56 protein-coding genes and 1 pseudogene (1 of these 57 only partly in view) are annotated in these 55,212 nt (G+C 74.2%); 34 read left to right on the top strand and 23 right to left on the bottom strand.

All coding sequences use genetic code 11. From position 1 onward, the window contains the following. The 4 genes in view from Aru02nite_RS32980 to Aru02nite_RS32965 are tightly spaced (at most 11 nt apart) and all read left to right on the top strand, a layout consistent with a single transcriptional unit that may run on beyond the window. Positions 1-847: the 3' portion of an ABC transporter ATP-binding protein gene (locus Aru02nite_RS32980; protein ID WP_203664192.1), read on the top strand. Its footprint begins 203 nt before the window's first position; the window shows 847 of its 1,050 coding nt (coding positions 204-1,050); the start codon falls outside the window, past its left edge; the stop codon is at positions 845-847. Then, entirely contained in the window at positions 844-1,923 is a 1,080-nt protein-coding gene (locus Aru02nite_RS32975) for an ABC transporter ATP-binding protein (RefSeq protein WP_203664191.1), read from the top strand. Before Aru02nite_RS32980 ends, Aru02nite_RS32975 begins: the two co-directional genes overlap by 4 nt. An 11-nt stretch (positions 1,924-1,934) precedes the next feature. Further along, entirely contained in the window at positions 1,935-2,879 is a 945-nt protein-coding gene (locus tag Aru02nite_RS32970) for an ABC transporter permease (protein WP_203664190.1), read from the top strand. A gap of 7 nt (positions 2,880-2,886) precedes the next feature. Continuing rightward, positions 2,887-3,852, top strand: coding sequence for an ABC transporter permease (locus Aru02nite_RS32965; RefSeq protein WP_203664189.1), 966 nt, complete (start codon positions 2,887-2,889; stop codon positions 3,850-3,852). A 123-nt stretch (positions 3,853-3,975) separates the two neighbouring features. On the opposite strand, the gene Aru02nite_RS32960 is transcribed toward Aru02nite_RS32965, so the two are convergent. The 3 genes from Aru02nite_RS32960 to Aru02nite_RS32950 form a co-directional block, all read right to left on the bottom strand. Further along, entirely contained in the window at positions 3,976-4,986 is a 1,011-nt protein-coding gene (locus tag Aru02nite_RS32960) for a CU044_5270 family protein (protein WP_203664187.1), read from the bottom strand. Continuing rightward, a complete protein-coding gene (locus tag Aru02nite_RS32955; protein ID WP_203664185.1) occupies positions 4,983-5,594 on the bottom strand; it encodes an RNA polymerase sigma factor in 612 nt (203 codons plus the stop codon). The genes Aru02nite_RS32960 and Aru02nite_RS32955 overlap by 4 nt, the downstream gene beginning before the upstream one ends. Positions 5,595-5,681: 87 nt before the next feature. Beyond that, on the bottom strand, positions 5,682-6,878 hold the full coding sequence (locus Aru02nite_RS32950) for a helix-turn-helix domain-containing protein (RefSeq protein ID WP_203664183.1): 1,197 nt from the start codon (positions 6,876-6,878) through the stop codon (positions 5,682-5,684). 166 nt (positions 6,879-7,044) lie between these two features. On the opposite strand from Aru02nite_RS32950, the gene Aru02nite_RS32945 reads away from it, so the two are divergent. Beyond that, the gene (locus Aru02nite_RS32945) at positions 7,045-7,356 is read left to right on the top strand and encodes a hypothetical protein (RefSeq protein ID WP_203664181.1); all 312 of its coding nucleotides are present in this window, start codon (positions 7,045-7,047) and stop codon (positions 7,354-7,356) included. An 8-nt stretch (positions 7,357-7,364) separates the two neighbouring features. Here Aru02nite_RS32945 and Aru02nite_RS32940 read toward each other — a convergent pair whose 3' ends face one another. Next, entirely contained in the window at positions 7,365-8,207 is an 843-nt protein-coding gene (locus tag Aru02nite_RS32940; RefSeq protein WP_203664179.1) for an NAD(P)H-binding protein, read from the bottom strand. Between the two features lie 152 nt (positions 8,208-8,359). Between Aru02nite_RS32940 and Aru02nite_RS32935 the strand changes: the two genes are divergently transcribed. Beyond that, positions 8,360-8,539: a hypothetical protein gene (locus Aru02nite_RS32935; RefSeq protein WP_203664178.1), complete on the top strand. Its 180-nt coding sequence runs from the start codon at positions 8,360-8,362 to the stop codon at positions 8,537-8,539. Between the two features lie 12 nt (positions 8,540-8,551). Here the strand turns inward: Aru02nite_RS32935 and Aru02nite_RS32930 are convergent, their stop codons facing one another. Then, complete coding sequence (locus tag Aru02nite_RS32930; protein WP_203664177.1) at positions 8,552-9,763, bottom strand: PucR family transcriptional regulator; 1,212 nt, start codon at positions 9,761-9,763, stop codon at positions 8,552-8,554. A 133-nt stretch (positions 9,764-9,896) separates the two neighbouring features. Here Aru02nite_RS32930 and Aru02nite_RS32925 point away from each other — a divergent pair, with 133 nt between their 5' ends. From Aru02nite_RS32925 to Aru02nite_RS32915, 3 genes are read left to right on the top strand one after another with little or no spacing between them, the layout of a single operon-like run. Continuing rightward, positions 9,897-10,802, top strand: a complete 906-nt coding sequence (locus tag Aru02nite_RS32925; RefSeq protein WP_203664176.1) for an SGNH/GDSL hydrolase family protein — start codon at positions 9,897-9,899, stop codon at positions 10,800-10,802. A gap of 19 nt (positions 10,803-10,821) precedes the next feature. Then, on the top strand, positions 10,822-12,801 hold the full coding sequence (locus Aru02nite_RS32920) for a hypothetical protein (protein ID WP_239077099.1): 1,980 nt from the start codon (positions 10,822-10,824) through the stop codon (positions 12,799-12,801). A gap of 14 nt (positions 12,802-12,815) precedes the next feature. Beyond that, positions 12,816-13,856: a tyrosine-protein phosphatase gene (locus tag Aru02nite_RS32915; RefSeq protein ID WP_203664175.1), complete on the top strand. Its 1,041-nt coding sequence runs from the start codon at positions 12,816-12,818 to the stop codon at positions 13,854-13,856. Positions 13,857-14,057: 201 nt separating this feature from the next. On the opposite strand, the gene Aru02nite_RS32910 is transcribed toward Aru02nite_RS32915, so the two are convergent. Beyond that, positions 14,058-14,990 carry a VOC family protein gene (locus Aru02nite_RS32910; protein ID WP_239077098.1) on the bottom strand — a complete coding sequence of 311 codons (933 nt, stop codon included), beginning with the start codon at positions 14,988-14,990 and terminating at the stop codon, positions 14,058-14,060. Here Aru02nite_RS32910 and Aru02nite_RS32905 point away from each other — a divergent pair. Further along, on the top strand, positions 14,963-16,309 hold the full coding sequence (locus Aru02nite_RS32905; RefSeq protein WP_308446290.1) for an RNA polymerase subunit sigma-70: 1,347 nt from the start codon (positions 14,963-14,965) through the stop codon (positions 16,307-16,309). The two genes, Aru02nite_RS32910 and Aru02nite_RS32905, sit on opposite strands and share 28 nt — an antisense overlap. A 52-nt stretch (positions 16,310-16,361) precedes the next feature. After that, positions 16,362-16,994, top strand: a complete 633-nt coding sequence (locus Aru02nite_RS32900; RefSeq protein ID WP_203664172.1) for a maleylpyruvate isomerase family mycothiol-dependent enzyme — start codon at positions 16,362-16,364, stop codon at positions 16,992-16,994. Here the strand turns inward: Aru02nite_RS32900 and Aru02nite_RS32895 are convergent. Then, the gene (locus Aru02nite_RS32895) at positions 16,966-17,262 is read right to left on the bottom strand and encodes a hypothetical protein (protein WP_203664170.1); all 297 of its coding nucleotides are present in this window, start codon (positions 17,260-17,262) and stop codon (positions 16,966-16,968) included. The two genes, Aru02nite_RS32900 and Aru02nite_RS32895, sit on opposite strands and share 29 nt — an antisense overlap. A 151-nt stretch (positions 17,263-17,413) precedes the next feature. On the opposite strand from Aru02nite_RS32895, the gene Aru02nite_RS32890 reads away from it, so the two are divergent. Together Aru02nite_RS32890 and Aru02nite_RS32885 are read left to right on the top strand one after the other, a co-directional pair. After that, the gene (locus Aru02nite_RS32890; protein ID WP_203664169.1) at positions 17,414-18,244 is read left to right on the top strand and encodes a hypothetical protein; all 831 of its coding nucleotides are present in this window, start codon (positions 17,414-17,416) and stop codon (positions 18,242-18,244) included. Positions 18,245-18,714: 470 nt separating this feature from the next. Further along, positions 18,715-19,083, top strand: a complete 369-nt coding sequence (locus Aru02nite_RS32885) for a nitroreductase/quinone reductase family protein (protein ID WP_203664167.1) — start codon at positions 18,715-18,717, stop codon at positions 19,081-19,083. Positions 19,084-19,100: 17 nt separating this feature from the next. Here Aru02nite_RS32885 and Aru02nite_RS32880 read toward each other — a convergent pair whose 3' ends face one another. The 5 genes from Aru02nite_RS32880 to Aru02nite_RS32860 form a co-directional block, all read right to left on the bottom strand. Continuing rightward, entirely contained in the window at positions 19,101-19,922 is an 822-nt protein-coding gene (locus Aru02nite_RS32880) for an MFS transporter (protein WP_275408771.1), read from the bottom strand. 200 nt (positions 19,923-20,122) lie between these two features. Then, positions 20,123-20,320, bottom strand: coding sequence for a hypothetical protein (locus Aru02nite_RS32875; RefSeq protein WP_203664163.1), 198 nt, complete (start codon positions 20,318-20,320; stop codon positions 20,123-20,125). A 295-nt stretch (positions 20,321-20,615) separates the two neighbouring features. After that, positions 20,616-21,140, bottom strand: a complete 525-nt coding sequence (locus Aru02nite_RS32870) for a DinB family protein (protein ID WP_203664161.1) — start codon at positions 21,138-21,140, stop codon at positions 20,616-20,618. 724 nt (positions 21,141-21,864) lie between these two features. Continuing rightward, positions 21,865-22,533 carry a lysoplasmalogenase family protein gene (locus Aru02nite_RS32865; RefSeq protein WP_203664159.1) on the bottom strand — a complete coding sequence of 223 codons (669 nt, stop codon included), beginning with the start codon at positions 22,531-22,533 and terminating at the stop codon, positions 21,865-21,867. Positions 22,534-22,658: 125 nt separating this feature from the next. Next, positions 22,659-23,396: an FkbM family methyltransferase gene (locus tag Aru02nite_RS32860; RefSeq protein ID WP_203664157.1), complete on the bottom strand. Its 738-nt coding sequence runs from the start codon at positions 23,394-23,396 to the stop codon at positions 22,659-22,661. 158 nt (positions 23,397-23,554) lie between these two features. On the opposite strand from Aru02nite_RS32860, the pseudogene Aru02nite_RS37035 reads away from it, so the two are divergent. From Aru02nite_RS37035 to Aru02nite_RS32845, 4 genes and pseudogenes are all read left to right on the top strand, one after another. Then, positions 23,555-24,343: pseudogene (locus tag Aru02nite_RS37035) on the top strand (alpha/beta hydrolase); the annotation flags it as partial. A 219-nt stretch (positions 24,344-24,562) separates the two neighbouring features. After that, a complete protein-coding gene (locus tag Aru02nite_RS37030) occupies positions 24,563-25,510 on the top strand; it encodes an ABC transporter ATP-binding protein (RefSeq protein WP_239077105.1) in 948 nt (315 codons plus the stop codon). Positions 25,511-25,593: 83 nt separating this feature from the next. Further along, positions 25,594-27,102 (top strand): CoA transferase, encoded by a 1,509-nt coding sequence (locus Aru02nite_RS32850; protein WP_203664154.1) that lies wholly within the window; start codon positions 25,594-25,596, stop codon positions 27,100-27,102. Then, complete coding sequence (locus tag Aru02nite_RS32845) at positions 27,099-28,616, top strand: class I adenylate-forming enzyme family protein (RefSeq protein WP_203664153.1); 1,518 nt, start codon at positions 27,099-27,101, stop codon at positions 28,614-28,616. The genes Aru02nite_RS32850 and Aru02nite_RS32845 overlap by 4 nt, the downstream gene beginning before the upstream one ends. A gap of 26 nt (positions 28,617-28,642) precedes the next feature. Here Aru02nite_RS32845 and Aru02nite_RS32840 read toward each other — a convergent pair whose 3' ends face one another. The 4 genes from Aru02nite_RS32840 to Aru02nite_RS32825 all read right to left on the bottom strand — a co-directional run bounded on the left by Aru02nite_RS32840 (position 28,643) and on the right by Aru02nite_RS32825 (position 31,430). Further along, complete coding sequence (locus tag Aru02nite_RS32840) at positions 28,643-29,071, bottom strand: organic hydroperoxide resistance protein (protein ID WP_203664249.1); 429 nt, start codon at positions 29,069-29,071, stop codon at positions 28,643-28,645. 88 nt (positions 29,072-29,159) lie between these two features. Next, positions 29,160-29,630, bottom strand: a complete 471-nt coding sequence (locus tag Aru02nite_RS37025; RefSeq protein WP_275408770.1) for a MarR family winged helix-turn-helix transcriptional regulator — start codon at positions 29,628-29,630, stop codon at positions 29,160-29,162. Positions 29,631-29,673: 43 nt separating this feature from the next. Beyond that, positions 29,674-30,198 (bottom strand): DinB family protein, encoded by a 525-nt coding sequence (locus Aru02nite_RS32830; RefSeq protein ID WP_203664247.1) that lies wholly within the window; start codon positions 30,196-30,198, stop codon positions 29,674-29,676. Between the two features lie 14 nt (positions 30,199-30,212). Further along, on the bottom strand, positions 30,213-31,430 hold the full coding sequence (locus Aru02nite_RS32825; RefSeq protein WP_203664152.1) for an MFS transporter: 1,218 nt from the start codon (positions 31,428-31,430) through the stop codon (positions 30,213-30,215). A 67-nt stretch (positions 31,431-31,497) separates the two neighbouring features. On the opposite strand from Aru02nite_RS32825, the gene Aru02nite_RS32820 reads away from it, so the two are divergent. Both Aru02nite_RS32820 and Aru02nite_RS32815 read left to right on the top strand, forming a co-directional pair. Beyond that, entirely contained in the window at positions 31,498-32,478 is a 981-nt protein-coding gene (locus Aru02nite_RS32820) for an ArsR/SmtB family transcription factor (protein ID WP_239077095.1), read from the top strand. A gap of 149 nt (positions 32,479-32,627) precedes the next feature. Then, a complete protein-coding gene (locus tag Aru02nite_RS32815) occupies positions 32,628-34,160 on the top strand; it encodes a GGDEF domain-containing protein (protein ID WP_203664151.1) in 1,533 nt (510 codons plus the stop codon). Between the two features lie 45 nt (positions 34,161-34,205). Here the strand turns inward: Aru02nite_RS32815 and Aru02nite_RS32810 are convergent, their stop codons facing one another. Next, a complete protein-coding gene (locus Aru02nite_RS32810; protein WP_239077094.1) occupies positions 34,206-35,021 on the bottom strand; it encodes a cyclase family protein in 816 nt (271 codons plus the stop codon). A gap of 551 nt (positions 35,022-35,572) precedes the next feature. Here Aru02nite_RS32810 and Aru02nite_RS32805 point away from each other — a divergent pair. Further along, the gene (locus tag Aru02nite_RS32805) at positions 35,573-36,586 is read left to right on the top strand and encodes a hypothetical protein (protein WP_203664150.1); all 1,014 of its coding nucleotides are present in this window, start codon (positions 35,573-35,575) and stop codon (positions 36,584-36,586) included. A gap of 88 nt (positions 36,587-36,674) precedes the next feature. On the opposite strand, the gene Aru02nite_RS32800 is transcribed toward Aru02nite_RS32805, so the two are convergent. The 3 genes from Aru02nite_RS32800 to Aru02nite_RS32790 are packed head-to-tail and all read right to left on the bottom strand — an operon-like array spanning position 36,675 to position 39,885. Next, positions 36,675-37,451 carry an ABC transporter permease gene (locus Aru02nite_RS32800; protein WP_203664148.1) on the bottom strand — a complete coding sequence of 259 codons (777 nt, stop codon included), beginning with the start codon at positions 37,449-37,451 and terminating at the stop codon, positions 36,675-36,677. Continuing rightward, positions 37,448-38,959, bottom strand: a complete 1,512-nt coding sequence (locus Aru02nite_RS32795) for a DUF1349 domain-containing protein (protein ID WP_203664147.1) — start codon at positions 38,957-38,959, stop codon at positions 37,448-37,450. The genes Aru02nite_RS32800 and Aru02nite_RS32795 overlap by 4 nt, the downstream gene beginning before the upstream one ends. Then, a complete protein-coding gene (locus Aru02nite_RS32790) occupies positions 38,956-39,885 on the bottom strand; it encodes an ATP-binding cassette domain-containing protein (RefSeq protein ID WP_203664146.1) in 930 nt (309 codons plus the stop codon). Before Aru02nite_RS32790 ends, Aru02nite_RS32795 begins: the two co-directional genes overlap by 4 nt. A gap of 146 nt (positions 39,886-40,031) precedes the next feature. Here Aru02nite_RS32790 and Aru02nite_RS32785 point away from each other — a divergent pair, with 146 nt between their 5' ends. The 4 genes from Aru02nite_RS32785 (at position 40,032) to Aru02nite_RS32770 (ending at position 43,357) form a co-directional block, all read left to right on the top strand. Continuing rightward, on the top strand, positions 40,032-41,168 hold the full coding sequence (locus Aru02nite_RS32785) for a sensor histidine kinase (RefSeq protein ID WP_239077093.1): 1,137 nt from the start codon (positions 40,032-40,034) through the stop codon (positions 41,166-41,168). Continuing rightward, a complete protein-coding gene (locus Aru02nite_RS32780; RefSeq protein ID WP_203664145.1) occupies positions 41,165-41,824 on the top strand; it encodes a response regulator transcription factor in 660 nt (219 codons plus the stop codon). The genes Aru02nite_RS32785 and Aru02nite_RS32780 overlap by 4 nt, the downstream gene beginning before the upstream one ends. Positions 41,825-41,951: 127 nt before the next feature. Then, positions 41,952-42,518, top strand: a complete 567-nt coding sequence (locus Aru02nite_RS32775; protein WP_203664144.1) for an HD domain-containing protein — start codon at positions 41,952-41,954, stop codon at positions 42,516-42,518. A gap of 299 nt (positions 42,519-42,817) precedes the next feature. Beyond that, positions 42,818-43,357, top strand: coding sequence for a DUF7144 family membrane protein (locus tag Aru02nite_RS32770; RefSeq protein ID WP_203664143.1), 540 nt, complete (start codon positions 42,818-42,820; stop codon positions 43,355-43,357). Between the two features lie 123 nt (positions 43,358-43,480). Here the strand turns inward: Aru02nite_RS32770 and ssuE are convergent, their stop codons facing one another. Continuing rightward, positions 43,481-44,035: an NADPH-dependent FMN reductase gene (gene ssuE, locus Aru02nite_RS32765; protein WP_203664142.1), complete on the bottom strand. Its 555-nt coding sequence runs from the start codon at positions 44,033-44,035 to the stop codon at positions 43,481-43,483. A 404-nt stretch (positions 44,036-44,439) separates the two neighbouring features. On the opposite strand from ssuE, the gene Aru02nite_RS32760 reads away from it, so the two are divergent. After that, positions 44,440-45,570, top strand: coding sequence for an FAD-dependent monooxygenase (locus tag Aru02nite_RS32760; RefSeq protein WP_203664140.1), 1,131 nt, complete (start codon positions 44,440-44,442; stop codon positions 45,568-45,570). Between the two features lie 6 nt (positions 45,571-45,576). Here Aru02nite_RS32760 and Aru02nite_RS32755 read toward each other — a convergent pair whose 3' ends face one another. Beyond that, positions 45,577-46,290 carry an SDR family NAD(P)-dependent oxidoreductase gene (locus Aru02nite_RS32755; protein WP_203664139.1) on the bottom strand — a complete coding sequence of 238 codons (714 nt, stop codon included), beginning with the start codon at positions 46,288-46,290 and terminating at the stop codon, positions 45,577-45,579. 71 nt (positions 46,291-46,361) lie between these two features. Here Aru02nite_RS32755 and Aru02nite_RS32750 point away from each other — a divergent pair, with 71 nt between their 5' ends. From Aru02nite_RS32750 to Aru02nite_RS32730, 5 genes are all read left to right on the top strand, one after another. Next, positions 46,362-47,159 carry a helix-turn-helix transcriptional regulator gene (locus Aru02nite_RS32750; protein ID WP_203664138.1) on the top strand — a complete coding sequence of 266 codons (798 nt, stop codon included), beginning with the start codon at positions 46,362-46,364 and terminating at the stop codon, positions 47,157-47,159. A 68-nt stretch (positions 47,160-47,227) separates the two neighbouring features. Next, entirely contained in the window at positions 47,228-47,776 is a 549-nt protein-coding gene (locus Aru02nite_RS32745) for a TetR/AcrR family transcriptional regulator (protein WP_203664137.1), read from the top strand. Next, positions 47,773-48,375: a dihydrofolate reductase family protein gene (locus Aru02nite_RS32740; protein ID WP_203664136.1), complete on the top strand. Its 603-nt coding sequence runs from the start codon at positions 47,773-47,775 to the stop codon at positions 48,373-48,375. The genes Aru02nite_RS32745 and Aru02nite_RS32740 overlap by 4 nt, the downstream gene beginning before the upstream one ends. Positions 48,376-48,628: 253 nt before the next feature. Further along, complete coding sequence (locus Aru02nite_RS32735) at positions 48,629-50,083, top strand: MFS transporter (protein WP_239077092.1); 1,455 nt, start codon at positions 48,629-48,631, stop codon at positions 50,081-50,083. 83 nt (positions 50,084-50,166) lie between these two features. Further along, positions 50,167-51,309 (top strand): hypothetical protein, encoded by a 1,143-nt coding sequence (locus tag Aru02nite_RS32730; RefSeq protein ID WP_203664135.1) that lies wholly within the window; start codon positions 50,167-50,169, stop codon positions 51,307-51,309. Positions 51,310-51,369: 60 nt separating this feature from the next. On the opposite strand, the gene Aru02nite_RS32725 is transcribed toward Aru02nite_RS32730, so the two are convergent. Then, positions 51,370-52,683, bottom strand: coding sequence for a lanthionine synthetase LanC family protein (locus tag Aru02nite_RS32725; protein WP_203664134.1), 1,314 nt, complete (start codon positions 52,681-52,683; stop codon positions 51,370-51,372). A gap of 154 nt (positions 52,684-52,837) precedes the next feature. On the opposite strand from Aru02nite_RS32725, the gene Aru02nite_RS32720 reads away from it, so the two are divergent. The 4 genes from Aru02nite_RS32720 to Aru02nite_RS32705 all read left to right on the top strand — a co-directional run bounded on the left by Aru02nite_RS32720 (position 52,838) and on the right by Aru02nite_RS32705 (position 55,131). Continuing rightward, positions 52,838-53,431, top strand: coding sequence for an alpha/beta fold hydrolase (locus tag Aru02nite_RS32720; RefSeq protein ID WP_203664133.1), 594 nt, complete (start codon positions 52,838-52,840; stop codon positions 53,429-53,431). Beyond that, positions 53,428-53,688, top strand: coding sequence for an alpha/beta fold hydrolase (locus Aru02nite_RS32715; protein ID WP_203664132.1), 261 nt, complete (start codon positions 53,428-53,430; stop codon positions 53,686-53,688). The genes Aru02nite_RS32720 and Aru02nite_RS32715 overlap by 4 nt, the downstream gene beginning before the upstream one ends. Positions 53,689-53,775: 87 nt before the next feature. Beyond that, positions 53,776-54,531 carry a class I SAM-dependent methyltransferase gene (locus Aru02nite_RS32710; RefSeq protein WP_203664131.1) on the top strand — a complete coding sequence of 252 codons (756 nt, stop codon included), beginning with the start codon at positions 53,776-53,778 and terminating at the stop codon, positions 54,529-54,531. 147 nt (positions 54,532-54,678) lie between these two features. Further along, complete coding sequence (locus Aru02nite_RS32705) at positions 54,679-55,131, top strand: hypothetical protein (protein WP_239077091.1); 453 nt, start codon at positions 54,679-54,681, stop codon at positions 55,129-55,131. The last annotated feature ends 81 nt before the right edge of the window (positions 55,132-55,212 follow it).

Below are 55,212 nucleotides of genomic sequence, written 5' to 3'. Positions count from 1 at the left end.
CCGCGGGCAGGATCTGCTCACCATGTCGGCCGACGAGCTGCGCGCGGTGCGCGGCGCCGGCATCGCCGCGATCTTCCAGGACCCGCTGTCGAGCCTGCACCCGCTGTACCGGGTGGGCTGGCAGATCGTGGAGATGATCCGCTCGCACGAGGACGTGAGCAAGGCGGTGGCCCGCAAGCGCGCCATCGACCTGCTCGGGCTGGTCGGCATCCCGCAGCCGGCCCGGCGGGTGGACGACTACCCGCACCAGTTCTCCGGCGGGATGCGGCAGCGGGCGATGATCGCGATGGCGCTGGCGCTCAACCCGGACCTGGTCATCGCCGACGAGCCGACCACCGCACTGGACGCGACCGTGCAGGCGCAGGTGATCGACCTGATGGTGCGGCTGCAGAAGGAGTTCCACAGCGGGTTGATCATGATCACGCACGATCTGGGCGTGGTCGCCGACATCGCCGACCGCGTCCTCGTCATGTACGCCGGGAAGGCGGTCGAGACCGCCGAACTCGACGACGTGTTCTACCACCCGCACCACCCGTACACGAAGGGGTTGCTGGAGTCGATCCCCGGCGCGTCCGGTACGCGCGGCAAGCTGCGGCCCATCCCCGGCTCGCCGCCGAGCCTGATCCGGCTGCCGTCCGGCTGCTCGTTCCACCCGCGCTGCCGGTACGTGATGGACCGGTGCCTGACGGACGAGCCGCCGCTGATGGACGTCGGCGCCGCGCACCGGTCGGCGTGCTGGCTGCCGGCGACACTGTCCGGGCTGGCCGAGGGTACCGAGGCGCAGCGGATGAAGGTCGCCGAGGCGGCCCGGTCCGAGGACACCCCGGTCGCGGAAGGTGAGTCATGATCGAGGACACGCCGCAGCCGCCGGCCGGCACCCGGCCGGCCGACGACGACCTGGTACGCGCCACCGGCGTCGTCAAGTACTTCCCGATCCGGCGCGGGATCATCTTCAAGCACGAGATCGGCCAGGTGCGCGCCGTCGACGGCGTCGACCTGACCGTACGGCGGGGCGAGACGCTGGGGCTGGTCGGCGAGACCGGCTGCGGCAAGTCGACGCTGGCCCGCTGCCTGACCCGGCTGTACCCGCTGACGGCGGGGCAGGTGGTGTTCGACGGTACGGACATCTCGACGCTGAACCGGGGGCAGCTGCGGCCGTTCCGGCGGGACGTACAGATGATCTTCCAGGACCCGTACGGCTCGCTGAACCCGCGCCGCCGGGTCGGGTCGATCATCGGCGACCCGTTCGCCATCCACGGCGTCGCCGACGGCGCCGAACGCAAGCGCAAGGTACAGGAGCTGATGGAGCTGGTCGGGCTCAATCCCGAGCACTACAACCGGTTCCCGGCCGACTTCTCCGGCGGGCAGCGGCAGCGCATCGGCGTGGCCCGCGCGCTCGCGCTGCGCCCCAAGCTGATCGTCTGCGACGAGCCGGTGTCCGCGCTGGACGTGTCGATCCAGGCGCAGATCATCAATTTGCTGGAGAGCCTCCAGGACGACTTCGGCCTGACGTACGTGTTCATCGCGCACGACCTGTCGGTCGTCGAGCACGTCTCCGACCGCGTGGGCGTCATGTACCTGGGGCGGCTGGTGGAACTGGCCGAGGTCGACGAGCTCTACCGGCACCCGCACCACCCGTACACGGTGGCGCTGCTGTCGGCCGCGGGTACGCCGGATCCGAACAAGGCGCGGAAGCGGGAACGCATCCTGCTCACCGGCGACGTGCCGTCACCGATCGACCCGCCGTCCGGCTGCCGGTTCCACCCGCGCTGCCCGAAGGCGCGGGACCGCTGCTCGGTCGACGACCCGGTGCTGATGCCCGGCACCGACCGCCGGCCCGGCGCCGAACCCACCGGCGACGGCCACGTGACCGCCTGCCACTACCCGGTCCTGCCCGGTGAGGTGCTTGCCGGCCGGACCTGACGGAGGGCGCCATGTCCACCACCGAACTGTTCGAGAGCGCCGAGGTTCCCACCATCGACACCTCCGGGACGCTCGGGCGCAGTCCGTGGCAGTTGGCCTGGGCGCGGCTGCGCCGGGACCGCGTCGCGCTGGTGTGCGGCGCGTTCATCGTGTTGCTGGGGCTGGTCGCGGCGTTCGCCGGGCCCCTGTCGAAGCTGATCGGCTGGTCGCCCACGCAACAGGACCGGATCAACGGGCTGACCCCGGACGGGCTGCCCGCGCCGCCGTCGGTGCACCACCTGCTCGGTACCGACAACCTCGGCCGGGACGTACTGGTCCGCGTCATCTACGGCACCCGCGTCTCGCTCGCCGTCGGTGTCGCCGCCGCCGTCGCCGCCGTCCTCATCGGCGTCATCGTCGGCCTGATCGCCGGGTACTTCGGCCCCGCCGTCGACGCGATCGTGTCGCGGCTGATGGACGTGGTGCTGTCGTTCCCGTTCCTGCTGTTCGCGATCGCGCTGGTGAGCGTGGTCGGGCCGAGCGAGCTGGTGGAGATCGGGGTGATCGCGTTCTTCTCGTGGGCCGCCGTCGGCCGCATCGTCCGCGGCCAGACACTGTCCATCCGGGAGAAGGAGTACATCGAGGCGGCCCGGTCGTTGGGGGCCAGCGACCGGCGCATCATGTTCGTCGACGTACTGCCCAACCTCGTGGCACCGGTCCTGGTGTACACGACGCTGCTGATCCCGGTGTCGATCGTGTTCGAGGCGACGCTGTCGTACCTGGGGGTCGGGATCATCCCGCCGACCCCGAGCTGGGGCAACATGATCTCCGACGCGCAGGACGTGTACCAGCAGGCCTGGTGGTTCCTGCTGTTCCCCGGCATCGCGCTGATCGCCACGACGCTGGCGTTCAACCTGCTCGGCGACAGCGTGCGGGACGCGTTGGATCCCCGCACCGAACGCCTGTTCGCGAAGTGAGGCCGTCATGGTGCGTTTCCTGATCCGTCGCCTGCTGACCGGCGTCCTCGTGGTCTGGCTGATCAGCGTCATCGTGTTCGCGATCTTCTTCATCGCGCCGCACAACGTGGCGCAGCTGCTGCTCGGCAAGTTCGCCGCGCAGAACCAGCAGCTCGTCCAGACCGTGACCAAGCAGCTCGGACTCGACCAGCCGATCTGGGTGCAGTACGCGCACTTCCTGAACCGGCTGTTCCACGGCGACCTCGGCTACTCGTACTACAGCCACGAGCCCGTGACGTCGCTGATCAAGGCGGCGCTGCCGATCACCGCGTCGCTGGCGATCGGCGCGGCGATCATCTGGGTGGTCGCCGGTGTCCTGATCGGCGTGCTCTCGGCGACCCGGCCGCGCAGCTTCACCGACCGGCTCGCGACCCTGTTCGCGCTGATCGGCCTGTCGTTCCCGACCTTCGTCCTCGGCCTGCTCCTGCTGTACTTCTTCTTCTACCAGCTGCACCTCGCCGGGGTGACGTTCTTCCCCGGCGGTGGGTACGTGCCGCTGACGCAGAACCCCGGGCAGTGGGCGCAGCACCTGATCCTGCCGTGGATCACCCTCGCCGTCGCCTCCATGGCCGTGTACGTGCGGCTCACCCGCGGCCAGATGCTGGAGGTACTCGGCGAGGACTACGTGCGTACCGCCCGGTCGAAGGGTCTGCGGCCGTTGCGCGTCACGTACCGGCACGGGCTGCGGGCGGCGCTGGTGCCGATCGTCACCCAGTTCGGTATCGACGTGGCGACGCTGCTCGGCGGCGCGATCGTCACCGAGCAGGTGTTCGGCCTGAACGGGCTGGGCCGGATGTCGGTCCAGGCGGTCACCAACCAGGACGAGCCGGTGATCATCGCGGTGGTACTGCTCGCGGCGGTGTTCGTGGTGGTCGCCAACATCGTCGTCGACCTGCTGTACGCGGTGCTCGACCCGCGCGTCCGGCTCAGTTGAGCCGGATCCGGCCGCCCTCCCGCGGCCGTTCCGACCCCGGGCCAGGTACGGTCCGGGGCCGGAGCGCACGTGGGATCCGGCCCGCACGACCCGACCGTGCCGGCGGAACCGGCGCCGCCGGGCCTACTTCGGAAGCTGGCCGGCGCGGTCCACCACGGCGCGGCGGGTGACGGCGGTCGAGCCGACGACCGTACCGGCCGGGACGTTGCCGGTCCTCGTCACCTGCACCTGCCGCTCGCCGAGGTAGCCCAGCGAGTGCCGGTCGAACACCCACTCGGTACGGGTGCCCGCCTCCCGGTCCTCCCGCGCCACCGCGACACCCGTACGGCCGGCCGCGTCGGTCGCGGAGCCGACCACGGTGACCCCGGGGATCTTCGCGGCGGCACCGTACAGGGCGGCGGCGAGCTTCGGCGGCAGCAGCGACTCCCCCAGCAGGTCGCCGATCGTCACGAACGCCTCCGCGTCCCGCCCGGACCCGCTCGGGTGCGCGTCGTACGCCGCGTAGATCACCGCGAGCAGGGCGTCCGGATCCGTCGGCAACGTCTTCAGGTACGCGTACGTCGGGGCGTGCAGGTCCGGATGCGGCAGGGTGCCCAGGTCGGTCGACTCGCCCTTCTCGCGCAGCAGGCCGTGCCGGCGGCCGCCCACCGACATCCAGACCCGCCGGGTGTGCGGCTTGTCCACCGTCGTCTTTCCGGTGGCACCGTTGACGTTCGCGAACGCGACGGTGCTCTGCACGTACACGAACTGGTCGGGTCGGGCGGCCGGCGCGGGCTGCTCGTCGGCGGCCAGCGCGATCTTGCCGAGCAGCTGCGGCGCGGTCTCCCGACCGGTCAGCCCGGGTGCCGCGGTACCGCTGTGCGCGGGCGTCGCCCGGTGCGTACCGGTGGGTGGGGTGCCGGCCGACACGCCGACCACCACGACCGCGGCGACCACCGCGGCGGCCGGCGCCAGCGTCCACAGCAGCGCGCGCCGGGACCGCGCCGGCTTGACCGTACGGATCTCACTCATCAGGTACCCCCTGAGCTGGCGTTGGCGGTCGGCCCCGAGATCCGGCTCGCCCGGGGCCGGCAGCAGCCGGCGCAGCTCCGCGTACTCCTCCGGCGTGGGCCGGTCCTGCGGCGTGGCGTTCATCCGATCTCCCGTGTCGACCGGGCCGCGTCCGCGCGGCCACCCTGTACCTGTCCGGTCCGCCCCGCGGGTTCCCGACCGTTCGTGTACGCGCGCAACCGGGTACGGGCGCGGGACAGCCGGGACCGCACCGTGCCCACCGGTACGCCGAGCGCCTCGGCGGCCGCCGCGTAGTCCAGCCCCTCCCAGACGCAGAGGGTGAAGACGTCGCGTTCGGCCGGGCGGAGCCGGGACAGCGCGGCGCGGGCGGCGGCGAGCGCGTCCGCGTCGGCGAGCCGGCCGACCAGGTCGTCGGCGAAGTCCGGTACCCGGTCCGCGGCCGGCATCCGGCTCAGCGCCGCCTGGTGCCGGCGGGCCGACCGGGCCGTGTTGCGCAGGACGTTCGTCGCGATGCCGTACAGCCAGGGCAGCAGGCTGCCGCCGTCCGGTCGCAGGCGGGCGCGCAGCCGCCACGCCTCCAGGAACGTCAGCGACACCACGTCCTCGGCGCCGGCCCGGTCGGCGGTCACCCGCACCGCGTACCGGTACACGGCGGGTGCATGTTCATCGAAGACCGCGCCGAAGCAGGCACGGTCGCCGGCCCTGATGCGGGCCCGTTGCGACAACTCCACGTCCGTACCTGTCCGCTGGCGCCACCGGGTTCCCACCGATCCTGCCCGCCGGGACGGCACGCGCCCGGCAGCGGTGGGTGTGTCGGATCAGCCGGTACGGGCCGGATCGGGATCGGGCCGCAGGGCGTACCTGCCGTTGAGCCCGCCGTAGTAGGCGGGGATCCGGCCCGGTCCGGAGAGCTGGTAGTGGTGCCCGCCGTTGTCCAGCACCGTGCGCCCCGGCCGGCCCTTCGCCGTCCACCGCAGTACGAGGTCGAACGTGCAGTCGTCCATGCGGTTGGCGACGTCGATCTGGAACTCCTCCGGATCGGTGCGCGACACGGTGAACGGGAAGTCGGGCGTGCCCGGCTCGGGTCCGACGGCCGGCTGCGAGCGTCCGACGTCCGTGGCGAAGTACCGGATCGGCAGGTGCGCGCCGCACTCGCCGAAGCTGACCAGGATCCCGGCGGTCGGTGCCGGTCGCCGGCCACGCACGAGTACCGACAGCCCGGTGAGCAGTACCGACTCGGTCTCGGCGCTCTGCACGGTGAGGCTGATCTGGGACTGCGAGACCAGCAGGTCCGCCGTACCCGGGTCGATCGGGTACGGCAGCGGGTGCGACGGGTCGCCGTACCCGTGGGTCGCGGCGACGTCCTGCTGCGCCTGCTGGCGGGTGACGTGGGCGAAGTGCAGCGGCGCGCACGGGCTGACCTGCTCGGCGTGCAACTGGAGCGGCGAGTGGGCGGCGGACGCGGTGGGGTCCGTCCGGCGCCCGGTGCCCGCGCCCGCCGCGCCCGGCGCGTCGCCACGCGTGACGACGACCGCCACGGTGACACCCGTGGCGAGAACGACGGCGGCGGCCAGGGCCCCGACCAGCCGCCGGCCGCGCCGGTGGTCCGGTGCGACCGGCTCGGGGCCCGGCGCTGCGCCGTCGTCCGCTGGTCGGGCACCCTCCGGCATCGTCGGCGGTCCATCCGCGGCCACGGGCGGAGCGCTGGCCGCGGTCGGCTCGGTGGGCGGTTCGGCACCGCGTTGGGCGGCCCGCGCGGCGCGCCATCTGCGGTGGCACTCGGTGGCGCCGTCCGGGCCGGCGAGGGCCCGGCTGACGGCCATGGCCGTGTCGTACGAAGGGAGGCGGTGGCCGGCGAACGCGTCGGCGAGGGTGCTGCGCGGCACCTCCCGAGCGCCAACCTCGCGGGTCAGGCGGCTCAACTCACGCAGTGACGGATCGCCGGCGTCCAGGCGCAACTGGCGCAGCCAGCTGGCGAAGCCGTCGACCTCCGGGTGGGCACGGTCCGACGCCATGAACAACCTCCGGCTGGTGTCCGAGACCGTCCGAACGCGTCCGAATCATAGCGGGATTCGCGCCTTACGGGTCCGGCATCGTCTTCGTCCATCCGACGTACTTGGTGTCCGGATCTGCCGTTGGCGCAATGGACGCGTCGTCGCCGCGTCGTCGTCGGAGGTCACCATGGTCCGCGCCGTTGCCACCGTCCCCCCGTCCGGGCTCGCCGAACTGCTCCACCGGTGGAGCGCGCTGCGTGCGCTCGTGGCCGACGGCCGCCGGTGCGTCACCGAACTCGCCGACCGGACCGGCCTGCCGTACGCGGACCTGGAGCACCTGCGGCAGGTACGCAACCTCTGCGCGCATCCCACGGCGAACCGGTGGCCGTCGCAGCAGGCCGTCGACCGGGCGTTGGGTACCGCCCGATCGGCGACCGCCCGCCTGCAGTCCGCACCACCGCACCGGCCGGGTTCGACCCGGCCGCCGGCGGTCGCGTGACGCGCGGGTCAGGCGGTGAAGTCCGCCGCGTGGTCCACCACCCAGTCCCGGTACGTGCGCGCCGGTCGCCCGGTCACCGCGGCCACGGTGTCCAGTACCGGCTCGGGCCGCTCGCGCATCGCGTACCAGGCGTCGAGTACGGCGTCGGCGGTGTCCGGCGGCCACCCCGCGCCCACCATCCCCCGGTACGACTCGGCCCGGTCGGTCTCCACGTACCGCAGCGGGCGGCCGAGTACGTCGCCGATCGTGGCGACCTGCTCGGCCTGCGTCAGGTGCGCCGGCCCGGTCAGCGGGTACCGGGCGCCGTGGTGCGCGTCGCTGGTGAGGGCGCGGACCGCCACCGTGGCCAGGTCCGCCTCGTGTACCAGCGGCCGGGACAGGTCCGCGTACGGGCCGCGCACCTCGTCGCCGGCGCGTACCTGGGCGGCCCAGGACAGGGTGTTGGTGGCGAACCCGCCGGGCCGCAGGTGCGTCCACCGCAGGTCGGTGGACTCGATCAGCCGCTCCAGTTCGTTGTGCATGCGGCTGATCGGGTCGTCGGCGGTCGCCGCGCCCAACGACGACAGGTACACGACGCGCCGGGCGTGCCGCGCGATCGCGTCGACCGCCGCCGCGGCACCGTCGGCGTGCCCGAACGGCCACACCAGGAACACCGCGCCGACGCCGTGGAGTACCTGATCGAGGCTGTCGGGGTCGGCGAGGTCACCGCGCAGGGCCGCGACCGTGTCCGGCAGCCGCGCCGTGTCCGGGTCGCGGGTCAGCGCCCGTACCGGCAGACCGGCCGCGGTGAGCTGCCGGACGACCTGCCTGCCGACGTTGCCGGTCGCCCCGGTGACCAGGATCGGATCCATCGCGCGTACCCCCAGGTGCTCGTTCGTGTCGGCACCACGGTAGGAGTTGAAGCGCGGTTGAGGTCAACTCCGTTCGCGCCGGGTCTGCCCGTACCGCCGGCGGCGGTGCCGGTAGCCTCGTGAGGCGAACGGTGCCGACGAGGAGGACGGACGTGATCGACACACTGGGGGCGATCGTCGGCGTGCTCGTCCTCGCGGGCGCGGTCGGTCTCATCCTGTTCCGCGGGCCGACGCACGCGAAGATCAAGAGCAAGCTGTGGAAGCTGATCGGCATCTCGGTGCTCGTCCTGCTCGTCATCGGATACCTGCGCGCCCACGACATCCGCAACTGAGCGCGGGCCCGCTCACCGGGCGGTACGGCGGGCCACGAGCGCGGCGGTCAGGTGCGGCAGGTCGGTCGGCCGGGTCGGCGACACCCCGGTCAGGGCGGTGATCCGGCGCAGCCGGTAGTCGACGGTGTTCGGCTGTACGTGCAGCGCGGCGGCGGTGGCGCGCCGGTTCAACCCGTGCCGCAGGTACTCCTCCAGCGTGCGCAGCAGGTCCGGCTTCGCGGCCAGCGGCGCGAGCAGGTCGGCGAGCCCGGTCAGGGCCTCGCTGGGCCGGCTGAGCTGGTAGTCGAGCAGCACGTCGGCCAGCCGGTACAGGCCGGGCGGGCGTCCGGTACGGGCGACCAGCTCGACGATCTCGGCGCCCTGCGCGACGGCGGCGGGCACCCCGGCCGGGTCCACCACCGACGCCGCCGCGGTCACCGTCGTACCGGCGGCGCGGCCGGCGGCGGCGACCAGCTCGCGCAGCGCCTCCCACGGCGGGTCGGCGGCGACCGGCAGCAGGGCCGTACCGCCGGATCCGTCGAGGGCGGTCAGGGTCGGCTCGCCGGCGAACCGGTCCAGCGTGGCGCGCACCCGGCGTACCTTGCGGCGGGTGGCGACCGCGGCGCCGGGACCGCCGCAGCCCTCGTCCGGGTGCCGCGTCAGCGCCAGCGTCATCGCCACGTACCGCGCGGCGGGGCGCGGCCCGGTCAGCTCGTCCAGGCCGTACCCGGAGAGCAGCGCGGTGAGCAGGGCGTGCCGGCCGCTGTGCTCCTCGCTGTCCAGGATCCGCCGCACCTCCAGGTACGCGGCGCTGACCGCGCCCAGTACCCGCCGTTCGAAGTCCAGCACGTGCCGCACGGTCTCCTGCACGTGCGCGAGGTCGTCCGGGCCGGCGCCAGCCGACACCTCCGCCCAACTCATCGCCACCCCGATCTGGTACGCGGCAAGGATCGCGTCCAGCGGTACGCCCTCCTCGGCGCGCTGGGCGGCCGAGTCGCGCTGCGCGGCGAGTTCGGCGTCGTCGACCGGGCGGCGGCGGTCCAGGACGACCGCGAACAGCCGCAGGTTGTGCTGCACGATGCCGGCGATGTCGCCGCCGACCTCCTCGCGCGGCAGCTGCGCGTACACGGGCAGGTCGGCGACCAGACGGGCGACCACGCGGCGGGTGAGGGCGGGGATCCGCTCGCGCAGGTGCGCGGCCACCTCCCGGCCCGCGATGCTCAGCGGTTCCTTGGTACCCGTCACAGATTCCTCCGGCGAAATCTACGGTTCGGTCCAGTTACCAGCGCGCCGCCAGCCCGCCATTATGTCGACATCCCAAGCCGCGCGCCGCCCCCGGTCGCCGGCGGATCCCCCCGAGTACAGCGAGGTGTCGGCGATGGAACCGTTGCAGCGCAACCGAAACAGGCGTCGGCTGGCCGGGCTCGCCGCGGCCGGTGTCGTCGCCGCCGGCTCGGTACTCGCCGGTGCGGTGCCGGCCGCCGCCGCCGACCCGCAGGTGTACGTGGCGCTCGGCGACTCGATGGCGTCCGGCCCCCTCATCCCGAACCCGACCGGGCCGCTGGCCTGCGCCCGCTCCACGCACAACTACGCGCACCTGCTCGCCGCGAAGCTCGGCGTCGCCACGTTCCGGGACGTGACGTGCAGCGGGGCCGACACCGGCGACATGACCTCGCCGCAGAAGCTGTCCATCGGCGGCGTCGACACGGGTACGGCGCCGGCACAGTTCGACGCGCTGTCGGCGGACACCACGCTGGTGACGCTGACCATCGGCGGCAACGACGCCGGGCTGGTCGGCATCGCGCAGGACTGCATGCAGCTCGACCCGACCGCGACACCGTGCAAGGACAAGCTGACCGCGGGCGGCGTGGACCAGGTGGCGGCGCGGATCGACGCGTCGGCGCCGAAGATCGCCGCCACCCTCGACGGCATCCACCAGCGCGCGCCGCACGCCCGCGTCGTCGTCACCGGGTACGGGCTGTACATCAGGAAGGGCGGCTGCTGGCCGGTGCAGCCGGTGCTCCCGGTCGACGCCGACTACCTGCAGGGCGAGGTGCACTACCTGAACCAGACGATCGCCGCGCAGGCCGGCGCGAATGGCGCGACGTACGTGGACGTGGAGACGCCGAGCGCCGGGCACGACTCCTGCCAGGCGCCGTCCGACCGCTGGGTCGAGGGGTACGTGCCGACCGCGCTCGCGGCGCCGCTGCACCCGAACGCCCGCGGTGAGGCCGCGTACGCGGGGATCGTGGGTGCCGCGACGACCGCCGCCGCCCGTGGCTGACGCGTACCGTTCCCGGGTCGTGCGGGGCGCGGTGGTGGGCGGCGTGGTCGTGGCACTCGTCGTCGCGGTGGTCGGGCTCGTCGCGCCGGTCCGGGCCGCCGTGGCCGCGGCGACACCGGGCGGCTGCGACCCACTGGTGGGCGGCGAGTGCCTGCTGCCGTTCCCGAACGACTGGTATACCCGCGCCGACGCGCACAGCGACACGGGCCGGCGCGTGGCGTTCCGGCCGGGCGTACTGCCGGCGGACGCGCTCGGCGTGCCGGTGGATCCGACGGCGTGGAACCGCTCCGACGGGTTCTCCCCCGGCTCGACGCTGACCGTACGGGTGCCCGGGGTGGATCTCGCGGCGAGCCGCGTCGCGCCGGTCACCGACATCGGGGCGTCGCTGCGGGCGGACGCGGCGATCGTGCTGCTGGACACCGACACCGGCACCCGCTGGCCGTACTGGGCGGAGCTGGACGCGCGGGCGACCCGCGCCGACCGGCAGGCGCTGCTGATCCATCCGGCGCGGAACCTCGCCGACGGTCACCACTACGCGGTGGCGCTGCGCGGCCTGGTCGACACCGGCGGCGCGCGAATCCCGCCGCCCGCACCGTTCGCGGCGGTGGCGGGCGCGCGGCTGCACCCGCACGACCCGCTGTACGCCCGGCAGCGGGAGCTCGCGCCGACGCTGCGGACGCTCGCGCGCGCCGGCGTCGGCACCGCCGGGCTGTACCTGGCGTGGGACTTCACGGTTGCCAGCAGCCGCAACCTGACCGGCGACATGACGACGATCCGCGACGACGCGTTCCGGCGGCTCGGTGACCGGGCGCCGGAGTACACGATCGGGGCGGTGACGGACTTCGACGCGGCGACCAACCCGCGGATCGCCCGCGAGGTCACCGGTACGGTGTCGGTGCCGAGCTACCTGTCGCTGCCGGGCGGGCCGTCCGGGTCGGTGTTCGCCCGGGACGCCCGCGGCCGGCCGGTGCACCTGCCGGGCAACACGCAGCTGGCGCGGTTCCGGTGCGAGATCCCGCGCGCGGCGTTCAGTACCCCGTCCCGCCCCGCCCTGTACGGGCACGGCCTGCTCGGCAGCCGCGACGAGGTCGGCGCCGGCAACGTCCAGGCGATGGCGGCCGAGCACGACATCACGTTCTGCGCGACCGACTGGATCGGGATGGCGGCCGACGACGTGCTCACCGTGGTGGGCGCGCTCACCGACGCCAACCACTTCGCCGCCATACCGGAACGCTCCCAGCAGGGCATCCTGGACGCGCTGTTCCTCGGCCGGGATCTGGTGCACCGCAAGGGATTCGCGACCTCGTCGGCGTTCCGTACCGCGGACGGCCGGCCGCTGCTGGACCCGCGCGCCGCGCTGGCGTACGACGGGAACAGCCAGGGCGGGATCCTCGGTGGCGCGCTCGTCGCCGTCTCCCCCGACATCCGCCGCGGCGTGCTCGGGGTGACCGGGATGAACTACTCGCTGCTGCTCGACCGCAGCGCCGACTTCGCCCAGTTCCAGCCGGTACTCGACGCCTCGTACCCGGACAAGCTGCGGCAGCAGCTGGTGTTCGACCTGCTGCAGATGCTGTGGGACCGCGGCGAGACCGACGGGTACGCCGCGCACCTCACCGACCACCACCAGGTCCTGATGCACCTCGCGTACGGCGACCACCAGGTGGCCAACGTGGCGTCCGAGGTCGAGGCGCGGACGATCGGCGCGCGACTCGTGACGCCCGCGCTGGCCGCCGGCCGCAGCCCGGATCTCGTGCCGTACTGGGGGATCCGGCCGGCGGGGACGCTGCCGTACCGCGGGTCGGCGATGGTCGTGTGGGACTCCGGCACGCCGTCGCCGCCCACCACGAACACCGCGCCGGACGGGTCCGGGTACGGCCACGACCCGCACTCCGACCCGCGCAACTCCGCCGCCGCCCGGCAGCAGAAGGCGACGTTCCTCGCCACCGGCACCGTCGTCGACGTGTGCGGCGGCGCCCCCTGCACCGCGAACCCCGCCTGAAGGGACACCGGACGATGAGACGCAGAACCCTGCTCGGCGCCGCCGGACTGGCCGCGCTCGCCGCACCCGTACTGGCCGGCGCACCCGCCTTCGCCGGTACCGGCGGCTTCACCGCGGCCACCGCCACCCGGGACACGACCGGGGCGTACCGGCTGGCGTGGGCGTGCGGCGCGGCGCGGGTGACCGTCACCGCCACGACCGACCCGTACGCCACGACGGGTGTCGCGGTCGGCTCGGGCGCGGGCACCGGCACGCTCGACGTACCGGCGGGCGCGCTGCCGGCCGCCACCCGCTGGTACTTCCGGCTCGTCGCCGACGGCGGTGACGCGCTGGTCGTCGCGGACCGGTCGCTGGGCTTCGCCTCCGCCCGCAACTTCCGCGACCTCGGCGGCTACCGCACCACCGACGGCCACTGGGTACGCACCGGCCTGGCGTACCGGTCGAACACGTTGGCGTCGCTGTCGGACGGCGAGCAGGCCGCGCTCACCGCGCTCGGCATCACCCGCGACGTCGACCTGCGCAACGTACAGGAACGCCACGACGACCCGGATCGGATCCCGCCCGGCGTGACGTACCAGGTGGCGGACGTGGAGGACCTCACGCACGGCGTCGGCTTCCACGACGGCGCGGTCCTCACCCTCGTCGAGGCGGTCGCGCTCGGGCTGCTCGGCGGCACCGGCAACCTCGGCCAGCGCGTCGCGTACCCGTTCCTGGTGGACTTCACCGGCGCGGACCGGGCGTACCGGGGGCTGCTGACGGCGCTCGCCGGCGAGCCGGGCGCCACCGTGTTCCACTGCAGCTCCGGCAAGGACCGGACCGGCTGGGGCAGCGCCGTGCTGTTGAGCCTGCTCGGCGTACCGCGGGCCACGGTGGAGGCCGACTACCTCGCGAGCAACACGTACCTGGGCAACCCGACGGCGGTGGAGTTGAGCTGGCTGCGCGCCGCGTTCGACGAGGCCGACTCCCTGTACGGCAGCGTCGACGGCTACCTGCGGCAGGGCCTCGCCCTCGACGATGCGACGATCGGCGCGCTGCGCACCAAGTTCCTCGCCTGAGCCGCGTGGCCGTCAGCGGTCGTCCGGTGCGTCGCCGCCGGTGCCGGGCGCGGCACGCCGGCCCTGGCCGTGCCGACGAGCCTCACGGACAGGCGGCTCCGTGCGCCCGGCGAGCGCCGGACGCGGGCGCCGGCGTCGGCACGCCACCCGGTGGGTTCCACCGAGCCGCGGTGCGGAAACGCTGGCGTACCAGGGGATCCGTCAGGTGGGGTAGCTGCTCAGCTCGACGAGGTTGCCGTCCGGATCGCGGAGGTACACGGAGGTGATCGGGCCGCGGGCGCCGGTGCGTGGCACCGGTCCCTCCTCGACCACGACGCCGCACGCGGCCAGGTGCGCCAGCAGCGCGTCCGGGGTGGCGTCGACGAGCAGGCACAGGTCGGCGCTGCCGGGCGTGGGCCGCGCCGCGTGCGGCACCACCTCGTGCCCGACCACGTGCAGGTTGATCTTGCTGCTACCGAACGCCAGCGCGCGCCGGCCGCCGCCGAACACCACCGGCCGCATCCCCATCACCCGCCGGTAGAACTCGGTCGTACGGTCGGCGTCGGCGACGGTCAGGACCAGGTGGTCCAGCGCCGTCACCCGTACGGCGAGCGCCTCGTCGCGCGCCGCGCGGGCCGGCGCGGACAGCAGCCGGTCGCAGCGGACGAGCAGCTCGCGCAGCGCCGGACCGTACCGCTCGGCCAGCTCCGCGTTGTGCGCCAGGACGTCCAGCTCGTTGGCCGCGGTGATCTCGGCGAACGCCCGCAGCTCCACCTCCGGTACGACGTGCTCCTCCCCCGTGAACCGGTCGTGCCAGCGCACCGGGTCCTCGCCGAGCCGCGGGTACACGCGGTCGCGGTCGCAGCTGCCGTACCGGTGGACGAGGGCTTCGGCGGGCGCGCCGATCGCGTCGGCGAGGACCTGCCGGTCGGCGACGTCGAGCAGCGGGCGGTCGAACCCGGCCGTCCCGTACGCCGCGTGGCAGAGCCCGGCGAGCTGGACGTCCGGGCCGGCGCCCCAGTCGGCGAGCGTGCGCGCCACCCGGACCAGGTGCGCCAGCAGCGTGCCGCCGGGATGCGCCAGCTCCGCCGCGCCCCGATCGCGCAGGAACGCCTGCGCCGCCTGCCATTCCGGGCCGTCCTCGATCGTCGTCACGGCCCGAGTCTCGGCCACCGCGGCACGCCCGTCAACGACGGACATCACCGCAACAGGAACCCGCCGGCCCCGCCGCGGAACTGCGCGCACTGCTGGCCGTCCACCCCGACGGCCTCGTCAAAGGGCTCAGGGACCTGGTGTCCGGCGTGGTCGTCCTCGTCGTCCTGATCACCGCCAGCCGCCGGGCCCTCGGCTGGGTACTGCTGGCCGCCGCGGTCACCCCGTCCGGCGACACGCTCATCGTGCTGAGCAACGGCGGATCCGTGTCCACCGCCCTCGGCGTACACGGCTGCACCGCCGCCGCGGTACTACTCGGCGCGGTGCTCCTGGCTGAGGTCACGTCGCCGCTGTGCGACGATGGCCGGGTGCCCGGAGTCGAGGACATCGAGGCGCTGCGCGGCCCGCTGACCGGGTACTGCTACCGGATGCTCGGTTCGGCGGCGGACACCGAGGATGCCGTGCAGGAGGCCGTCATCCGTGCGCACCGTCAACTGGGCCGGTTCGATCCGGCCCGTGCGTCGCTGCGCACCTGGGTGCACGCCATCGCGACCAACGTCTGCCTGGACATGCTGCGCGCGGCCCGGCGGCGGGAACTGCTCGCGCCGGTACCGGCCGCCGTGGACGGTGAGCTGGGCGCGCCGCTGCCGGCCGACGCCTGGCTGGAGCCGATGCCGGACAGCCGCACCGTGCACGCCGCCGATCCGGCGGATGTGGCCGTCCAGCGGGAGAGCGTACGGCTGGCGTTTCTCGCCGCGCTGCAGCACCTGCCGCCACGGCAGCGGGCCGCGCTGCTGCTGCGCGAGGTGTTCGCGTTCAGCGCCGCCGAGACCGCGGCGGCGCTGGAGCTGTCCGTACCGGCGGTCAACAGCGCGCTGCAGCGGGCCCGGGCCACGCTCGCCGAGCACCGGCCGGCGCCGGGTGCGGTGGCCGGTCCGGACGACCCCGCGGTACGAGACCTGCTGGCCCGCTACGTCGCCGCGTTCGAGGCGCACGACGTGGCCGCGCTGCGGGCGCTGCTGCACCGGGACACGGTCAGCTCCATGCCGCCGTTCGCGTGGTGGCTGTCCGGACGCGACGACGTGCTGCGCGTCTTCGCCGGTTCGGACGCGTGCGCTGACGACCGGCTGCTGCCGGTCCGTACGAACGGGACGATCGGGTACGGCCAGTACCGGCCCGCCGAGGACGGGACGTTGCGGCCGTTCGCGATCGTCGCGCTGGAGGTTCGCGACGGCCTGGTGACGCACTCGATCACGTTCCTCGGCACCGGGACGCGCTTCGGCGAGTACGACCTGCCGGAGTTTCTGCCCGCGCACCGATGAGTTTCGCCCGCCCGGCACGTACCAGAGGCGTACTGCCGACCAGGAGGGCGAGATGACCGAGAACGACATCCTGCGGGCCGGGGAGGACACCCTGCCGGCCGAGGAGAGCATGCTGCGGGCCGAGACGTACGCCGAACGGGAACGGCTGGCCGCGCTGCTCGCCGGGTTGAGCCCGCAGCAGTGGGCGGCGCCGTCGCTGTGCGCCGGCTGGCGGGTACGCGAGGTGGTCGCGCACATGACCATGCCGTACCGGATGGCCAGCGCGGAGGAGTTCCAGGCAGCGCTGGCCGCGTACGGCATGGACTTCGACCGGTACGCCGACGCCGAGGCGCACGACACCACCGAACGGCTCGGCGACGCCGAACTGCTCGCGGTCTACCGCGACAACGTGCGGCACCCGTGGCAGCCGCCGGGCGGCGGCGCGGCCGGCGCGCTGAGCCACGAGGTCATCCACGGCCTGGACATCACCGAGGCGCTGAGCTTGCCGACCGTACCGGCCGAGCGGATCGCGCAGGTGCTGGCCCACGCCGGGGCGAAGAACCTGGCCTACTTCGGTACCGACCTGAGCGGCATCAGCCTGGTCGCCACCGACGCCGACGTCCGGGTCGGCGACGGCACCCCGGTACCGGCGCCGGTCAAGGAGATCCTGCTCGGCATCACCGGTCGGCGACCGCTCCCGAGCTGACCGACCACGACCCGGCCGGGTGCTCGCGTGTCGAGGCGCGCGGCCCGGCCGGGCGGTCGCGGTTCGCGTCCAGGTAGCACGGAAACGGGCCGTCGACCTCCACCTCCCGCGGTACCGGCAGGCCCGCGTCGGCGACCACGAGCAGGTCACCGTGGCCATCCGTGTGCCCAGCTGGTGCCGGCCGTACGGCGTGAACTGCGCGCAGCGCCTCGGTCGCCGCCGCGCCGGCGCCGCCCAGGGTGATCGCCACCGCCGCCGGCCCCGGCATCACCCGACGGCCGCACACGAGCAATCGGTCGGACCGAATGCCCGATATTTGTGCCGTTACCCCTATGTTCGTCCCATGGCTCTCTACACAGACCGGGACAAGCCGGCCACCCGAATTCCACCGTGCCGCTGAGCGAAGGGATCACCCCCTGGTGAGCTGGGACAAGACGAGCTTCGACGAGATCTACCGCCAACCGGATCCCCGCGCGTACTTCGCAACGCTGGGTCCCCTCGACTACCAGATCCCCACGCACGGATCCGCGGTGTTCCGCCGGCTGGCCGCGGCGCTGGCCCGCGACGGCCGCCATGTCACCGTGCTGGACCTGTGCTCCTCGTACGGACTGACCGCCGCGCTGCTCAACCACGACGTCACCCTTGCCGACCTGCGGCACCGCTACGCCGACCCGGACCTGGCCGAGCTGTCCCCGGACGAGCTGGTCGACGCCGACCAGGAGTACTTCGCGGCGCGGCGCCGGCCACACCGCACGCGGGTCGTCGGGGTGGACGCGTCCGCACCCGCCGTCCGGTACGCGATCCGGGCCGGGCTGCTCGACGCGGCCTTCGCCGAAAACCTGGAGGACCGTACCGCCAGCGACAAGCTGCGCGCCTCCGCGGCCGACGCCGACCTGGTCACCGTCACCGGTGGCGTCGGGTACATCACCAGCCAGACGTTCGAACGGCTGCTGGGCTGCCGTGACGACCCGCCCTGGGTGGCAGCCTTCACGCTGCGTACCGTCGGATACGACGCGATCGCCGCCGTCCTCGACCGGTACGGTCTGGTGACCGAGCAGCTGGAGGGTCGTACCTTCAAGCAGCGGCGGTTCTTCGACGACCGGGAGCGGCGCAGCACGCTGGACGCCCTGGCCCGGGCCGGCGTCGACCCGACCGGGCTGGAAGCCGACGGCTGGTACCACTCCGTGTTCTACCTGTCCCGACCAGCCCACCACGTCGCACACCGCCCCGTAGCCAGCTTCGTCGCCTGACGGGCAAGGCCGGATCCGCTGCGGCGAGCCCGTCGCGGTTGTCGGCACGAGCGCCTTCCGGTCCGGTGCGAACCTGAGTCTCCGCCAGCCACGAGGGGCCGCGCGCCGTCCGACACCTGCCATGGCCCGTTCCCAGCGCCGCCCGACGCCTGTGCGGTGCTGGGAGTGGGCGTGGCGTACCCGGCATCGCGGCGCGGCAGAGGACGTTCCCCGCAGCCGACCGCCGTGGCCGTCAGTAGGCCCGCTCAGCCTGATCACGCGCCGCCGCGTATCGGTGTCAGCCGAGGAGCCTGCGATCGCCGTCCGAGACGTCTCCAGCGATCTCGCCGGCGACGTACTCGCCGTATGCGGTCGCCGCCCGGGCACCCCTGACGGTCACCAGATCCGCGGTCGGCCGGGCTGTTGCTGGCCAGGACGTCGTTGACAGCGGAACCAATTCTCCGATCTTTCCCGCCTCGTAGACTGTCGCCGTGGAAGCAGGCGAGATCCCGCCAACAGGCACATGCGACCTGAGCACCGTGGGCCGCCGAAGTGGCCAGCGCCGACGCGTGGAGATCTGGTACGTGACGGTTGACGGCGAGATGGTGATAACCGGGACGCCTGGCGCCCGCAATTGGCTCGCGAATCTGCGGGCCTGCTCCTGGGCGGTGCTGCACCTCCGCAACCCTGATCGTGACGTCGAAGTCGCGGCCGCGGAGGTGACTGATCAGGCGAAGCGTTGCCGTATCGCGGCCGAGGCATTCCGCCTTCAGCCTTGGTACGCGGAGCAGCCGTACTCGGTTGAGGAGTGGGTCGCCGGTGCCCCGATGGTGGTGCTGACGGCGACCAAGAACAGGTAGAAGTCCGTCCCGGTACCTCACCGTCGACGCCGAGGACCGGTGCGGTCACCGGTGGGTGGTATCCGGCGAGCGGAGTTCGGCGGTGCGCAGGGCGGGACGATGATGCCGAGTGCAGCGGCGGTCAGGCAGATCCCGGCGCAGCCGGTGAAGAAGGCGGCGGCGATCCATCCCATGCCCGCTGCGCCCCAGCCGCGTTCGTGGGCCAACGCCACCAGTCCGAGGGCGACCGGACCGCTGAAACACATCTCGCTCAAGCCGATCACCGCGACCAGCGGGGCCAGAACCCGGTGGTGGCGCAGGTAGCGCAGCCCGTCGCCCAGTCCGCGCCAGGCCGCCCCGCGATCGACCGACCGCACGGCCCCGTGATCGGCCGGCCGTACGGTGGTGCGTACCGTCAGCAGCAGGAGCAGCGACAACGCGAACAGGACACTAGCCGCGATGAATGCTCCGCCCGAGCCGCCCGCGGCCGGAACGACCCCGGCCAGCAGCGGGCCGACAGCGTTGCTGATGCGGATCGACAGCCCGCGCATTCCTTGCACCCGAGCAAGCTGCCCCGGGGTAGTCATGCGTGGAGGCAGCGCACCCACCGCGGGCACGAACAGCGCGTCGACAACACCGAAGATCACCGCAAGCCCGATGAGCAGCCCCACGCCGGGTGAGGTCAGCAGGATGGCCGCAGCCACGGCGCCGATCACCAGGCAGCGGGTGGCGTCGCCGGCCACGGCGACCCTGCGCGGCCCGAACCGGTCGGCGACCACGCCGCCGGCGCGCGTCCGGGCATCGTGCCGAGGTTCCGGCCGGGAGCGCAACGATCGAAGCCGTGAAGAGACATGGGCCATCCGGCGGGAATGCCGCGCCGAACACGCCCACGTCGTACCGATTCTCCCGAGGTCGACCGCGCCGCGCGGCCTGCACGATGGGAACATGGCACCGACGTGGTGGTGGTTCGGCCTCGCGGCACTCGCTGCGATCCTGCTGCTGAGCATCGGTGTCGTCGCGACCGTGGGCGTCGTCCAACACCGACGTGACCGGCTCCCGGTCAGCGAGGACGACGGTGCCTCCGCCGGATGCGGGCGGAGCGCACCGGCAGTGCCCACTCGTGTGCCTCGACCCAGGCGACCGCGTCGAACGCGTACCAGCACCGGGTCGTGAGCTGCGCCGGGTCGTACTCGATCAGCGTGGCGTGCCGCTGTGCGCCGCGGTGCTCCCCCGCGAGCCGGTGCACAGGCTGGGCCACTTGCACCGCGCTGGCGAGACCGCGCGCCACGCTGCGGCATGCTGTCTCCCGGACGAGGAGGTTCGGACGCCGGGGAGGGAAACATCTGGCGTCGGTATGGCCACAGCGCCTGTGCGTAGCGTCCCGGTTTCCCGTGCTGCGGACGGGATCCAGGACGGGATCCAGAGGAGCGGCGAGCCCGACCGGTACAGACCAGTGAGGCCAAGCCTCGCGCGGTCCACACCACCCTGCAGTGATACGCCTCGCCCGAGCACAGCAGGCTCCCAGAGCTACCGGCAGCGCGTGACCGGAGCGGTCACCCCGTGGTCTTCGCGCCGTCCAGGGACTCGCGGATGATGTCGGCGTGGCCGGCGTGCTGCGACGTCTCGGCCACGATGGTCATCAGCACCTGGCGTACCGACCAACTGCTGCCGGGCTCGTGCCACGGCGCCTTCGGCAGGTCGTGCCGGACGTCCAGATCGGGCAGGGTGGCGACGAGCTCGTCAGTGCGGCGGGCCACCTCGGCGTAGCGCTCCAGTACGGCCCCCAGGGTCTCGCCGGGCAGCATCCTGAACTGGTCACCCCAGCGGGCGAAGTCGGCCTCGGTCATGGCGCTGTAGTCGGGCATCGCCACCGCGCCCCGGACGGCGAAGTCGGCCCAGCGCTCCTCGACCGTGGCGACGTGCTTGATCAAGCCGCCGAGGCACAGTTCGCTGACGGTGGTGCGCCGGGCGACCTGCTCGTCGGTCAGGTCGCGGGTGGTGAGGCGTAGGAGGTGTCGGGCCTTGCCCAAGACGGCCAGCTGATCGGCGCGCTCGCCGGTCAGGGTCTCGGTGCTCATCGCGGTGCCCCCTCGTTGTCGTGGACCACCCACGCTAGGGGGCCCTGCGGTCACTGTCTGACCTCAGAGGGCGCTCGCTTCTGAGACCCAGCCCCTTCGAGAGGAGTAGCCGCACGTCAGGCATGAAACACAGGAGGCCCACGATCGCAACCTGCGGATTAAAAGTCCGCAGCTCTGTGAGCAGGTCGGCAGGCTGCGGCAACCAGCGGCAGTGTTGCCGGAGCACCCACCGAGCAACCAAGTCGAGCGCCCACCGCTCGATACCCCCGAACGCGAGGCAGTTACCGACCGCGACTGGCCACCCGAACGCTCCGATCGAACCGAACGTCGGACCGGGCGGAACGACAGCCTTCACGCGCTCACACAGGTCGGGAGAACTGCGGCACCGATCCGAGGCCGTCCCACTACATGCCACCGACCGCAACGGGATGACCACCCGGGTGGCTGTGCCTTCGTCTCGGTCGACGCGCGGTTGGCCTATCCCGGCGGGCCGATCTGCTTCACCGCGTGGTCGACGTGATCGGTGACGCGGGCTGCCGGTACCTCGCCGTCGATGCCGAGGACCTGAGCGGAACCGGTGCGGTCACCGGTGGGTGGTACCCGGTGAGCGGAGTTCGGTGGTGCGCAGGGCGAGGACGACGATGTCGAGTGCAGGGGTGAACAGGCAGATCGCGGTGCAGCCGGTGAGGAAGGACCTTGCCCGGTGGTGCCGGCCACGGTGTGGTCAGCGGGCGCGGCGCAGGGTGAGGGTGGCGAGGCGGACGACGATCGCGGCCTGCCCCAGGATGTACGTGGCCATCACGACCAGGTCGTGGCCCGGCATCGCCAGCCCGCCGGCGCCCAGCCCGTTCAGGACGTCGGAGACGACGAACAGCAGCGCGCCCAGCCCGAGCAGCGTGTCCACGGCGGCCGCGGTCGAGCCCATCGCGAACAGCAGCAGCCCGTACGCGGCGAGCGCGACGAGGAACACCAGCGACACGCGCGGGCGTACGACGAGGACCAGGACGACCCAGGCCACCGCGTACGCCGCGGGGATCCAGAAGCGGCGGCGCAGCCCGCGCAGCGCACCCATCCGGACGAACGTCGCCACGTAGCACAGGTGGGTCACCGCGAACAGCGCCATGCCGACGCCGAACCACACCCCGCCGCTGCCGAGCAGCGCGATGTCGCCGCCGCACGCGAACGCCAGCGACACCACGACCAGCCACACCGAGCGGCGGGCGCCGACCCGGACCAGCAGGTACCCGGCGAGGATCGGCATCAGCAGCGGCTTCGCGAGCCGTTCCAGCTCGACGTTCGACGTGGCGACGGCGAAAAGGTCGACGACCGCGCACACCAGGTACGCCAGCAACAGCACCCGTCGCGCCACCGGCGCGGCACCCTCCCGTGTCATGCGGCCGAGCTTAGGACCGGGGCCCCACCGCACGGCGGCGTGATCGCGGTTTCCGACGCCGTTCCGTTAGCACCGCGGCGGCGCCGCCCGGTCCGGACCGCCGGCCCGCCGACTGTCCACTGTGGTCAGTCAGCCGGCCGGAAGAGGTAGTTGTTGGCGTGTACGCAGACGGTGTCGGCGGGCCGCCACCCGTCCCGCCACGCGTACATGCGGTATCCGCGGGCGGTGAGCCAGTCGACGATGTCGGCCGGGGTGTAGGAGTACCGGTCGGTGTGGCGGGCCTCGATCTCGACCAGCATCGTCGGGTGGAAGCGCTCGACCGCGCGTTCGGCGCCGTGCAGGACGTGCAGCTCGCCGCCCTCCACGTCGATCTTCACGAAGTCCAGCCGGGCCAGGCCGGCCGCCTCGCACAGCCCGTCCAGCGTCTGCACCTCGACCTCCACGTCCGCGTGCCGGGGGTACTCCGCGTTCGAGCCGAGGCCGTGGCTCTGCCAGTCCAGGAACGACCGGCTCGTCGCCGGGCCGCGCGCGTCGTACGGCACGCGCATCGCCGCGCGTCCCGGTTCCGGGCCGAGCGCCAGCGCGTGGTGCCGCACGTTGCCGCGCCGCTGCGCACCGAGTACGCGGGTCCAGAAGGGGTGGGAGAACGTGACCGGCTCGATGCTGTGCACCCGCCCCGTCGGACCCGCCAGGTACGACATGGCCTGGCAGTACAGGCCGGCGGCCGAGCCGACGTCCACGCACACGTCGCCCGGGCGGATCAGGTCCGGCAGCGTGCACAGCTCGGTGTCCAGCAGCGAGGTTCGGCGGGCCAGCAGGTTCGCCAGTCCGGCGGTCACGCTGGCACGGTCCACGACGGGCATCGGTACTCCAGGTCTCGTTCGCATGAGGTCGACTTCCGTTGTGGCGCAACGGATCCGTCCGGTATGCCGAGCGTAGGTGGGCTGCCGCGCGGGTGCATCGGCCCGTGGGCGTAGTGCCGCGGGCGGGGCGGGCGCGACGCGGTGCGTACCGCGGGCCGATGCCGGGTGGGCGGCGCGCGCGGCACCGTGACGCGGTGCCCGTACCCGTGTCGCTCCCTGCCCCTGTCACGCCGCTCGCCCGGATGACGCCGGCCGCGGTGCACGAGTACCTGAGCGGGTTGTCGGACGGGGCGCGCCGGGCGCTGGTGGTGCGCTCGCCGGGGCTGGTCGGGCGGCTCGACGGGGCGCCCGCCGAGCTGCGCTTCGCGGCGAACCGGCGGCTGCTGCGGGCCGGACCGTACCGTGACTGGCCGGGGAACTACCTGCTGTACGACCCGGCCGGGCGCGCCGTGCTGGTGGTCGGCGACCTGCCGCGGGCGGACCGGATCGCCGTGCTGGTACCGGGATCGGACACCCGGCTCGCCGACTTCCACACCGGGCTGGGCGGTCTCGCGCACCGCGCCCCCGCCGTCCAGGCCACCACCCTGTACGGGGCCGCCCGCGCCGCGGACCCCGACGCCCGCGTCGCCGTACTCGCCTGGCTCGGGTACCGGACGCCGCGCGGTCTCGCCGTCGAGGTGGCGCGCGGGCGGCTGGCCGCGGCGGGCGCCGACGCGCTGCTCCGGCTCGTCGCCGGGCTGGTCGTGCTGCGGCCGGACGCCGCGCTGACGCTGCTCGGGCACAGCTACGGGTCGGTCGTGATCGGCCGGGCCGCGGCGTACCTGCCGGACCAGGTACGCGACATCGCCGTGTACGGCAGCCCCGGCATGGGCGTACCGGACGTGGCGCGGCTGCGTACCGGGGCGCGGGTGTGGGCGGCGCGCGCGGACGGCGACTGGATCCGCTGGGTACCGGGGGTGCGGGTACTGGGGTTCGGGCACGGGCGGCAGCCGACGCGGGCGCGGTTCGGGGCGCGGCCGTTCGCCACCGCGGGCGTCGCCGACCACGACCACTACCTGGCGCCGGGTACCGGGTCGCTGGCGGACCTGGCCGGCATCGTCGTGGGGTGTCCGCCGGGCGTACGCCCCCGGGATGCCCCCGCGCCGGCCGGGACTGACCGCGGGCCGATGCGCCGGGCCGGGGTGTCGGGTCAGGGTGGTGAAGTGATCGACGTCGAGCACCTCACCAAGCGGTTCGGCCGGACCACCGCGGTCGACGACCTGACCTTCTCCGTACTCCCCGGGCGGGTCACCGGGTTCCTCGGCCCGAACGGCGCCGGCAAGTCCACCACGCTGCGCCTCGTACTCGGGCTGAACGAGCCGACCGCGGGGCGCGCGACGGTCGGCGGCCGGCCGTTCCGCTCGCATCCGCGGGGGCTGCGGCACGTCGGCGCGCTGCTCGACGCCGGTGACGTACACGGTGGGCGCAGCGCGCTGGCGCACCTGTCCGCGCTGGCCGTCGCCAACCGCATCCCGCCGCGCCGCGTCCACGAGGTACTCGACGAGGTGGGGTTGTCGGCGGCGGCCCGCCGGCGGATCGGTGGCTTCTCGCTCGGCATGAAGCAGCGGCTGGGCATCGCCGCCGCACTGCTCGGCGACCCCCCGGTCCTGATGTTCGACGAGCCGCTGAACGGGCTTGACCCGGAGGGTGTGCTGTGGGTGCGGACGCTGTTCCGGCGGCTCGCGCGGGAGGGGCGGACGGTGTTCGTGTCCAGCCACCTGATGACCGAGATGGAGCACACCGCCGACCATCTGGTCGTCATCGGGCGCGGCCGGCTGATCGCCGACGAGAGCCTGGCCGCGTTCGCCGCGCGCGGTGGTGGCCTGCGTGTCACCGTGGACACGCCCGACCCGGCGACGCTGACCGCGGCGCTCGACGCGGCCGGCGGAACCGTACGCCCGGCCGCCGACGGCACGCTGACCGTGACCGGGCTGACGGCGGCGCGGATCGGCGAGGTGGCGCTGGCGCATCGGGTGTCGTTGAGCCAACTCACGGCCCGCAGCGGGTCGCTGGAGGAGGCGTTCCTCGACCAGACCGCGGACCGTGCCGAGTACCTGGCAGGCGCCGGACGCTGAGGCCGTCCCGCGGAACGGCGCCGCCGAACCGCCCGCCGATGCTACCGTCCGTGATCATCAGGTCGACACGGTGAGGTGACGGGGTGCGCGGACCGACCGCCACGAGTACCCGACCGGCGACGGTCGCCGCCACGGTCGCCGCGGGGCACCTGCGGGCGCTCGGCGCCGCCGACACCGGGTACGACATCGGCTGGGCCGGGCCGGTCGACCTGCCACTCGACGACGAGGCGTCGGTACAGGCGGCGTGCGGGCTGGCCGCCGTGCACGGCCGACGGTACGGGCGGCCCGAACCGCTGCGGGTGCCGTACGCGTCGGTGCTGGCGGGGGTACTCGCCGCGCAGGGCGCGCTGGCCGCGCAGCTGGACCGCCGGCGGGGCGGGCCGGCGCGTCGGGTGGCGACGTCGGTGGCGCAGGCGGCGCTGCTGGCGGTCGGGCAGCACCTGGCGAGCGCCACGACCGCCGACGACGGCGCGCCGCCGGCCGGTACGGGTGGGCCGCCGTTCGTGTCCGCCGACGGCGTCCGGTTCGAGATCGAGTCCCTGTACGCCGAGGGCTGGGCACGGTTCTGGTCCCGGCTCGGCGCCGACACGGGCGCGGTACGCCGCGGGTGGCCGCCGTTCCAGGGGCGCTTCGCCACCGCCACCTGCCCGCTGCCGGCCGCGCTGCACGACACCACCCGCCGCCACCCGTACGAGGAGGTCCGGGCCGCGGGTGCCGACGCCGGTGTCACCGTCGTCGCGGTACGCACCGGTCCCGCGGGTACCGGCGAGGTGCCGTGGCGGTTCGCGGAACTCGGCGCGGCGGTGCCGACTCCCCCGCCCGCGGCCGGGGACGCGCCGCTGCACGGGTTCGTGGTGGTGGAGGCGACGCGGCGGGTGCAGGGGCCGCTCGCCGGGCACCTGCTGCGCCTGCTCGGCGCCGACGTGGTCCGCGTCGAGCCGCCGGGCGGCGACCCGATGCGCGGCGTACCGCCGATGGCGGGTGACGTGTCGGCGCGGTTCCTGGCGCTCAACCGCGGCAAGCGGGTGGTGGCAGCCGATCTCGGCCATGCCGCCGGCCGCGCGGAGCTGCGCGAGCTGGTCGCCGGCGCCGACGTGTTCCTGCACAACTGGGCGCCGGGCCGGGCCGCGCGCTGGGGTCTGGACGCCGACGACCTCGCCGCCGTACGCCCCGGCCTCGTCTTCGCGTACGCCTCCGGCTGGGGTGCCGCGCCGGGCGCCGACCCGCCGGTCGGTACGGACTACGTGGTGCAGGCGTCCAGCGGGCTGGCGGCGCGGCTCGGGCCGGACGACGCCACCCCGACCCCGTCGCTGTACACGGTCACCGACACGCTCGGCGCGCTGGTCTGCGTCGAGGCCGTACTCGCGGCCCTGCTGCACCGGTTGCGCACCGGGTACGGCCGGCGGGTCGACACGTCGCTGCTGTCCGCCGCCGGCGTACTGCTCGCCGCGCCCCGCACCGCGCCGGCCGCGCCGCGGGTACCGGTGTGCACGGACCTGGCGGAGCTGGCCGGCGATCCGCGCTTCGCCGACGCCCTGACGTACGACGGGTGCGCGCTGGTCCGCGCGCCGTGGCGGTTCACGCCGGCATGACGTGGACCTCGGCGCAGGGCGTGACGCTGCGCGATCTCGTACCGGCCGCGGACCGCCGGCGCTGGGTGGCCGCCGGCCACTGCCCCGACGTCGACCTGTTCTCCCTGTACTGCCGGCACGAGGCGGCCGATCCGTACCGGCCCGCGGTGGTGACCGCGGCGGGCACCGTGAACCGCGCCGAGCTGGGCGAGCGCGCGCGGCGGTTGGCCGGTACGCTGCGGGACGCCGGGCACGGCCGTACCGACGTCGTCGGCGTCCGTATCCCGAACGGCATCGACGCGGTCGTCGCGGAACTCGCGGTCGCGGCGCTCGGCGCGGTGGCGCTGCCGATCCCTTGCGGGCGCGGGCATCGGGACACCGCGAGCCTGCTGCGCCGGTCCCGCGCCGGCGCCCTGCTCACCACCGACCCGGCGGCCGTACGCGGGCTCGACCTGCCGGACCTGCGTACCGTGCTGGCGCCGGACGCGCGGGGCGACGCGGTCCGGGCCGGACCGGTCGACGCCGAGGCGCCGGCGCGGATCCTGGTGTCGTCCGGATCCGAGCACGAACCGAAGATGGTCGCGTACTCGCACAACGCGGTCGGCGGCGGCCGCGGCAACTACGCCGCCGCGCTGTACGGCGACACCGCGGAGGTTCGCGCGCTCGTCCTCGTCCCGCTGTCCTCGTCGTACGGGTCGCTCGGGCTCGTCACCCTGGTACGGCAGGGCGGCACGCTGGTGTTGCTGGAGCGGTTCGAGCCGGCGGCGGCGCTGGCCGCGGTCGACCGGTACCGGCCGACGCACCTGCTCGGGGTGCCGACGATGCTGCGCCGGATGGCAGAGCTGCCAACGGATGCGGACACCTCGTCGCTGCGTACGGTGGTGTCGAGCGCGGCGGCGCTGGCGCCCGAGACCGACGCGGCGGTACGGGCGCGGTTCGGTTGTCCGGTGGTGAACGTGTACGGCTCGTCCGACGGCGTCAACTGCCACACCGCGCGGGGCGGTGCGGGCGTCGGCTTCCCCGATCCCGCGGTCGCCGCCGTACGCCTCGGCGCGGACGGCGAGATCCAGTGCCGCGGCCCGATGACCCCGCTGTGCTACGTGGGCGCGCCCGAGCTGGACGCGGCGTACCGGCTGCCGGGTGGGTGGGTGCGCTCCGGCGACCGCGGACGGTTCGACGCCGACGGCAGCCTGCACGTGGTGGAACGGATCCGGCAGGTGGTGATCCGCGGCGGGTACACGATCAGCCCGGCCGAGGTCGAGCGGCTGATCGGCGGGCACCCGGCCGTGTCGGACGTCGCCTGCGTCCCGGTGCCCGACCCCGATCTCGGCGAACGGCTGTGCGCCTGCGTGGTGGCGCGCAACGGCGTCACCGCACCGGATCTGGCCGAGCTGACCGCGTTCCTCACCGCGCGCCGCGGCCTGGAACCCCGCAAGCTCCCCGAGCACCTCCTGGTACTCGACGCGCTGCCGCTCGGCCCGACCGGCAAGGTGTGCCGGCACACCCTGACCCGCCTGGCCGCCGGTACCGGATGATCCACAGTGGACCGTCCGATGTGGACTCAGACCAGGGTGAGCGTCACGTCGATGTTGCCGCGGGTCGCGTTGGAGTACGGGCAGACCTGGTGGGCCTGCTCGACCAGCTCGCGGGCCGCCTCCGGGGCGACGCCGGGCAGGGCGACGAGCAGCTCGACGGCGAGCCCGTACCCGCCGGAGCCGGTGGGGCCGATGCCGACCTTCGCGGTCACCGTGGAGCCCTCGACGTCGACCCGGGCCCGGCGCGCGACGACACCCAGCGCGCTGTGGAAGCAGGCACCGTACCCGGCGGCGAACAGCTGTTCGGGGTTGCTGCCGGCGCCGTCCCCGCCCATCTCGACGGGCGGCGCGAGCTTCAGGTCCACGGCACCGTCGGTACTCCGGACCCGCCCCGCGCGGCCGCCGTCGGCGGTGGCCTCCGCGGTGTACAGGATCTTCGTCGGGCGGTTCGACATCGTCGCGCTCCCCTCGTCGGCATGAACATTGGACACAACTAGATCGTACGCAATGTTTATGCCGGACGCGGGCCCGCGGTGAACGGGATCACGGCGACCGGTCGCCCGCCAACCGGTCCGCGATCGCGATCAGCTCGGTACGCAGCCGGCGCGCCTCGCCCGGTGACAGCCCCGTCGCCGCGCCGATCGCCGGCGGTACCCGGTGGGCCCGGCGCCGCAACGCCCTCCCCCGCTCGCCCGCCCGGACCAGAACCGACCGCTCGTCGGCGGGCTGCCGCTCCCGCTCCACCAGCCCGGCGGCGGCCATCCGCTGCAGCAGCGGCGACAGCGTGCCGTAGTCCAGGCGCAGCGCGGCACCCAGCTCCCCGACCGACACCTCGCCGCGCTCCCACAGCACCAGCAGCACCAGGTACTGCGGGTACGTCAGGCCCAGCTCCGCCAGCAGCGGCCGGTACGCCGCGGTCACCGCGCGGGACGCCGCGTACAGCGCGAAGCAGACCTGGTCGTCGAGGGACAGCGAGCTGCCCCACTCGCCGGTGTCCGCACGCTCCGCGCCCACCGTCCCACTGTGCCCACCGCACCGGCCCGCCCGCAGCCGAACCTCACAGGCCGCGCGCCCCGTCGGTACGCTCGCGCAGCAGGTCGGCGTGCCCGTTGTGCCGCGCGTACTCCTCGATCAGGTGCAGCAGCACCCAGCGCAGCGACACCGTGCCGCGCCAGGAGTCCGTGCCGGTCACGTCCAGATCGGGCGCCGCCGCGACGAACCGGTCCGCGTACGCCACCTCGTCCCGCCACGACCGCCACGCCTCCGCGACCACCTCGGCGTCCGGTACGGCGCCGTCGAAGTCACCGTCCGGGTCGGTGGCCGAGGAGTACCGGGGCGGGGCGTCGGCGCCGGCGAGTACCTGCCGGAACCAGCGGCGTTCCACGTCGGCGAGGTGCCGGACCAGGCCGAGCAGCGACAGCGTCGACGGCGGCACGGCCCGCCGCGCCAGCTCCGCGTCCAGCCCGGCGCACTTGAGCTCCAGCGTGGCGCGCTGCGCGGCCAGCATGTCGCGCAGCATCGGCAGCTCCGCCCCGGTGGTACGGGTGCCGGCCCGCGGGTCGCGGTCCTCGGGCAGGAACATCTCGGCGCGTCGGGTCACGACCCCAGATCATGCCGCAGCGCGGGGCGCGCGTACCGGAGGGCGGCGGCGACGGCGCACAGTCCGACCAGCCCGCCGCCGGCGACGACCGTCGGGACCGGCAGTACCTCGGCGGCGGCGCCGGCCAGCGCCATGCCCAGGCCCTGCGCGGTCATCAGTCCCGCCGTCTGCAGCGTCAGCGCCACGCCGCGCAGCTCCTCCGGTGCCGCGGCGACGAAGCGACGGTCCAGTCCCAGCCCGTACGCGATGCCGAGGCCGGTGAGGACCTGGCACGCCAGGGCGAGCGGCAGCGACGGGTGCAGCGCGTACGCCAGCGCGGGCAGGCAGGCCCACAGCGCGACCGGGCGTACCAGGCGGTCCCGGCCACGCGGGCCGAGCAGCGCGCCGGTGAGCGTCTCGGCGAGGACGGCACCGACCGGCATGCCGCACATCAGCAGGCCCAGCCCGACCGGACCGGCGCCGATCCCCGCCGCGTACGGGGTGAGCAGCGCCTCGGACACCACCACGAACGCCGGCGGTACCCACGCCAGGACCAGCAGCCCGCGGATCCGGCGGTCGCCCAGCAGCCGGCGCATCCCGCGCAGCGACCCGGCGAGCAGCGGACCGGTCCCGCCGCGCGCCGGCCGCCGCCGGGTACCCGCGCGCAGGATCAGCGCCGAGCACAGGAACGTCGCCGTCGTGACGGCCAGTACCGCCCGCGGCGACAGCATCGTCAGCAGCAGGCCACCGGCGCCGAACCCGACCAGCTGCCCGCCCTGCGCGACCAGCCGGATCAGCGACCGGCCCAGCACGTACCCGTCGCCCGGGCCGAGGATGTCGGCGAGCGTGGCCGCCCGGGTACCGGTGAACACCGGGGCGACGGCGGCCATCGCGGCGCGCAGCACCAGCAGCACGACCACCGGCGTACCAGGCACGGCGAGGCCGACGGCGGCGGCCGCGCACAGCAGGTCGCACGCGACGAGTACCCGGCGGGCCGGGAAGCGGTCGGCGACCGAGGCGAGGACCGTGCCGCCCAGCGCGTACGGCAGCAGGCCGAGCGCGAACGTCAGCGCGCTCAGCAGCGGCGACCCGGTCAGCCGGTACACCAGGACGGACAGTGCGATGCCGGCCAGTACCTCACCGAGGATCGACAGGACGTGGGCGGCGAACACGGCGCGGAACTCGGCCACGGCGAACACGTCGCGGTAGCCGGTGCGTCGGGTGAGCAGGGACATGGTCGACGAGCCTGCCGGCACCCGCCGCCGCGGCCTACTGTTTCGGCGGGGAACGAAAGGGGGCGCCGTGCCGCTGGAACTCCGGTTCGGCCCGGACGACCTGGTCCGGTGCCGGTTCGCGGTGTCGCCGCTGTGCGAGACCCACGAGGCCGTACGGACGCTGCGGCGCACCGAACGCCACGCGTACCACGTGCCGTGGCTGGACCGGACGCGCGCCGCGGTCGCCGGACTCGACCTCGCCGAGCTGTGGCTGCTGATGCCGACCCCCGGCTACACGCCGGACTTCCTCGGGCCGCCGCCGGACGCGCCGTACACCGCGGCCGCCACGTTCGACGAGGAGATCGCCCGGCTGCGCGCCACCGACCCGACCGTCGCGTACGAGGAGATGCGGCGGTCGCTGGCCGGTGCCGCGGACTCGGCCGCCGGGCGCACGCTGCTCGCCGACCCCGCCGCCGCGGTACGCCGGCTCGCCGACGCGACCGAACGGGCCTGGCACGCCCTGGTCGAGGCGGACTGGCCGCGCGTGCGCGCCGTCCTCGCCGCCGACATCGCGCACCGCTCCCGGCGACTCGCCGCCGGCGGGCTGGAGGCGCTGTTCGCCGACCTGCACCCGCGGATCGCCTGGACCGACGGGACGCTCACGTACCGGTCGGCGGAGCGGGTCCGGCGGGTGCAGACCCTCGCCGGCCGCGGCCTGCTGCTCATGCCCAGCGTGTACTGCTGGCCCGAGCCGGTCAGCGGGTTCGCGTCGCCGTGGCAGCCGACCCTGATCTACCCGGCGCGCGGCATCGATGCGCTGTGGCGGCCCGCGGCGTCGGCGTCCGCGGCGCTGTCCCGGCTGCTCGGCACCGGCCGCGCCGCCGTACTGGCGGCCGTCGACGAGCCGGTCACCACGACCGTGCTGGCCCGCCGGCTCGGGCTCGCGCTGTCCTCGGTCTCCGCGCACCTGTCCGTACTCCGCGACACCGGGCTGCTCACCGCGCACCGCGACGGCCCCCGCGTCCTGTACGAACGCACGGCGCTCGGCAGTACCCTCGCCCGGGCCTGACGCGCGTTCCCGCCGGGGTTGATCATCGGTGCCCGTTTTCGTCGGTAGCATGTGGTTCCATCGACGGGCGCCACTGCCGGTCGGTGGTCGGGCCGGGACACGGGGTCGCGGTGCGGGGCCGAGGGGTGGGACGCACCGATGACGCGACGATGAGGACGCAGCGGTTCCTGCCGGTGGCCGCGGGCACCGCCGTCCTGGTCGCGACGACCACGCTGCTGACCACCACGCACGCGTTGGGCGCCACGACGACCGTCGTCCTGGACGACCTCGCGCAACTTCTCGGCGCGCTCGTCGCGGCCGGTACCGCCTGGGCCACCGCGGCCCGCGTCGCGGGGCGTACCCGGTGGTGGCGGGTGCTGATCGGGTGCGCGATGTTCGGCTGGGGCTGCGGGCAGGCGATCTGGTCCTGGTACCAGGTGTTCGGCGACACGCCGATGCCGTCGCCCGGCGTCGCCGACATCGGCTACCTGATGCTGCCGCTGTTCGCGCTGCCGGCGCTGCTGGTCGCGGCCAGCGCCGCCGCACCCTCCGGTACCGCCGCGGCCCGCCCACGCGGCCACACCACGCTGGTACTCGACGGGCTCATCGTGGTGTTCAGCATGCTGCTGCTCGCCTGGCAGACCACCCTCTCCGCCGTCGTACACCAGGGTGCGCCGACGCGGCTGGCGTTCGCGATCGCCATCGCGTACCCGACGACGGACCTGACGCTGGTCGTGATGGTCATCCTGCTGGCGCTGGTCCGGCAGGTGTCGGCGGTGGACCGGCTGCCGCTGCTGCTGCTCGGGCTGGGCCTCGTCGCGATCTCCGCGTCCGACAGCGTGTTCGCCTGGCTGGTCAGCATCGGCGCCGAACGGATGAAGCCGGCCGCCGACGTCGGGTTCGTGGCCGGGCCCGCGCTCATCGCCCTGGCAATGGTCGCCCCGGAGTGGTCCCGGATCCGCCGCGACGGGCGCCGCCGCCGGGAGTGGCGCACCGACTGGCCACACCTGCTCCTGCCGTACCTGCCGCCCACGGCGAGCGGGATCGTCATCGCGCTGTGGACCGCGCTCGGGCACCGGCCGTCCGCGCCCACGATCTACCTGGGGCTGCTGGTCGCCGGGCTGGTGGTGGTACGCCAGCTCATCACCCTCGTCGAGAACCGGATCCTGCTCGAACGCGTACGCCAGGCGCAGGAGCGCCTCACGCACCAGGCGTACCACGATCCGTTGACCGGGCTGGCGAACCGTACCCTCTTCGCCGAACGGCTCGCCGCCGCCACCGGGCGCTCCGGACACCGGCCCCTCGCGCTGATGTTCGTCGACCTCGACGACTTCAAGGCCGTCAACGACCGGTACGGCCACGCCACCGGTGACGCGGTCCTGCGCGACGTCGCCGACCGGCTGCTCTCCTGCGTACGCGGCGGCGACACGGTCGCGCGGCTCGGCGGCGACGAGTTCGCCGTACTCCTGGAGGGCGGGGCCGACCTGCCCGAGGTGGCGCGGCGCGTCGGCGAACGGATCCTCGCCGCGCTCGCCGAACCGTACCCGGTGGCCGCCGGCACCGTGTTCCTCGGCGCCAGCCTCGGCGTCACCAGCCCACCCGCCGGCGCCACGGTCACGCCCGACGACCTGCTCGGCCGCGCCGACACCGCCATGTACGCCGGGAAGCGCGACGGCAAGGGCCGCATGGTCGTCGCGCCCTGACCCGGCCGGAACGGCTCCGTTGAGCCGATCCGGCCCGCGCGGGCGTCAGTCGGTCGGCACGAACGCGAAGATCGTCGCCGTGGATCCCGCGCCGTGCCGGTGGATCGGGCCGCCGGCCAGCACCCAGGCGCCCGTCTCCGGCAGCGCCGCCAGGTTCCCCAGCACCTCCAGGCTGATCCGGTGCTCCTGGTACACCAGCTTCGACACCGCGTACGTCTCGTCGGTGCCCACGTCCGGCGAGAACGTGTCCGTACCGGTGCCGCCGGTGCGGCCCAGCCGCCCGGTGTCCACCAGCCACCGCACCGCCGGCAGGCCGAACCCCGGCTGGTGCATGACCCCCTCGGCGTCCGCGTTCGGGTACGCGTCGGTGCCCCACTTCGCGTCCCACCCCGTCCACAGCACGACCATCGCGCCGTCCGGGATCCGGCCGTGCCTGCGCTCCCACGCCTTCAGATCCTCGACCGAGACCGCGTAGTCGGGATCGTCGCGGCACTGCTCCCGCACGTCGACCTTCACCGCCGGCAGGAACAGATCCGACGGGTCCAGCTCGTCGGCGAGCGGCTCGCCCGTGTTGAAGTGGCCGGGCGCGCCCCAGTGCGTACCGGTGTGCTCGCCCTCCTCGACGTAGTGCAACAGGTACCCGTCGTCGGGGATCGTCGCGATCGTACGGAACCGGAACGGCGGATCGCCGGGGAACACGTTCGTCGTCGCCGGATCGTTCACGTGCGACAGGCTCACCAGCCGCATCCGGTCCAGCCGGACCCCGCCGCCCGCCGCCGCCGGCCCGCCACCCAACGCCAACCCGCCGAGCCCACCGGCCACCGCGGCGATCCCGCCGGCGGCGACCCCACGTCGTGACACCACTCGCGTTCCTCCGTTGTCCGGCACCGGCCCCCGGACGGGACCGACCGGCACTGTACACGGCAGCGGCCCCACCGGTACGCGATCTGCACAGCTTGCCGGCCCGTACCACCCCAACCCTTCCCGATCCCCCGTCCCCCAACGCTTTCCGGTGCTCCGTACCCGCCGGTAGCGGGCATGCCGGGGTGTGTGGCATCCGTCGTCAGGGGCGGGTGAGGACTTGGCGGGCCATGACGATGCAATGAACCTGGTTCGTGCCCTCGTAGATCTGGGTGATAGTCGTGCTGGGAGCAGTTTCTGCAGGTCAGGCCGCGGACGCCACTGCACCAGTCAGCACGCGGTCAGCACCAACAACATCAAGACCGGGAGATCTGGGCATCCGCCGTAGGCTCCGACGGAGGCACGTCCGAGGTGTGTCCAGCTCCGGACCGAACCACGTCCGTACCGTGGACCCTCCCTCGGAGGTTCGTTGGCGTAGACGGCCCGCACGGTCCGGAGGACCGGTCGTCCGGTCCTACAACGAATGCGGCATCGCAGGGACAGTCGGCAGTGTGGAGTTCGACGGCTACATGATCCACGGCTCGTGGGACGGATCGACTCTACGGGTCCGTGGGAGCAACAAGGCGGCCCGCCTTGCCTTGGCAGGGCACGGTCAGACAGCTGACGTGACTCTTTCGGCGAGCCAGATCGGTCGCCTGCAGCTTCGCGACGCGCGCCGGTTGATCAACGGCGAGCTAGCCATTACGTCGGTAACCGGCCAGACCTATAAGCTCCATTTTCGCCGGAAGCAGGCGGAAACTTTCAGGCGGCTCATGGCGGCATTAAACGAATCGAGCGATGCGGAGAAGACGACCCGGCCGGCATCCGCAGGTCCCGCCGCCGAGCTAGCACCAGATGCTGACTCAGGCGCCCGCCATGGCCCGAGTGCTGTCCCGGCCCCGAGGCTTGGACGGTCGCAGCGACGAGCAGCACGCAAGCAGGCCAAGGAACTCGCCCAGCGGCGCGAACAGTGGCAACGTGAACACGACCTTCTGCAACGGCTCTCCCACGCGACCACCGGCATCGGCGATGGTTCCCACTGGGATGGCGGCCTGGTACTGCGGCCAAGCGAGATGGGCGTGTGGACGGGTATCGGTGATCTTGTCGAGCCTCGCGCAACGGGCGGGGCCTACACGAGCGGGTCGCGCGGAGCGAGTATTCGGGTAGCTGCCGGCGTCCGGGTACGCGTCGGCGGCGTTCACGGCAAGTACGTACCGGGCCAGGTGGAGCAGACCGTCGTGGACGAAGGTGCGGTCACCGTGACCAGCAAGCGCGTGGTCTTCACAGGCTCGACACGGACCCGGGAATGGGTATACAGCCGGCTGGTTTCCGCGGACGTGCACGGCGATCAGGTGCTGCTACACGTCTCCAACTGGCAGCGTGTCTCAGGGCTCTCGCTCGGTCCCTCGACCGACGAGTTCGTCGCGTTCCTTCAGATTGCGATGCTCATCGGCGAACAAGGGCTGGCGGAGGCGTCACGCGTCGTCGCGCAGGAGGTCAAAGAACACCTCGAGAAGCGTCCCTAACACCTAGCTTCGCGCTGGCGCGCGGCTCCGGGCTGCGGGGTGCCACGGGAGCCCGGAAGGCGTTGCGGGGCAACGCCTTCCGGGCTGGTCAGGCGTCGCGGTACTTGAGCAGCAGGCCGCCGGCGAGCAGGGCCGCGGCGGACCAGGCGGCGAGGACGCCGAGCCCCGCCCACGGCCCGAGCGGGTAGTGCGACAGGTGCCGGGTGGCCTGGACGGTGAGTCCGGCGTTCGTCGGCGACAGCCGCCACAGCGCGCGCTGCCAGCCGGGGTCGCCGACCACGTACGGCGCGATCTGGAGCACGTACAGGACGCCGGCGACGAGGCCGACGCCCGCGGCGGTGTCGCGTACGGCGGTGGCGACGCCGAGGGCGAACAGTGCCACGAGCACCAGGTAAAGCACGGTGCCGGTGGCGGCGCGCAGGGTCGGCCCGTCGGCCAGCGACAGCGGTGGGTAGCCGTGGACAGGCGTGAAACCGTTGCGCGGCAACAGGATCCGCGCCACCAGCAGGGAGCCCGCCACGCCGAGAGTACCGGCGACCGCGGTCACCGCGGCCACGACGGTCGCCCGCGCCGCCAGCACCCCGGTACGCCGAGGCAGCGCCGCGTACGTCACCGTGGCCAGGCCGGTGCCGTACTCGGTGGTCACGGCGGTGACGGCGAGCAGGGCGGCGAGCGCCTGGCCGGCGAGTACGCCGGAGAGGGCGAGCTTGGGCGTGTCGTACCCGCAGGTGGTGGTGTGGCAGGAGACGGTGGCCGCGGCGGCGGCGCCGACCGCCACGGTGACGGCGACGGTGCCGAGCAGCAGCCAGCCGGTGCCGGGCAGGGTGCGCAGCTTCGTCCACTCGGCGTGCAGCGCGCGGCTCATGCGTCCCTCCGGCGCAGCGCGACCAGGGCGAGCAGCAGCGCGAGCGCGGCGTACCCGGCGGTGACGGCGAGTCCGGCCCACGGTGGCAGCGGGTAGAACCCGCTCTGCGGTACGAGATGCGCGGTGACCTGGTCGTACGTGGGAATGCTCTGCTGGATCGCGAACCCGGCGGCCGGGGTGAGGCGCAGGAGCCAGCGGGCGGCGCCGTCCGGGATCACCGAGGAGGTGGCCAGCAGGCGCGGCACGACCACCAGCGCGAAGCCGAGGGCGATGGCGGCGGCGCCGCGGCGTAGCAGGACACCGAGCGCGTGCCCGAGTACGGCGGTGAGTGCGACGAGCGCGGCGGTGCCGACGACGAGGCGCACGTCGGTGAGCGCGCCGGCCGGCAGTACGTGGTTTCCGTTGGCGCGCAACACGTGTGCGCCGACCGGGAGCGTCACGCCGACGGCGACCAGTCCGGCCGCGAACGCCACCGCCGCGGTCACCGCCGACTGCGCCGCGAGGGCACGGCCCCGTCGCGGTTCGGCGGCGAGCGTGCTCCGCACCAGCCCCGTCCGGTACTCGGCGGTCGCGAACCCGGCCGCGACCACGATCGTCACCAGCAGCCCGAGCGGCAACCCGGTGAGCGTCTTCTCCACCGCGATGCCGTCCAGGCTCGGCGCGACGTCCCCCACCCCCGTCACCGTGTACGTCCCGGCGGACCACCGCGCGGACCCGGGGTGGTGCACCGAGCCGCCCGGTTCGAGCGTCGCGCCGATGTCCGAGTAGCGCCAGGCACCCGCGGTCGTACCGGCGAGCCCGACGTGGTCGAACACGGCGGTGGTCGAGGAGAAGCTGACCGTCTCGACCGAGCCGCCGAGATCGGCGCGGGTGACCCGCAGGTTGCCTGGCGACGCCGCGAACAACCCGATGCGTACGCGGGATCCGAGGCCCGCCGGGTGGACGGTGGCGACCCGCGTCCAGTGCGTGCCGTCGGCCGACTCGTACCCGGTGAGGTTGCCGCCGGTACGGACCAGGCGCAGCCAGCGCGGCGCGGCGGCGGTCACCCGGGCCGTACTGCCCGCGATGTCGTGCGTGAAGTCGTACTGGAGACGCACGCCGTGCGTGCCGGTGGCCATGAGCGCCGCGTACGACGCGCCCTGGCGGGTGCTCGACTTGAGCATGACGCCGGCCTTCGCCCACGGTACGAGCCCGGACTCGACGGTCAGTACGCCCGGGGTCGCGTCGGGCAGGCGCCGCTGCCCGGTCATCGACGCCAGCCGTACGGTGATGCTGCCGTCGCCGGTCAGCGACCGGTGCACGTACGAGAAGTGGTCGTCGACGGCGGTGCCGTCCGGGCCGAGCGGCAGGGCCGGGCAGGCGTCGCTCGCCCCGCCGCACGACGAGTGGTTGCCGGCCGCCGCGGACACGCCCAGCGCGACCGTGAGCGCGACCGCGGCGAGCAGCGCGATTCCCCAGCCCCGCACGCTCCGGAACTTCGTCCACTCGGCGCGTACCAGGTGTCTCATCGCGCCGCCTCCCCCGTCGCCCGGAACTCGACCGCGTCCCGGGTGAGCCGCAGGTACGCCTCCTCCAGGCTCGCCCGGTACGCGGTGACCTCGGCGAACGGCACCCCGGCCGCGGTCAGCAGCGCCACGACCCGGTCCGCCGGCGGTCCGGTCACGTCGAGAGTGTCCGGGCCGGTGACGGTGGCCCGGGCGCCGGCGCACAGGACCGCGGCGTGCGCCGCCGCTGGCTGGGCCGTGCGTACCAGGACGCGGCCGTCGGACGCGGCCGCGATCAGCTCGGCCACCGCGGCGTCGGCGAGTACCCGGCCGCGGCCGGCGACGACGAGATGGTCGGCGGTGTCGGCCAGTTCGCTCATCAGGTGGCTGGACACCAGCACCGCGCGGCCTTCCGCGGCCAGGGACCGCAGCAGGCCGCGGATCCACACGACGCCCTCCGGGTCGAGCCCGTTGACCGGCTCGTCGAGCATCAGTACCGGTGGGTCGCCCAGCAGCGCGGCGGCGATGCCGAGGCGTTGCCGCATGCCCAGCGAGAAGCCGCCGGCGCGCCGGCGCGCCACCGCGGCCAGCCCGACCCGGTCGAGTACGGCGTCGACGCGGGCGGCGCCGAGGCCCTGCGAGTGCGCCAGCCACAGCAGGTGGTTGCGCGCCGAGCGGCCCGGTTGCAGCGCGCCCGCGTCCAGCAGCGCGCCCACGTGCCGCAGCGGTGTCCGCAGCTCCCGGTACGGCCGGCCGCCGATCAGCGCGGTCCCGGCGTCGGCCGCGGCGAGCCCGAGTACGACCCGCATGGTGGTGGTCTTGCCGGCGCCGTTCGGCCCGACGAAGCCGGTGACCCGCCCCGGCGGGACGGTGAACGACATGCCGTCGAGGGCGACGGCCGGGCCGTACCGCTTGCGTAGTCCGGTGATCTCGATGGTGGCGTTTCCCATGGTGCGTCCCGTCTGTACGGCGGTGTGAACGCCGACGAGCCTGCGCCGCGCGGCATGACACCGGCCGAACCGGCGCTGTTATGCCGCTGTCATGCCGGGCCCGGCATGCTGGGTGCGGACGCGTACGCCACACCGACGGGGGTCTCATGCGCATGCCGGGCCACGGCCTGCCGATCAGGTCCCGCTTCACGCTGCTGTACGGGATCGTCTTCGTCCTGTCCGGCGCCGTACTGCTGACGATCGCCGGCACGGTCGCCGCCGGATACCGGGTCAGCGACACCGCGCCCGGCGGCGAGGACACACCGGCGACCGCCGACGCGCTCCGGCAGGTGCAGCAGCAGCTCGCCGAGGTGCAGGACGCCCAGACCCGCCGGGTACTGCTCGGCAGCGCGCTGGCGCTCGCGGTGATGGCGGCGGCGTCGATGCTGGTCGGCAGCGTCCTGGCCCGTCGCGTACTGCGGCCGCTGCGCACCATCACCGAGTCGACCCGCCGGATCACGGCCGACGACCTGGACCGGCGGCTGGCCGTACCGGGGCCGGCGGACGAGGTGAAGGACCTCGCCGACACCATCGACGGCCTGCTGGAACGGTTGGCCGCGGCGTTCGCGGCGCAGCGCCGGTTCGTCGCCGACGCCTCGCACGAACTGCGGACGCCGATGGCGACGATGCGCGCGCTGGTGGACGTGGCGGCGGCCAAGCCGCAGGCCGCGCCGCAGACGGTCGCGCTCGCCGACCGGGTCCGTACCGAGCTGGACCGGGCCGACCGGCTGCTGGAGGGCCTGCTGGCGCTGGCCCGCGCGCAGCACGGCGCCCTCGCCGACGGCGTACCGGTGGCGCTGGCGGACGTGGTGTCCGCCGCTGTCGCGGACCGTACCGGGGAGGCCGCCGCGCGTGGCCTGACGGTCCGGGTGGCATCCGCCCACGGTGTCCGGGTCCGCGGCGACGCGACGCTGCTGCGCCGGCTGGTCGACAACCTCCTCGACAACGCGGTACGCCACAACGAGCCGGGCGGCTGGATCCGCGTCGCGCTCGCCGCCGACGGGCCCGCCACGACGCTGACCGTCGAGAACGGCGGCACCGTACTCGATCCGGCGCAGGTGGCCGGGTTGACCGCACCGTTCCGCCGGCTCGGCGCGGACCGTACCGGATCGGATGGTGGATCCGGGTTGGGCCTCGCGATCGTCGCCGCGGTGGCCGGCGCGCACGGCGGCACCGTCGCGCTGCACGCCCGCGCCGACGGCGGTCTCCGCGCCTCCGTCGTACTCCCCGGGGAGGGGTCGTGAGGGTGCTGGTGGTGGAGGACGCCCGGTCGCTCGCCGCGGTGCTCGCCGAGGGGCTGCGCGACGCGGGCATGGCGGTCGACGTCGCGCACGACGGGCTGGACGCCGCCGCGAAGCTCGACGCCACCTCCTACGGCGTGGTGCTGCTCGACCGGGACCTGCCCGGCATCCACGGCGACACGCTGTGCCACATGGTCACCGAACGCGCCGACCGGCCGATGGTCCTGATGCTCACCGCCGCCGGCTCCCCCGACGACCGGGTCCGCGGGCTGACCCTCGGCGCCGACGACTACCTCGCCAAACCGTTCCACTTCCCCGAACTCGTGCTGCGGGTGCGCGCCCTGTACCGCCGGCGGCCGGTGGCGCGGCCCCGGGTGCTGCGCGCGGCCGGCATCGAGCTCGACCCGCTGCACCGTACGGTGACCCGCGACGGGCGGCGGATCGACCTGTCCGCCAAGGAGTTCGCCGTACTGGAGGCGCTGCTGCGGGCCGCGCCCGGGCACCTGAGCGCCGAGGACCTGCTCGACCAGGTGTGGGACGAGCACACCGACCCGTTCACCAACACCGTCGCGGTCACGATCGGCCGGTTGCGCCGCAAGCTGGGCGCGCCGCCCGCCATCGCGACCAGCCCGCGCGTCGGCTACCGGCTCGCCCCGTGACCGCCGGGCGTCCGGCGGCGACCGTCCGTCGGATCCCCGCCGGCGCCGGTGAACTCTGCATGAACACCGCCGCGGTACCGGCCGGCGGCACTGGCCAGGCGCGCCGCGGACTTCCTACCGTCGGGACATGGACACCACGGCCCGGAAGCCGCACCTCCGAGCCGCCGCGGCGCTCGCCGGCACCCTGCTCGACGACCTGCCCGAACGGTGGACCCACACCCGCGCCGTCGCGCTGCGGGTCGCCGACCTCGCCCGGACCGTACCGGCGGGTGACCGGGAGGTGCTGCTCGCCGCCGCCTGGCTGCACGACATCGGCTACAGCCCCGAGACGTACGTGACCGGCTTCCACCCGCTCGACGGCGCGCTGTACCTGGAACGGCACGGCTGGCCCGACCGCGTCGCCGCGCTGGTCGCGCACCATTCGGGCGCCGACTTCGTCGCCGCCGCCCGCGGCCTGCCCGGCGCCCTCGACCGGTTCCCGCACGAACACTCCAGCGTGTCCGACGCGCTCACGTACGCCGACCACACGGTGGGGCCGCACGGCGAGCCGATGACCTCCGACGAGCGCCTCGCCGACATCCTCGCCCGGCACGGACCGCACTCCCCGCAGGCCCGCGCGCAGGCCGGGCGCGGCCCGTACCTGCGGGCGCTCGCGGACCGGGTCCGCTCGCGCCTCGCCGACCATCCGGCCTGACCGTCACTCCGCGGGGTCCACGACGTCAGCGGGGACGACGGTGCGATGCGCCGCATCACGCTCGGCCCCGTTCGGCCGGTCGCGAGCCTCGTCGTCGAGCTGCCGGCGCACCGTCGTCGTGGCGTACGCGGCGGGAGGGAGCCGCGACGACCGCGGTTCCGGACAGCCGGACGGTACGAGGGAGGAACCGGTCTCGCGGCGGCGGTGACGAGCCGGGGCAACCGGCCGTTCGGGGTGTGGGGCGGGCGACGGCGTCTAGCGTGGAAGGGCACGGCACGTCCGACCACGGGGGGAACGTGATGGCGGAACGTACCCGGCGGCTCGTCGCCCGGACCGGCGCGGTGTTCGCGGCCACGATGCTGACGCTCGCCGGCGTCATGCAGGCGGTCGTGGGCATCGCCGCGATCGCCGGCCGCGACTTCTTCACCGCGCCGAGGCACTACCTGTTCACCTTCAGCGTGACCGGCTGGGGCTGGGCGCACCTGGTCATCGGGGCGCTGCTGGTGGCGACCGCGTTCGGGCTGTTCGCCGGCGCCGTCTGGGCCGCGTACGCCGGCATGGTCCTCGCCGCGCTCGCCGCCCTCGACAACTTCTTCTTCCTGCCGTACTACCCGGTCTGGGCGCTCGTGCTGATCGCCCTGGACGGTTTCGTGCTGTGGTCGCTGGCGACCGTGCTGCGCGACCGGGTACTCACCGGCGAGGACGCGGCGGAGGCGGCGCGGCGCTGGCCGTCCGGCGGGCGTACCGACCGGCCGAGCCGGCACGTGTCCGCGGACGCGCCGATGACACCCACCGGTACGCCGGTGCGTACCGAACCGCCCGGCGACCTCTCCCGCTGACCGCCACCCCGATCCGGAGTCGGGCGCCAGCAGACCGGGCGTGGCGACCCGGGTGCGCCGATGCGAGCGCGATCGGTTGCGGCGCACCGGATCCGGGCCGCGAGCGTCAACGGTCCGCGCGGGTCAGGACGCGCGGGCGAGGCTGGCGCGTGCCGGTACGACGGCGGTGAAGGCGTCGACGGCGGCGGCCAGCCCGCGTTCGGTGTCGGCGTCCAGGTCGGCGCGTCCGGTCCCGCCGATGTGGACGGTACGGTCCAGGACGAAGAAGCCGGGCAGCACGTGCGGCGCGCGCAGGGCGCTGAGGACGGGGCGCAGCGCGTAGTCGACGGCGAGCAGGTGCGCGAGCGTACCGCCGGTGGCGAGCGGCAGGACGGGCTTGCCGGCGAGTGCCTTCTCGGGCAGCAGGTCGAGGAACGCCTTGAGCAGCCCGGAGTACGCGGCCTTGTAGATGGGCGTGCCGACCACCAGCGCGTCGGCGGTACGGACGGCCTCGACGGTCGCCGCGACCGCGGGCTCCCCGGTACGCGCGCCGAGCAGGTCGGCGGGCGGGATGTCCCGGATGCGCAGGACGTGCGGCGAGTGTGCGGCGGCGCGCAGCCGTTCGGCGACGAGGCCGAGTACCGCGGTGGTGCGGGAGTTCTCGGTGGGGCTTCCGGACAGCAGCAGGACGGATGCCATGGGCACCTCCGGGTTCGAGGGGGTGTTGGCCCGGCGCGGCGGGCAGGGGCGACGCGACCGTCCACTGTGGAACAGCCGCGGCGGGTGGGCGCCACCGGTGCGGGGCGCGGGTCGGTCGTCGAGGAGGTCTCGGGGGCCCGTCAGCGGTGACAGGAGGTCGACCACACCCGGCCGAAGTCGATGTGGCCGCGGATCACGCGGTACGTCACGAGCTAAGTCGACCAGATCAGTAGGGAATTAGTCAAGGGTCGTCCCACGGTGGCCCGCCTCACCCGGAAGCGCTGCCGCACCGGCGAAGCGCGCCCGCACCGTCCTCAGTGGACGGTCCACACCGGACCGCGGGGCGGCACCCGGGCCCGCCGACGCGCGTACGATCGAGGGCCGGCGACTCGACGGGAGGCGGTATGCGGGTCCTGGTGGTGGGTGGCGGCATCGCCGGCTGCGCGGTCGCCCTCGCCGCGCACCGTGCCGGCCTCGACGCCGAGGTGTACGAGGCGCAGCCGGACGGCGCCGCGGACCACGGCGCGTTCCTCACCCTGGCGACCAACGGGATGGCCGCGCTCGCGCAGCTCGGCGCGGCTGAAGCGGTTGCGGCCGCCGGGTTCCCGCTGACCACGCTGCGGCTGACCGACCACACCGGCGCGGAGGTCGCGACCCGCCCGCTCGACGGGCACGCCGACGAGCTGACGACGTTCCGCTGCCTGCGCCGGTCCGAGCTGTGCCGCGTCCTCCGCACCGAGGTACGCCACCGCGGCGTCCCGGTACGTCACGGTGCCCGGCTGGTGTCGGTGGAGTCCGACGACACCGGCGTGCTCGCCGGCTTCGCCGACGGTTCCACCGCCCGCGGTGACGTACTCGTCGGCGCCGACGGGCTGCACTCCGTGGTACGGACGGCGATCGACCCCGGCGCGCCGCCACCCCGGTACGCGGGCCAGCGCGTCTTCTACGGCTGCACCACGCGCGCCACGCCGCCGACCGCCGCGGGCCGGATCGACATGGTCCGCGGGTCCGGCAGCGCGTTCGGCTACTGCGTCTCCCCCACCGGCGAGACCTTCTGGTACTGCCGGGTCACGGCGCCGCCGCTGACCGACGCGGACCTGGCCGGCGGCGGGCCGGCGCGGTGGCGGGAGCTGCTGCTGCCGCTGCTGCGGCCGGACCGTACGCCGAGCGCCGACATCGTCGCGGCCACCGGCGAGGCGCTGATGGTGACCAACGCGCGGGACCTGCCGAGCGTCCGGCACTGGTACGGCGGGCGGGCGCTGGTGGTGGGCGACGCCGCGCACGCCGCGTCCCCGGCGACCGGGCAGGGTGCCGCGCTGGCCCTGGAGGACGCCGTCGTACTCGGCAAGGCGCTGCGCGACACCGCGACCGTGGACGCCGCTTTCGTTGCGTACGAACGGATGCGCCGGCCGCGGGTGGACGGCAACACGGCCGCCAGCGCCCAGCTCAGCGCCGGCCGCCCGGCCGAACGCCCGCAGCAGTCCGCGGACGAGCTCGCCGCGCAGCTCGACTGGCACACCCCGCTGCCGGGCTGAGCGGACTCACCAGGGCACGGTCGCGCCGTTCCAGTCGACGTACGTGCCGGTCGGTCCGTCGTCGTCGAGCAGGGCCAGGCGTACCGCGGCGGCGGCGGCCTCGGCCGGGTCACCGTCGGCGGTCGCGGCCCGCTCGTTCAGCTCGGTACGGCGCAGGCCCGGCGCGAGCGCGTTGACCTTGACACCGTCCGCGGCGAGCGCCTGCGCGTAGAACACGGTCAGCGCGTTCAGTGCGGCCTTCGACGACCGGTACGCGGCGCCGCGGCCGGTGGTGGCGTGCTTGGCGTCCGGCCCGGTGCTGTCGCCCAGCGAGCCGGTGCCGCTGGAGATGTTGACGATGCGGCCGTGCGGCGAGCGGCGCAGCGCCGGCAGGAGCGCGTTCGTCACCGCCACCACCCCGAACACGTTCGTCTCGTACGTCCGGCGGAAGACGTCCGGGTCGGTGTCCTGCGGCATCGCGACGTCGAGCAGGATCCCGGCGTTGTTGACGAGGATGTCCAGTTCGGTGAGCCGGTCGGCGGCCGCGGCGACGCTGGCGGCGTCCGTGACGTCGAGTACGAGCAGGCGGGCGGCGGGGCCGATCTCCTCGACCGCCCGCCGGCCGCGGTCCGCATCGCGCGATCCGACGTACACGGTGCAGCCGGCGGCGGCGAGCTGTTCGGCGATGTGCCGGCCGATGCCCTTGTTGGCACCGGTGACCAGTGCCGTGGAAGTCTTCATGGCATCGACGATGCCAGCCGGACCCGGCCGATCCAGGCACAACCGGTACCAGGCAGCGCGGAGGAGGACCGATGAGCAGGCGGGAACTGGCGCGTTTCCTGCGCGACCGGCGGGAGGCGCGGCGCCCGGCCGAGGTCGGCCTGCCCGCCGGCCCGCGCCGACGTACGCCGGGGCTGCGCCGCGAGGAGGTCGCCCGGCTCGCCGCCATGTCCGTCGAGTACTACGCGCGGCTGGAGCAGGCGCGCGGCCCGCACCCGTCGGCGCGGATCCTGGAGTCGCTGACCGCGGCGCTGCGGCTCACTCCGGCCGAACGCACCCACCTGTTCCGGCTCGCCGCCGCCGATCCGGTACCGCCGGCGAGTCCGGTGCGCCGGGTCCGGCCGTACGTGGCGGGTCTGCTCGACCGGATGCCCGGCGCGGGTGCCGTGGTCACCGACGCCACGTACACGGTGGTCGCGGCGAACCCGCTGGCCCGCGCGCTGCTCGGCGACCTGCGCCACGAACCGAACCTGGCCCGGCGGTACTTCCTGGGTGGTGGGCACGCGGTCGGCGGTGCGGCGGAGTTCGCGGAGATCGCCGTGACGCGGCTGCGCGCGGCCGCCGACCGGTACCCGCGGGACGCGCGGCTCGCCCGGCTGCTGGACGAGCTGCGGTCCGGCAGTCCCGAGTTCGGCGCGGTGTGGGCGGCCAACCCGGTCCGCGCCCCCGGCCACCGTACGAAGACGGTCCAGCATCCGGAGGTCGGGCCGGTCCGCGTCAACTGCGACGTACTGGCCGTGCCGGACGACGACCAGCAGGTCGTGTTCGTGACCGCCGATCCGGGCAGCCCGGCCGAGCGCGCGTTCACGCACCTGCTCCGTACCGGCTGAGGCGCCGGCGAATCCCCGGGTGTCGGTGCGATCTTGCCGCAGTTAGCGAATCCTGATTTACTAACCGCGTGGCCCGACCGAGACGAGACGACCAGGACGTCCTCCTCGACCGCATCGCGACAGCGCTGAGCAACCGCGAACGGTTGGAACCATGGACACTCGCCGAGATCGCCCCGGCCGCGGGGCTGAGCCCGGCCGGGCTGATCAAGCGGTTCGGTTCGCGCGGCGGCATCCTGCTCGCGCTCAGCCGGCGCTGGATCGACGGGATCCCCGACGGCCCGGACGACACCAGGACCGCCGCGCGGGAACTGCGTGGCTGGGTCGCGCGGCGCTTCGCCGGCGACGGGCCGCGACAGGTGGCCCAGGGCCTGGTCAACCTGCTCGACGACCTGGTCGACGACGAGCTCCGCGCCCTGCTCGGACAGGGCTGGGCCAAGGAGATCCGCTACCTCGCCGCGCTCCTGGCCGCCCTGGACCTGCCCCGGCTCGACGATCCCGACCGGGGCGCCGCACTGCTGTTCGACGCCCTCAACGGCGCGATGGTGCGCCGGGCCACCCGGCCGGGCTCGCCGCTGCCCACCCACGTACTGGACGAACTGATGGAGGCATGGACATGACACACACCCGCGGCTGGACCGGCCGGGTGTTCATCGGCGCGAGCCTCGACGGGTACATCGCCCGACCCGACGGGGAGATCGACTGGCTCACCGACCCGGCGCCCGGTCCCAGCCACGCGCGCATCACCAGCAGCGCGCAGGTCGCCGGCTGGGACACCTTCTTCCCCGGCGTCGACCACCTCGTCATGGGCCGCGGCACGTACGAGAAGGTCCTGACGTTCGACGGCTGGCCGTACGCCGACAAGCGCGTCATCGTCCTGTCCACGACCCTCGACACCGGGGACGACCGCATCACGGTCGTCCGGAACGTCGACGAGGCAGTACGGGCGCTGGCGGAGTCCCGGGCCGACCAGGTGTACGTCGACGGCGGCGGGGTCATCCAGAGCTTCCTGCGGGCCGACCTGATCGACGAGATCAGCGTCGGCTGGGCGCCCGTCCTCATCGGCGCCGGCCTCCCGCTGTTCGGACTGCTCGACCGCGACGTCCAGCTCTGCCTCGTGGCCAGCAACGCGTCCGACAGCGGGATGGTGCACGCCACGTACCGGGTCCACCGCGGCGCCGCGCCGGACGCGCGGAGCCACGCCCGCGCCGGGCGCTGACCCGGCCCGCGCCGACCGCCGGGGCGAGCGCAGCGCAGGTCGATCGTCCGCGAGCGTGCAGGCCGGTCGTCGGCCTGGCACACGCCGCTTCGGGTGATCGGACCGACAGCGAAAACTGTGCAGTCTGGCCTGTACAGTTCCGGCTGACGGATCTACGGTGGGGTCATGGGCGCGACAGCGGCGGCCCCGGCGCGCGTACGCGTGGACCCGGGGCGCCGGCTCCCCCGGGCCGCGCCGGAGAGGCGGATCCCGCATGGGTACGGACCGGACGCGACACGAGGCGCGTGAGGGCACCGAACGGGACACGGACGACATGCCCACGACCGTGACCGGCGACGCGGGCCGGCGGTTCAACCGTCGCCTGATCCCGCCGATGATCCTCGGCTCCGTCCTCAACCCGGTGAACTCGTCGATCATCGCCGTCGCGCTCGTCCCGATCGGCGTCGCGTTCGGGGCGCCGCCGGCACAGACCGCCTGGCTGGTGTCCGCGCTCTACCTCGCGACCGCGCTCGGCCAGCCCGTCGCCGGCCGACTGATCGACATCTTCGGCCCGCGCCGCCTGTTCCTCATCGGTACGTCGATGGTCGGGGTCGCCGGGATCGCCGGTGCCCTCGCGCCGAACCTGGGTGCGCTGGTCGGCGCGCGGGTCCTGCTCGGCTTCGGCACCTGCGCCGGCTACCCGGCCGCGATGTCGCTGCTGCGCAGCGAGGCCGACCGTACCGGGCAGGAGAGTCCGCGCGGGGTGCTGACCACGCTGGCGGTTGCCAACCAGACGATCGCCGTGATCGGGCCGTCGCTCGGCGGGCTGCTGATCGGCCTCGGCGGCTGGCGTACGACCGCGGCGCTGAACATCCCGCTCGCCGCCGTCGCCGTCACCCTCGGCGTCCTGCGGCTGCCGAAGTGGACCGGCACCCGGCGCGCCACCCGCATCGCCACCGAACTCGACCTGCCCGGGATGGCGCTGTTCGCCGCGATGCTCGTGTCGCTGCTGCTGTTCCTGATGCGGCCACACCTGTCCACCTGGTACCTGGTGATGATCGCGGTCGCCGCCGGCGCGGCGTTCACCGTACGGGAGCTGCGTGCCGCGGTGCCGTTCATCGACCTGCGGTTGCTGGGCGGCAACCGCGCGCTGGTCACCACGTACGCGCGGGCCACGGTGGCGTACGTGGTCGCCTACGCGTTCCTGTACGGGTTCACGCAGTGGGTCGAGGAGGGGCGCGGGCTCACGCCGTCGCAGGCCGGCCTGGTGCAGCTGCCGATGTTCGCCGTGGCGATCGGCGTCTCGACGCTCACCGGCCGGCGCAAGGGCGTACGCGGGAAGCTGGTCGTCGGGGCGGTGGCACAGATCGTCGCCTGCGCGCTGCTGCTCACCGTGGGCGGCGCGAGCGCGATCTGGCTGCTGCTGGCGATCGCCGTCATCTTCGGCGTACCGCAGGGGCTCAACAGCCTCGCCCTCCAGAACTCCGTGTACTACCAGGCGGACCGGGAGCGGATCGCCGCCTCGGCCGGGCTGCTCCGCACGTTCGTGTACATGGGGTCGATGATCGCGTCGGCGGCGACGGCCGCGTCGTTCGGCCAGCACGCGAACACGCCGGGGATGCATCACCTGGCCTGGCTGATGCTCGCCGCCGGCGTGCTGTTCCTGCTGATGACCGTGCTGGATCGCGGGTTGCGCCGGCCGGTCGAGGAGGCGACTCCGCCGGCCTGACCGCGCGTGGCGCGACCGCGAGCGGCGGGTACCGCGGAGAATGGACGCCGGCCAGGGGTCGATGCGGCATCGCGGGAGGGTTCGTGACGGTCTACGCGTACGACGCCGGTACGCAGGGTGTCCTGGCGGTGTGGCCGGCCGGCGTGGGCAACCGGGCCGCGACGGTCGCGACGTTCGGCGAAGGCACACCCGACGCGCTCCGGCTGCTGCTGTGCGACGCGCTGTCGACGCTGTCCGAGGCGCTGTGGGACACGTACGTGCATCCGGCGTCGGCCGTCGCCGACGACAGCGACCGGGAACGCTGGCGGCGGGAGCAGCACCGCGAGGCGTTCGGCGAGGTGGTCGAGGGCATCCGCACGCCGAACCTGCCGGACGAGACCGGCACCCTGACCGCCTCGTACGACGCGGTCGAGGCGGCGGCGCACCAGATCGGCCGGGTACTGCTGGACATCGGTGACGGCCCGCTCGTCGAGACGGTCATCGCCGAGGTACGGCGCGAGATGGACGCCGTGACCTCCGCCGAGCGGGGCGATCTCACCGGCCGCGCCGTGCAGGCCGTCGTACTCGACCGGGTCGACGCGTCGCCGGTGCAGGTACAGGCCGCGGACGCGCTGCTGGCCAGCGACCCGTCCGGGCCGCCCGAGCTGTTCACGGCGGTGGACCCGGCGGCGGCGTGCGTGGCCGCGGCGCACTGGCTGGTCGCGGCGGCGACCGTGACCGGCGCGGCCGACGACCGGGAACCGTGGACCGTGTTCGCCGAGTCCGACACGATTCAGGCGTGCTCGATCGAAGTACCGTCCGCGGTGGTCGAGGCGGTCGTCGCGGAGGGTCGCGCACCCCGCGCGGTCGTCCTGGCGCTGCTGTCCGAGGCGTCCACGGTGCGGCGCGGCCGGGTGCCGGATCCGGAGGCCGTCGCCGAGCAGGTCGCCGCCGCCCACCGGCATGCCGAACGGCTCCCGCCCGAGCAGCGCGACGCCCTGCTCCGCGCGCTGCTGCCGCCGCGTGCCACCCTCCTCGACCCGCTCCGCCCGTCCCGCGACCTGCTCGAACACCTGCTCGACGGGATCCGCTCCAGCGCCGTGCTGTACCGGGAGGTCGCGCTGGACGAGTGGACCGGTGACGACGGTTCCCCCGACGACGAGGACGACGAGGTCGAGCGGGTGGACGGCGAGTTCGTCGCCGAGGTACGTGCCGAGGCCACCGCCACCCACGACCGCCTCACCTGAGCCCCTTGCGTACCAACGGATCTCGGCAATCAGTCCACTGTGGACTGTGTCGCGTTCCGGTCAGCGGGTACGGGTGAGGCGGAGCGCGTCGGGCACCGCCCACCACTGTTCGGGGCGGTCGACGACGGTGGCGGTCTCGCCGTCGTCGAGTACGCGGGAGAGGCGGAACAGGAAGGCGGCGATGCCGGCGGCGCCCTGCATCCAGGACGTGCCAGGCGGCAGCAGCGGCTCGTCGATGCGGTGCTCCACGAACCGCCAGCGGGCACCGGCCTCGTCGCGTACGGCGCGGTCGAGCAGCGCGTCGCCCATCGTGCGCGCCGCGACGAGCAGGTCCGCGGATCCGGTGTCCTGCGCGGTGTCCAGGAGCATGTCGCCGACCCCGGCGGTACCGCAGCAGCGGCCGTCGTTGTCCCAGAAGCCGGGGCGCAGCCGGCGCGGCAGGCCGGAGTCGAGCACCGCGCGCACGCACCGGGTACGCAGCTCGGCCACCGGGTGCCCGTCGACGGCGGTCACCCCGGCGCGGGCCAGCGCCGTGCACAGGTACGTCAGGCCGGTGGGTCCGTGGCACCAGCCGTACGTGACCGGTTCCACGTCGCGCGTCGAGTACGGGAGGGTGTGCGGGACGACGAAGGCGTCGTCGGCGAGGGATCCGACGGCGAGCAGGTGGCGGGTGCCGCGGACGGCGGCCGTGACGAAGTCGTCGCGGCCGAGTGCCGTGCCGGCGACGGCGAGGGCGGCGGACACGCCGGCGGTACCGTGCGCGAAGTTCGGCGTGCTGGCGGGGTATCCGGGCCACATCCGCCAGTCCAGGCCGGCGTCGGTCTCCTCGGCCACCCGCAGCAGCGCCTCCCCGCCGGTGGTCATCAGCCCCGCCGCGTACGGTCCGCCGGCCCAGGCGGCGGCGAGCACGACGCCGGCGGTACCCATGATCATGTCGGTGAGCGGGCCGGTGGCGTCGACCTCGAACGTGGTGGGCCAACCCTCCGGCGTCCGCAGGTCCGCCAGGCGGCGCAGCGCGACCTGCTCGCGTCCCGGCTCCAGCAGGCGCAACGCGGCCACGTGACCGGCGAGCCCGTCCGCCCACGACGGCTCGGTACGCTCCGGCGCGGTCGCCGCCAGCCGCGCCACGATCGCGTCGGCCAGCGCGCGCTCGGCGTCGGTGAGCGGACGGTACCGGGCGATCTCGGCGAGGAGCGGGGCGAGGCCGGCGAGCCCGCCGTACAGCCCGTCACGGTCGGCGGAGGGTGCGCTCGGCGCGTCACCGTCCACCGGTACGGTCTCCGGCAGCCACGGGCCGTCGTCGCCGCGCACCTGCGCCAGCACCCACGACCACGCCGCCTCGCCCGTCTCCCGGTACTCCGCCGCCTCGCCCATCCCCCCAGCCTATGTCCAGGCCACCGCGAGCCCCGCGGCACCGCCCCGTACCGGCAACCCGGACGACACCACCGAAACGCCCACCCCGGACCGATCGGGCGTAGCGCACGGAAACCGTTGGGGCGCAAGGGGCTGCGGGCAGTACGGTGACGGCGTGGTGGCGACGGTGACGATGGCGGACGGGGTGCGGCTGCGTACCTGGACGACGGGTGTGCCGGTCGGGTCGCGACCGCCCGTGGTGCTGCTGCACGGTGGACCCGGCATCGCCGACTACCTGGCCCCGGTCGCCGAGCTGATCGACGACCTGTGCCCGGTCCACCGCTACGACCAGCGCGGCACCGGCGGCTCGCCCTGGGACGGTACGCACACGATCGCCCGCCACGTGGACGATCTGGTGTCGCTGCTCGACGCGTGGGGCCACCAGCGGGTCGTGCTGGTGGGCCACTCGTACGGCACCGACCTGGCCAGTCACGTCCTGCTCGCCCGGCCGGACCGGGTGGCGGGGCTGGTGCAGGTCGCCGGACCGTTCCTGGAACCGTGGCGCGCACAGTACCGGGCGGCGGAGCGGGCGCGGCGCTCCCCCGACCAGCAGGCGAGGCTGGACGCGCTGGGTGCGCAGCCGTCGCGTACCGGGGCGGAGGAGGTCGAGTTCCTCGCGCTGTCGTGGTGCACCGACCACGCCGACCGGGACCGCGCCTGGGGGTGGGCGATGGCCGCGGCCGCGCCCTTCACCCGGTCAACTTCATGATGAACGCGCAGCTCAACGCCGCGAAGAAGGCGGTGGCGCTGGAGGAGCGGGTGGACCGGTTGCGCGAGCTGCTGCCACCGCGCGCGGTCGTCATCGGCGGCGCCGGCGACACCCGCCCGGTCGACGCGCTGCGCCGCCTCGGCGTACTGCTGGGTTGCGAGGTCGTCGTGATCCCGAATGCTGGCCACGAGCCGTGGCTGGACGCGCCGGCGGAGTTCCGCGCCGCGCTGCGCGCCGCGGTGTCGCGGCAGGGCTGATTCCGTTGCCGCGGAACGGTTGCAGTGCCGTGCCCGACACGCATCGACCGGTGCGCCCGGACCCCGCGGGCTTGTAGGGTCGCAGGCGTGGACGACCTACATCAGGACCGGAGCCGGGCCGAGTCGTTCGGTTCGGTGGCCGAGGCGTACGACCGGTATCGGCCGGCACCACCGGAGGCGCTGATCGACGACCTGGTCGCGCTCGGCGCGCACCGCGTGCTCGACGTCGGCTGCGGTACGGGGAAGGCCGCGGTGGCGATGGCGGCGCGCGGCCTGGCGGTGCAGGGTGTCGAGCCGGATGCGCGGATGGCGGAGCTGGCCCGCGGGCACGGTGTGCCGGTGGAGGTCGCCACGTTCGAGGCGTGGCCCGACGAGGGCCGGCGGTACGACCTGGTCACGTTCTCCGACTCGTGGCACTGGACGGATCCCGCGGTGGCGGTACCGAAGGTGGCCCGGTTGCTGACCGCGGGCGGCGCGTTCGCGCGGTTCTGGCACGACGCGGCGCTGGACGGTCCGGTCGCCGACGCCGTCGACGCCGTGTACGCGCGGCACGCGCCGGAGATCGTGGACCGCTGGCGCAGGCCGGACGACCCGGCCCGTACGCACGGGGTGGACCTGGCGGCGGGCGGCGGGTTCGGCGCCGCGGAGACGCGGACGTACCGGTGGGTGTGGGAGCTGCCGGTGGACGACTGGGTGGCGCTCGCCGCGACGACCAGCGCGCACCTGCGGCTCGGCGACCGGATTCCCGCGCTGCAGGCCGACCTGCGGGCGGCGCTGCGGCGGCTCGGCGACACGGTACGCGCCGAGCACGAGTCGTACCTGGTGCTGGCGTACCGGGGCTGAGGTCCGCATCGACCGATCGGTGGATCCGGCGGCTGCCCGATGCGGCGCGTCCGGCGCGCCCCGTCGACGGATCCGCCGGCCGCGGCGCCGCCGAATACTCGGGATGTCCGGTCGTTCGGCCGGTTCTCCAGTCCCGAGGAGCGCGGCATGAACATCCCGTCCCAGGCCGACCCGGCGACGCGCCGGCCCGCCGGCTCCGACCCGACCGGAGTGGCGCGTACGTTCCGGGCCGTCCGGCTGCTGCTCGCCGGGTACCTGGCGATCGGTGTCGCCACGCTCGTCGCGGTCGTACTCCTGCGCAACGACACCGCCGCCGTCAACCCCGCCGTCTGGGTACGGACCGTCATCGTGGTGGTCACCGCGGCGCTGCTGTCGCTGTTCGCGGCGCGGGCGGCGCGGGGCTCACGCGGGGCGTACCGGCGGCTGCGGATCATCGCGATCGTCACGCCGGTGGCGATCGCGGCGATCATCGTCGTACCGGGGACGTTTCCGTTGTGGCTCAAGCTCGAACAGGGCGTCTGCGGCCTGCTGATGGTGGCCGTCGCGGTCCTGGCCAACGGTCGGCGGCTGCGCGCGGCGTTCACCACGGACGGCCGGTGAACCAGCCCGGACCGGCTGCGGGCCGGGTGCGTCCCGAGCGGGCGCGCCCGGCCCCGGCGCGTCGGGTCGGCCGCGCGGTAA

It is taken from the genome of Actinocatenispora rupis (genome assembly GCF_016861975.1).
Lineage (GTDB): Bacteria > Actinomycetota > Actinomycetes > Mycobacteriales > Micromonosporaceae > Actinocatenispora > Actinocatenispora rupis.
This window is presented reverse-complemented; position numbering and strand designations above follow the sequence as displayed.

Bases quoted from the DNA above. Each gene is read 5' to 3' on its own strand.
- Aru02nite_RS32750 (WP_203664138.1), top strand. From the start codon at position 46,362: ATGAGCAGGCGGGAACTGGCGCGTTTCCTGCGCGACCGGCGGGAGGCG.
- Aru02nite_RS32965 (WP_203664189.1), top strand. From the start codon at position 2,887: ATGGTGCGTTTCCTGATCCGTCGCCTGCTGACCGGCGTCCTCGTGGTC.
- Aru02nite_RS32705 (WP_239077091.1), top strand. From the start codon at position 54,679: ATGAACATCCCGTCCCAGGCCGACCCGGCGACGCGCCGGCCCGCCGGC.
- Aru02nite_RS32880 (WP_275408771.1), bottom strand. From the start codon at position 19,922: ATGGCCCATGTCTCTTCACGGCTTCGATCGTTGCGCTCCCGGCCGGAA.
- Aru02nite_RS32915 (WP_203664175.1), top strand. From the start codon at position 12,816: ATGAGACGCAGAACCCTGCTCGGCGCCGCCGGACTGGCCGCGCTCGCC.
- Aru02nite_RS32865 (WP_203664159.1), bottom strand. From the start codon at position 22,533: ATGACACGGGAGGGTGCCGCGCCGGTGGCGCGACGGGTGCTGTTGCTG.
- Aru02nite_RS32775 (WP_203664144.1), top strand. From the start codon at position 41,952: ATGGACACCACGGCCCGGAAGCCGCACCTCCGAGCCGCCGCGGCGCTC.
- Aru02nite_RS32725 (WP_203664134.1), bottom strand. From the start codon at position 52,683: ATGGGCGAGGCGGCGGAGTACCGGGAGACGGGCGAGGCGGCGTGGTCG.
- Aru02nite_RS32800 (WP_203664148.1), bottom strand. From the start codon at position 37,451: ATGAGCCGCGCGCTGCACGCCGAGTGGACGAAGCTGCGCACCCTGCCC.
- Aru02nite_RS32760 (WP_203664140.1), top strand. From the start codon at position 44,440: ATGCGGGTCCTGGTGGTGGGTGGCGGCATCGCCGGCTGCGCGGTCGCC.
- Aru02nite_RS32840 (WP_203664249.1), bottom strand. From the start codon at position 29,071: ATGTCGAACCGCCCGACGAAGATCCTGTACACCGCGGAGGCCACCGCC.
- Aru02nite_RS37030 (WP_239077105.1), top strand. From the start codon at position 24,563: ATGCGCCGGGCCGGGGTGTCGGGTCAGGGTGGTGAAGTGATCGACGTC.
- Aru02nite_RS32795 (WP_203664147.1), bottom strand. From the start codon at position 38,959: ATGAGACACCTGGTACGCGCCGAGTGGACGAAGTTCCGGAGCGTGCGG.
- Aru02nite_RS32845 (WP_203664153.1), top strand. From the start codon at position 27,099: ATGACGTGGACCTCGGCGCAGGGCGTGACGCTGCGCGATCTCGTACCG.
- Aru02nite_RS32830 (WP_203664247.1), bottom strand. From the start codon at position 30,198: ATGTTCCTGCCCGAGGACCGCGACCCGCGGGCCGGCACCCGTACCACC.
- Aru02nite_RS32975 (WP_203664191.1), top strand. From the start codon at position 844: ATGATCGAGGACACGCCGCAGCCGCCGGCCGGCACCCGGCCGGCCGAC.
- Aru02nite_RS32735 (WP_239077092.1), top strand. From the start codon at position 48,629: ATGGGTACGGACCGGACGCGACACGAGGCGCGTGAGGGCACCGAACGG.
- Aru02nite_RS32940 (WP_203664179.1), bottom strand. From the start codon at position 8,207: ATGGATCCGATCCTGGTCACCGGGGCGACCGGCAACGTCGGCAGGCAG.
- Aru02nite_RS32740 (WP_203664136.1), top strand. From the start codon at position 47,773: ATGACACACACCCGCGGCTGGACCGGCCGGGTGTTCATCGGCGCGAGC.
- Aru02nite_RS32945 (WP_203664181.1), top strand. From the start codon at position 7,045: ATGGTCCGCGCCGTTGCCACCGTCCCCCCGTCCGGGCTCGCCGAACTG.
- Aru02nite_RS32790 (WP_203664146.1), bottom strand. From the start codon at position 39,885: ATGGGAAACGCCACCATCGAGATCACCGGACTACGCAAGCGGTACGGC.
- Aru02nite_RS32925 (WP_203664176.1), top strand. From the start codon at position 9,897: ATGGAACCGTTGCAGCGCAACCGAAACAGGCGTCGGCTGGCCGGGCTC.
- Aru02nite_RS32970 (WP_203664190.1), top strand. From the start codon at position 1,935: ATGTCCACCACCGAACTGTTCGAGAGCGCCGAGGTTCCCACCATCGAC.
- Aru02nite_RS32900 (WP_203664172.1), top strand. From the start codon at position 16,362: ATGACCGAGAACGACATCCTGCGGGCCGGGGAGGACACCCTGCCGGCC.
- Aru02nite_RS32755 (WP_203664139.1), bottom strand. From the start codon at position 46,290: ATGAAGACTTCCACGGCACTGGTCACCGGTGCCAACAAGGGCATCGGC.
- ssuE (WP_203664142.1), bottom strand. From the start codon at position 44,035: ATGGCATCCGTCCTGCTGCTGTCCGGAAGCCCCACCGAGAACTCCCGC.
- Aru02nite_RS32950 (WP_203664183.1), bottom strand. From the start codon at position 6,878: ATGGCGTCGGACCGTGCCCACCCGGAGGTCGACGGCTTCGCCAGCTGG.
- Aru02nite_RS32785 (WP_239077093.1), top strand. From the start codon at position 40,032: ATGCGCATGCCGGGCCACGGCCTGCCGATCAGGTCCCGCTTCACGCTG.
- Aru02nite_RS32860 (WP_203664157.1), bottom strand. From the start codon at position 23,396: ATGCCCGTCGTGGACCGTGCCAGCGTGACCGCCGGACTGGCGAACCTG.
- Aru02nite_RS32870 (WP_203664161.1), bottom strand. From the start codon at position 21,140: ATGAGCACCGAGACCCTGACCGGCGAGCGCGCCGATCAGCTGGCCGTC.
- Aru02nite_RS32715 (WP_203664132.1), top strand. From the start codon at position 53,428: ATGATGAACGCGCAGCTCAACGCCGCGAAGAAGGCGGTGGCGCTGGAG.
- Aru02nite_RS32960 (WP_203664187.1), bottom strand. From the start codon at position 4,986: ATGAACGCCACGCCGCAGGACCGGCCCACGCCGGAGGAGTACGCGGAG.
- Aru02nite_RS32895 (WP_203664170.1), bottom strand. From the start codon at position 17,262: ATGCCGGGGCCGGCGGCGGTGGCGATCACCCTGGGCGGCGCCGGCGCG.
- Aru02nite_RS32770 (WP_203664143.1), top strand. From the start codon at position 42,818: ATGGCGGAACGTACCCGGCGGCTCGTCGCCCGGACCGGCGCGGTGTTC.
- Aru02nite_RS32815 (WP_203664151.1), top strand. From the start codon at position 32,628: ATGAGGACGCAGCGGTTCCTGCCGGTGGCCGCGGGCACCGCCGTCCTG.
- Aru02nite_RS32825 (WP_203664152.1), bottom strand. From the start codon at position 31,430: ATGTCCCTGCTCACCCGACGCACCGGCTACCGCGACGTGTTCGCCGTG.